This is a genomic window from Micromonospora sp. LOL_023 (genome assembly GCF_048060115.1).
Classification (GTDB): domain Bacteria; phylum Actinomycetota; class Actinomycetes; order Mycobacteriales; family Micromonosporaceae; genus Micromonospora_E.
Map to the genome: position 1 here is coordinate 1 of NZ_JBHMIM010000039.1, position 57,671 is coordinate 57,671.

Genomic DNA, 57,671 nt, shown 5'->3' on the forward strand with positions numbered 1-57,671 from the left:
AGCACAACCGAACCACCTGAGCCGAGTACCGGCACTACACCCAGTCGCGGACCGTTACTCGCAAAGGCTCACTGACCCCCGAACAGCGCGCAGCCGCGCTGGAGAAGGCCGCGGAGATCCGTAAGGCCCGTGCTGAGTTGAAGGAGCAGCTCAAGCAGGGCAAGACCACCCTCGCCGCCGTGCTCGCCCGGGCGGAGTCCGACGACGTTGTCGGCAAGCTCAAGGTCTCCGCCGTGCTGCAGGCGATGCCGGGCATCGGCAAGATCCGGGCGACCCAGATCATGGAGAAGCTCAAGATCGCCGACAGCCGGCGTCTCCGTGGCCTCGGCGAGCAGCAGCGCAAGGCGCTGCTCGGGGAGTTCGCCGCGAACTGATTCGCGGCAGGGTGTAGAAACAAGCAGTGACCATGCATGACGACGCGCTCCCGGCAGCTCGGCTCACTGTCCTGTCCGGCCCCTCCGGGGTCGGCAAGGACAGCGTGATCGAGCTGATCCGGGAGCGCTCGCCCTGGATCTGGCTGTCCGTGTCGGTGACCACCCGGCCGATGCGCGACTACGAGGTCGACGGCGTCCACTACTACTTCGCCGACCGGTCCGAGTTCGAGCGGATGGCCGCCACCGGCCAGTTGCTGGAATGGGCCGAGTTCGCCGGCAATCTGTACGGCACCCCCCGTGCGGCCGTCGAACGACGGCTGCAGGCCGGTGAGCCGGTGCTGCTCAAGATCGACCTGCAGGGTGCCCGCCAGGTACGCGAGGCGATGCCGCAGGCGCAGCTGGTCTTCCTCGCCCCGCCGAGCGTCGAGGAGCTGAAGCGACGCCTCGTCGGGCGGGGTACCGACGACGAGGAGACGATCCTCCGGCGGCTCGCCCACGCCGACGAGGAGCTCGCCGCCGAGCAGGAGTTCGACGTGACCGTGGTGAATGACCAGGTCGAGCGGGCCGCCGCGGAGCTGGTAGGATTGCTCGGTTCATCGTTTCTGGCGCCTGCCCACCCGCAGCACAGCTGACGAAGACCTTGATCGACACGATGACCCCGACCGACGAAGACCAACAGCTGGCGCGCCCGCAGCTGACGACAGCGCCTGACGACCAGAGCCCGACGACACAGAGGTTGCATCCGTGGGAACCATCGCAAACCCGGAAGGCATCACCAACCCGCCCATCGACGAGTTGCTGGAGAAGACCTCGTCGAAGTACGCGCTGGTGATCTTCGCCGCCAAGCGCGCACGGCAGGTCAACGCCTACTACAGCCAGCTCGGCGAGGGTCTGCTGGAGTACGTCGGCCCGCTGGTCGAGACCACCCCGCAGGAGAAGCCGCTTTCCATCGCGATGCGGGAGATCAACGCCGGACTACTCACCGCCGAACCCACCGACCAGCCCTGAGTGCCGACACGCCACAGGTCGAGCCCGTGCGGGTCGTCCTCGGCGTCGGCGGCGGGATAGCCGCGTACAAAGCCTGTGAACTGCTGCGCCTGCTGACCGAGTCGGGACACCGGGTACGGGTCGTGCCCACCGCCGCCGCGCTCCGGTTCGTCGGGGCACCGACCTGGTCGGCGTTGTCCGGCCAGCCGGTCGTCGACGACGTGTGGACCGATGTCCACGAGGTGCCCCACGTGCGACTCGGACAGCAGGCGGATCTGGTTCTGGTCGCCCCGGCCACGGCCGACCTGATCGCCCGTGCCGCCCACGGGCTGGCCGACGATCTGTTGACTAACACCCTGCTCACCGCGCGCTGTCCGGTCGTGCTCGCTCCGGCGATGCACACCGAGATGTGGGAGCATCCGGCCACCACAGGCAATGTCGCCGTGCTGCGCGGCCGGGGCGTCCGGGTGATCGAGCCGGCGGTCGGCCGGCTGACCGGCACCGATTCGGGCAAGGGCCGGCTGCCCGACCCGCAAGAGATCTTCGAGGTCGCCCGCCGGGTACTGGCCCGGGGCGGCGCGGCCGCCGACCTCGTCGGCCGGCGCGTGGTGGTGACGGCCGGCGGGACCCGCGAGCCGCTCGACCCGGTGCGCTTCCTCGGCAACCGGTCCTCCGGCAAGCAGGGGTACGCCTTCGCCCGCACGGCGGTGGCCCGTGGTGCCAGTGTGACCCTGATCTCGGCGAACGTGACGCTGCCCGTGCCGGCCGGGGTGGACCTGGTCCGGGTCGGGGACACCGAGCAGTTGCGGGTCGCCACGCTTGCCGCCGCCCGGCGGGCGGACGTGGTGGTGATGGCCGCGGCACCGGCGGACTTCCGCCCGGCCACCTACGCTCCCGAAAAGATCAAGAAAGGTGAATCCGATCGCGCGCCGGTGATAGAACTGGTCACGAATCCGGACATCGCCGCCGAGCTGGGTGCGGCGAAGCCTGCCGGGCAGGTCCTCGTCGCGTTCGCCGCCGAAACCGGTGACCTGGTGGCGAATGCCAAGGAGAAGCTGGCGCGCAAGAACGCCGACCTGATTGTCGCGAACCAGGTCGGCGCCGAGCTGGTCTTCGGCTCCGACGTCAACGCCGCCACGGTGCTCGGTGCCGACGGCTCGTCCACCGTCCTGGACGAGCGGGACAAGGAGCAACTGGCCGACGACGTCTGGGACCTGGTGGCCGCCCGCCTGTCGGCCGGCCCGCCCTGACCCGCGAGTCACGCTGACCCGCGTCCTGACACCCCGGGTTCTCCTAGGTTGCTGGCTGAAACCAGACGTCCGGGTTAATGATTAGACTGCCATGAACCGTTGATTTCCGATTCAAGGAGTACCGTGGCACGCCGTCTTTTTACCTCCGAGTCTGTCACGGAGGGCCACCCGGACAAGATCGCCGACCAGATCAGTGACGGGATCCTCGATGCGTTGCTGACCCAGGACCCACAGTCGCGGGTCGCGGTCGAGACGCTGATCACCACCGGCCAGGTCCACGTCGCGGGTGAGGTCACCACCCAGGCGTACGCCGACATCCCGGCGATCGTGCGGGAGACGATCCTGGGGATCGGGTACGACTCGTCCAAGAAGGGTTTCGACGGCGCGTCATGTGGCGTGAGTGTGTCGATCGGCGCCCAGTCGCCGGACATCGCCCAGGGGGTCGACACCGCGATCGAGTTGCGGGTCGGTGAGTCGGCCGATGACGCGCTCGACGCGCAGGGCGCCGGTGACCAGGGCATGATGTTCGGGTTCGCCTGCTCGGAGACGCCGGAACTGATGCCGTTGCCGATCGCGTTGGCGCACCGGCTGGCGCGGCGGTTGTCGGCCACGCGTAAGGACGGGACGATCCCGTACCTGCGTCCGGACGGCAAGACGCAGGTGACGATCGAGTACGACGGGCTGCGGCCGGTGCGGTTGGACACTGTGGTGGTCTCCAGCCAGCACGCCGCGGACATCTCGTTGGAGTCGTTGCTCACCCCGGATGTCCGGGAGCACGTGATCGGTCCGGAGCTGGAGGGTCTCGGTCTGGAGACGGGGGGTTACCGGCTGTTGGTGAACCCGACGGGTCGGTTCGAGATCGGCGGGCCGATGGGGGATGCGGGTCTGACCGGTCGGAAGATCATCGTGGACACCTACGGTGGGTACGCCCGGCATGGTGGTGGTGCGTTCTCCGGCAAGGATCCGTCGAAGGTTGACCGGTCGGCGGCGTACGCGATGCGGTGGGTGGCGAAGAACGTGGTGGCCGCCGGCCTGGCGGAGCGGTGTGAGACGCAGGTGGCGTACGCGATCGGCAAGGCGCACCCGGTGAGCTTGTTCGTGGAGACGTTCGGTACGGAGAACGTGCCGGTGGAGCGGATCGAGCGGGCGATCGGTGAGGTGTTCGATCTGCGGCCGGCGGCGATCATCCGGGATCTGGATCTACTGCGGCCGATCTACCGGCCGACGGCGGCGTACGGCCACTTTGGTCGGGAGTTGCCGGAATTCAGCTGGGAGAGCACCGAGCGGGCGGCCGACCTGAAGTCCGCCGCCGGCGCCTGACAGGCACTATCCCCGGCTGCGGATGGCGGGTCGCCGAACGCCTTCATCGGCGGGCAGGATGACGCGGTGAGCACCGGGGCGAAACGCGACCGGCAGCCGGCCGACCAGCTGCCGGTCGCGCGGGTCTGCGTGGATGTGCCGCTGGCTCACCTCGACCGCTTGTTCGACTATCTGGTGCCGGCGGAGCTCGACGACGGCGTGCGGCCGGGCACCCGGGTCCGGGTCCGCTTCGCCGGCCAACTGGTCGGTGGGTGGGTGCTGGACCGGGTGGCGGCCTCCGGCCACGACGGCAAGCTCGCCTTCCTCGACAAGCTCGTGTCGCCGGAGCCGGTGCTCACCGCCGAGGTGGCCCGGCTCGCCCGTGCGGTCGCCGACCGCTACGCCGGGCATCTCGCCGACGTTCTGCGCCTCGCGGTGCCGCCGCGGCACGCCCGGGTCGAGCAGCAACCGTATGACCTCGGCCTTGCCGGTCCGGCCGACGACCAAGCCGCACCCGTCCCGTCGGCCCGAGCCGACCGTGGTGGTGCTCCGGACACCGGGCATGGCTGGGCGGCGTACCCGGCCGGGCCGGCGTTCCTGCGGGCGCTGACCGATGCCCGTGCCGCCCGTGCCGTCTGGGCGGCGCTGCCCGGTGAGAACTGGGCCGCCCGGTACGCCGACGCCGTGGCCGCCACCGTTGGCGGGGGCCGCGGCGCGGTGGTGGTGTTGCCGGACGGACGAGACGTCGACCGGCTGGACACCGAGTTGGCTCGCCGCCTCGGCGCCGGCCGGCACGTCGTGCTCACCGCCGCGCTCGGTCCGGCCAAGCGGTACCGGGCCTTTCTGGCCGCCAGCCGAGGACTGGTCAAGGTCGTCATCGGCACCCGGGCGGCGATGTTCGCACCGGTTGCCGATCTTGGTCTGGCCGCCATCTGGGACGATGGTGACGACGTGCATGCCGAGCCCCGGGCCCCGTACCCGCACGCCCGCGACGTGCTGCTCACCCGGGCCCAGTTCGGCGAGACGGCGGTCCTGCTCGGTGGCTACGCCCGCTCCGGGGAGGCCCAGCAACTCATCGAGACCGGCTGGGCCCGGGAGATCGTCGGCGCGCGGACCGCCATCCGGCGGTCCGCGCCGCTGGTCACTCCCGCCGGCGACGACGCGCAACTGGCCCGCGATGCCGCCGCGGCCACGGCCCGGCTACCCAGTCTGGCCTTCACCACCGCGCGCGCGGCGTTGCAGGCCGGCACCCCGGTGCTGGTGCAGGTACCCCGGCGCGGCTACCTGCCGTCGGTTTCCTGCGCGCAATGCCGCAGTCCGGCCCGGTGCCCGCACTGCGCCGGACCCCTCGCCCTGCCGTCGGCCGGTGCTACCCCGGCGTGCCGCTGGTGCGGCCGGCCGGCCGCCGGCTACGCCTGTCCGCACTGCCAGGGCCGTCGGCTGCGGGCCGCGGTCACCGGTGCCCGACGCACCGCGGAGGAGTTGGGCCGCGCCTTCCCGGACACCGCGGTGCGAACCTCCGGCCGCGACGAGGTCCTCGCCGACGTACCAGCCGAACCCGCCGTGGTGGTGGCCACCCCGGGTGCCGAGCCGGTGGCTGCCGGTGGCTACGGGGCGGTGCTGCTGCTGGACACCTGGGCGCTGCTCACCCGCGCGGACCTGCGGTCCGCCGAGGAGGCGCTGCGGCGCTGGCTGTCCGCCGCCGCGCTTGCCCGCCCAGCCGCTGACGGCGGGCGGGTGGTGGTGGTCGCCGACGGCGGGCTGGCCCCGGTGCAGGCTCTGCTGCGCTGGGATCCAGGCTGGTTCGCCGGCCGGGAACTGGCTGACCGGCGGGAACTCGGCTTTCCGCCGACGGCCAGGATGGCCAGTGTGACCGGGTCTGCGGAGGCGGTCGCCGAACTGCTCGCCGCGTTGCGGCTGCCCGACGAGGCCGAACTGCTCGGCCCGGTTCCGGCTGCCGATGGCCAGGAGCGGATGCTGGTCCGGGTGCGTCGGTCGCAGGCCGCCGAGCTGGCGCGCCGGTTGCGCGAGGCGGCCGGTACGCGGTCCGCCCGCAAGGCGGCCCAGCCGGTGCGAATTCAGATCGACCCACTCGACTTGTTGTAGTGGGTTCGGTGCGCGCTCCGGTTGAGCACCGCCGTGGTGACGCACCACCTGCAACACCGGCCGGTACCCGCCACGGCCGTCGGACCACGACCCTGATCAAGCGTTGGTGCGCTGGCCGACGCGACGACCCCCGCGACTGGCACCATGCGGCCTGGCCGTACGTAGACTGGACGCACCGTATCCCACGAAGGAGTCCGTCCGCGTGACCGTCCAGCACATCCGACTATTCGGCGACCCGGTGCTGCGCACCCCGGCCGAGGCCGTGGTCGACTTCGACGCCGAGTTGCGTGGGCTCGTCGCCGACCTGACCGACAGCATGACCGATCAGAACGGCGCCGGCCTGGCCGCACCGCAACTGGGTGTCGCGCTGCGGGTGTTCACCTTCCACGTCGACGACCTGCTCGGTCATCTGGTCAACCCGGTGCTGGAGTTTCCCGACGAGGAGGAACAGGACGGCCCGGAGGGCTGCCTGTCCATTCCCGGCCTGTACTTCGACACCAAGCGTCGGCAGAACGTCGTCGCGAAGGGCTTCAACGAGTACGGCGATCCGCTGCAGATCGTCGGCAGCGGTCTGATGGCACGCTGCGTGCAGCACGAGACCGATCATCTCGACGGGGTGCTGTTCCTCGATCGACTCGACCCGGCGACCCGTAAGGAAGCGATGAAGGCGATCCGCGAGGCGGACTGGTACGACGAGACCGCTCCGCCGACGGTCAAGGTCAGCCCACATCGCTCGGCCGGCGGGCTGTTCCGCCCGGGTGCGGCGACCAGTCCGTTCGGGTTCGGCCGGTGACCGGCCTGCGGCTGGCTTTCGCCGGCACCCCAGCGGTTGCCGTGCCCGCGTTGGACGCGATCGCCGCCAGTGGTCATGAACTCGTTGCGGTCGTGACCCGTCCGGACGCGCCGGCTGGTCGGGGTCGCCGGCTGGTCAGGTCGCCGGTCGGTGCCTGGGCCGACGAGCGTGGCATCGAGGTGCTGACCCCGCAACGGCCCCGTGAGCCGCAGTTCCTGGACCGGCTGCGCGAGCTGGGTCCGGACTGCGTGCCGGTGGTCGCCTACGGTGCGTTGGTTCCGCCCGTCGCCCTGACGATCCCGGCGAACGGCTGGGTCAACCTGCACTTCTCCCTGCTGCCGGCCTGGCGCGGTGCCGCTCCGGTGCAGCATGCCGTCCTGCACGGTGACGAGGTGACCGGTGCCAGCGTGTTCCAGCTGGAGGAAGGGCTCGACACCGGGCCGGTGTTCGGCACGGTGACCGACGAGGTACGGCCGACCGACACCTCCGGTGACCTGTTGGGGCGGCTGGCGCACAGCGGCGCTCAACTGCTGGTCGCGGTGCTCGACGGGATCGCCGCGGGCACCGCCCGGGCGGTGCCGCAGCCGGCCGACGTGGTGTCCCTGGCCCCGAAGCTGACGGTGCCCGACGCCCGGTTGCGCTGGGCCGAGCCCGCCTTCGCGGTGGATCGCCGGGCCCGGGCCTGTACCCCGGCCCCGGGCGCGTGGACCATGTTCCGCGACGAGCGGGTGAAGCTCGGCCCGGTCCGTCCGGTGCCGGACGGTCCGGAGCTCAAACCGGGGGAGTTGCTGGTGGAACGCAACCGGCTGCTGGTCGGTACGGCGACGTCGCCGGTGGCCCTCGGCGAGGTGCGCGCCGCCGGCAAGAAGGCGATGTCGGCGGCAGACTGGGCACGCGGTGCCCGGGTCACCACCACCACCACCACCGGCGAGTTTTTTCAGTGAGCGCGAGGAGTGAGGGAGCGCAGCGAGTGGGTCGGGATCCGGCGCGCGGTGATCGTCCGGACCGGGGCCGCCGAGGCGGTGCGGGTCGGGACCAGGACTCCCGGGCGGATCGCCCGCAGCGCGGCGGCCGCCGCCGGATCGACCCTGCGCGCGACGCCGCGTACGAGGCGGTCGCGGCGGTGTACCGCGACGACGCGTACGCGAACCTGGCGCTGTCGGAGATCCTGCGTGACCGGGAGTTGCGGGGCCGGGACGCGGCCTTCGCGACCGAGTTGACCTACGGGACGCTGCGGATGATCGGCACTCTCGATCTGATCATCGCCCGGGCGGCTGGTCGTGACATCGAACGGATCGACCCACCGGCCCGCGACGCGCTGCGCATCGGTGCCTACCAGTTGCTGAACACCCGGGTGCCGGCGCACGCCGCCGTGTCGGCGACGGTGGATCTGGTGCACAACGTGGCACCGGGCGCGGTGGGGTTCGCCAACGCCGTACTGCGGGAGATCTCCAGCCGTGACCTGGACGCCTGGGTCGCGGAGCTGGCGCCGGACGAGCAGACCGACCCGATCGGGCACCTGGCGGTGACGTACCACCATCCGCCGTGGATCGTGCGGGCGTTCGCCGAGGCGCTCGGTGACGATCTGGGGGAGACGACCCGGCTGCTCATCGAGAACAACGAGCGCCCACCGGTGCATCTGTGTGCCCGGCCGGGCCGGGCCGGTGCGGTCGAGGTGGCCGACGAGGTCGGTGGGGCACCGGGGGTGTTCTCGCCGTACGCCGTCTATCTCGCTGGCGGCGCGCCGGGTGAGCTGGCGGCGGTGCGGCAGGGTCGGGCACACGTGCAGGACGAGGGATCGCAGTTGATGGCGGCGGCGTTGGTGGCCGCGCCGGTGTCCGGTTCGGACAATCGCTGGCTGGATCTGTGTGCCGGGCCGGGCGGCAAGGCGGCGCTGTTGGGGGCGATCGCCGCCGGGCGGGGGGCCGAGGTCACCGCGGTGGAGATCGCCGCGCACCGGGCTCGCCTGGTGGAGCAGACGGTACGCGGACTTCCGGTGACCGTGCGGGTGACGGATGGCCGTCAGGTCGGTGCCGGCGAGGATGTTCCGGCGGACTCGTTCGACCGGGTGCTGGTCGACGCCCCGTGCACCGGGCTCGGTTCGCTGCGTCGCCGACCAGAGTCTCGCTGGCGTCGACAGCCGTCGGACCTGCCGCCGTTGACCCGCTTGCAGCGGGAGCTGCTGGTGGCCGGGCTGCGGGCGGTGCGTCCGGGCGGCGTGGTCGCCTACGTGACGTGTTCGCCGCACCGGGTGGAGACGCACGTGTCGGTCACCGAGGCGGCGCGGCGTGCCGGCGTACCGGTTGACTTCGTCGATGCGCGTCCGTTGTTGCCGGCGGGGATGCCCGGGCTGGGCGACGGGCCGTCGGTGCAGTTGTGGCCGCACCGTCACGGCACCGACGCGATGTTCCTGTCGGTGCTGCGCCGGACAGATCAGTCGTAGTGGATCGGTAGGGCGGTGGGGCCGCCGTCGCGGACCGATCCGGTCAGCGGCGGGTCGGCGCGCCAGAGCAGGCAACGTACGGTGAGGTGGCCGTCGTCCCATTCGTCCTTGAACGGATAGTCGTAGATGGTACCGAACCGGTGCCGCAGGTCGTCGTCGACTGGCAACTTGGCGTAGTCGGCGACGACCTGGCGGCAGCGTTCGTGGACCAGGTCGGCGTTGGCGGCGAGGTCGTCGTAGCTCAGTGACGGCTCGTGGTACAGCCCGGCGAATTCGCTCTGGTGCGACCGGGCACAGGCGACCGGTAGGAGTTGACCGACGTTGCTGCCGGTGACTGAATCCGGGGTGAAGCAGCCGTAGCGCAGTGCCCCGTCAGCGGCGAGCGTGCCGGCCAGGCTGGTGGTGCGGGGCACGAATGTCCGGTCCTGCATGCTGACCGTCTCGCCGATGTCGCACCGGTACCAGCGGGCGCCACCGGACCAGGCCTGGGTGGACGGCACGATGACCTCCAGCCGGACCCGACCGGCCGGCCAGTCGTCGCCGAGGAACTTCTTGACCTGCTGGTCGCAGTTGGCGCGGGCGAGGCGGCGGGTGGCCGATCCGGGGCTGGGTGCGCGGTCGCTTACCCCGTGCGCGCCGGTGAAGATTCCGACGAAGACGGTCTCCACCTCGTGTGGTAGGTCGCATCGGACCGGTGCGTAGTCCGCTCGGTGGCCGACCAGGCCGGCGGCGGTGGCGTGGCAGGTGCCGGTCCGCGGGGTGAACACTCTCGGCGTCGGCATCGACGCCCAACCGTCGGTCAACGAGTTGTTGCCGGCGGCCGGTGGTACCGCGCATCCCGCCGCTGTCGTCAGGACTGTGACTGCCAGGATCGGCCCGATCCACCACCGCCGCATCGCCTTACGCCTCCCCGTGTCCGGGTGATCGTAGGCGGTTAAGTCTACTTCATGTAGTCAAACAACTCGTTAGAGTGACCATCGATCCTGGTTGTCGCGGTTCTTCCTGTCACCGACGCCGACCCGATGGTCCATATAGGACCGTCGGGCCGGCGGGTGACGCTCCTCGGGTCAGCTCGGTTCGGGCTGGGTGAACGCGATGGTCTGCGGGCCGTTGGTGTGAATCGGCTCGCCGGTGGCGCTGGTGAAGTCGGTGCCGCCGTGCCAGCGCAACTCGCCGCTGCAAACACAGTGGACCTTAACTTGTTGCCGGGGCAGGACCATCAGCGATGTGCTGGTCTGCGCCTCGTCGAGCTCGACCACCCCGACCGGGTCCTTGGTGCTGACGTTGTGCAGCACGATCCGGCCCGGTCCCTGTGGTGGGTCGGCGATCTCGATGTTCACCGTGGTTCCGCCCTCGAGCTGGTACTCGTACGGTACGGCGTTGATGTCTGCGTCCACCGGTTCGGCGCGCAGCCGGTTGCCGACGTGACCGCTCCACTGGTACGGATATCCGTCGGCCTTGAACAGCAGTGGCCACTCGTACGGTCCGAGCCAGTCGATGGTGTAGCTGCCGTCCTCGGCCACCGGTGAGTACCGCGGATCCCGGGATCCGTCCGGGACCGGTGCCACGATGCCGACAGTGCCGTTGACGACCGGTGCCTCGTCGGTGCCGGTCACGGATCCGATGGCCAGCGAACGGGGATCGAGGCGGATGGTCGGGCCCGGCTTGATGTCGTCGGCGGTGAAGGTGAACCAGCGTGCGTTCTTCTGGGTTCCGGTTCCACCGGTCTGGCCTACCCATTGGGCACCGTACGGGCTGCCCGAGTCGGGCAACGCGAACAGGTTGTAGGACCCGGTACCGGGCACCGAGACGTTTACTCGTCCCCGTGAGTCGCTGCGGGAGGGGCACACGTCGGAAAAGCTGAATGTGAATACCGGTACGGCGAATACGCAGATGTCCGCGACCGGCTCGCTGGTGACGGCGTCCACCACGGTGGTGCGGATGCCGGGCCCGGTGAAGTCCGTGGTGGCGTACGCCTGTGGCGCGATCGTGGCGCCGGTCACCAGGGCGGAGGCCACGACGGCCCCGACTACGAGTCGCCGTTTCCGGTTGCCGGAGGACGGTGGTGCGACGGCGCGGTGTGCGCCGCCTGTGCCACGTGTGGCAAATCGGATGTTCTTCAAAGAGTTGCCCCTTTCACGTTTGTGTAACGGCTGGGTGTCAGATCAGTTTGTAGCACGGGAAAGGCGCGACAGCTGGTTGTGCTTGCCGTAAGAGTCGATGTTTCGTTGCCGTCAACGATCCATTTGCCAATGTCCTGGGTTGATCGGCTCGATAACGAGAATAGAAGTAACATTCGCCCGGCCCGAGTGCCTGGTGGTCAGGGCGTCGGTCTGTGGATCGGTGCGGCGGCGCCACATGATGATCCACGCGCCAGCCAGCCTGGTGGGAGTCCGGCGGGGGTGTACCGGCGTGACCCGTACGGGCAGGATGTCTTCGGGTCCAGCGCGAGCGCCGAGATCGACTGGGAGGACCACGGACTGGTCTGCGAGGTGCCGCTGGGCAGCGGCGGCTCTTCTCGGTAGGAAGGTGTTGACTGACCGCCGGACGGCTGATCGCGGCGGGCCTGGGTCGTCAGGCGGAGTCGCGCCAGACGACAGGGGTGGGCAGTAGTGCTCCGCCGGCGGCGATGTGGTCGCCGTTGATCTGGCTCAGCACCAGATCGGCGGCGCGGGCACCGATCTCCTTGGCCGGTTGATGGACGGTGGACAGCGGCGGATTGGTGCGTAGCGCCCAGGAACTGTCGTCGAACCCGACGACGCCGACGTCACCGGGGACCGTCCGGCCGGCCTCGCGCAGCACCTGGATCGCACCGGCGGCGACCGCGTCGGAGGCGGCGAAGACGCCGTCGACGTGGGGTGACTGTGCTAGCAGGGCCCGCATCCCGTCGACGCCACACGAGTAGTCGTAGAGCGGGACCTCGGCGACCAGGCGAGGGTCGAACCGGTCACCGAGGGCCTGCCGGAAGCCGGCGAGGCGGTCGGCACCGGAGTCCCGGTTCAGGGCGGCGGCGATCATGCCGATGCGGCGCCGGCCGGTGGCGGCCAGCCGGGTGGTGATCTCGCGGGCGGAACCGACGTTGTCGACGCCGACGAACGGGATCTCCTGCGCCAGATCGGGCGGGTGCCCGACGAAGGTGGCCGGAAGCTTCAGGTCGGTGACGACCCGGGTGATCGGGTCGTGGACGCGGGCCGAGACGATCACGGCACCGTCGACGAAGCCGCCGCTGAGGTAGCGGGCCACCCGTTTGGTGTCCCGGTCGGAGTCGATGACCAGGCTGACCATCTGGTACTCGGCGACGGAGAGCACCGAGTTGGCGCCCAGCATGATCGAGCCGATGTTGGGGTCTTCCAGGAACAGCGAGTGCGGTTCCAGCACGATGAAGCCGACCGCCTGGGATCGCTGGGTCACCAGGTTGCGGGCGGCAGTGTTGGGTACGTAGCCGACCTCGGCGATGGCGGCGACGATCGCGGCGCGGGAGGTGGGGGAGACGTACCCGCCGTTGAGTACCCGGCTGACGGTGCCACGGGAGACGCCAGCGGCGGCGGCGACGTCGTGCACCGTGGCGCGGTTCGACGTCGGTCGGGGCCGGCTCACGTCGAACACTTTAGTAGCAGGGCCTTGACCTGCGGCGGAACGCGGTTCTAACGTGTGCACGTTCACACATTCGTTCGCCGGATGTTCGCTTCCCGAAATGTGTGCACGTGCACAGCCACCCAGCACCGACCAGCGAGGAACCGATTGATGACCCTGTCGCCCGGCCGTCCCGCCGCGCCACTGGTGCCGCCGATCTGTGGCATCGCGCTGGGCTGCGACTACAACCCGGAGCAGTGGTCGGCGCGGGTGTGGCGGGAGGACGTCGCGCTGATGCGCCAGGCCGGCGTCGACCTGGTCGCGATCAACATCTTCGGCTGGTCGAGCGTCGAGCCCCGACCGGGCGAGTACGACTTCGCCGCGCTCGACGAGGTCGTCGACCTGCTGCACACCGCTGGCATCCGGCTCAATCTGGGCACCGGCACCGCGTCCCCGCCGCCCTGGCTGACGACCCGGCATCCCGAGGTGCTTCCCCAGGCGGCCGACGGCACCACCCGTTTCCCGGGCGGCCGGCAGGCCTGGTGCCCGAGCTCGCCGGTCTTCCGGGAACGGGCGTTGGCCCTGGTCGAGCAGGTCGCCCGACGGTACGGCCAACACCCCGCGCTGGCGCTGTGGCACGTCTCCAACGAACTCGGCTGTCACAACGCGCTGTGCTACGACGAGGCCAGTACGGTCGCGTTCCGCCGCTGGTTACGACAGCGCTACGGTAGCGTCGAGGTGCTCAACGACGCCTGGGGAACAGCGTTCTGGAGTCAGCGCTACAGCGACTGGGACGAGGTGGCCCCGCCCCGGACGAACCTGTCCGTGCCCAACCCGGCGCAGGTGCTGGACTTCCACCGGTTCAGCTCCGCGGAACTACTGGAGCACTACCGGGCCGAGGCTGCTGTGCTGCGTCGACACAGCGCCGCGCCAATTACCACTAATCTGATGGTAACCGCCCATATCAGGAACCTAGACTACTGGTCCTGGGCTCCCGAACTGGATGTCATCGCCAACGACCACTACCTGGACCACCGCCTCGGTGATCCGGTCGCCGAGCTTTCCTTCGCCGCCGACCTCACCCGTGGCCTGGCCGGCGGGGCACCCTGGATGTTGATGGAGCAGGCGGCCGGGGCGGTCAACTGGCAGCCCTGGAATCTCGCCAAGGAGCCAGGCCAGATGATCCGCAACTCGCTCACCCACATCGCCCGGGGCGCCGACTCGGTCTGCTTCTTTCAGTGGCGGGCCTCCGCCGCCGGCGCGGAGAAGTACCACTCCGCGATGCTGCCGCACGCCGGCACCGACACCACCGCCTGGCGGGAGGTGCTGCGGCTGTCCGACACGCTGGACCGTATCGACGAGGTCGCCGGCACCCGGGTACGAACCGACGTGGCCCTGCTGTTCGGCTGGGAGTCCTGGTGGTCGGCCGACGGTCCGGCCCGACCGTCGCAGGAGATCCGCTACCTCGACCAGGTGCACGCCGCCTACGCCGGACTGCGGGAACTCGGCGTCACCTGCGATGTCGTCGCCCCCGACGCCGACCTGACCGGCTACCGGCTGGTCGTCGTGCCCTGTCTGCACCTGGTCACCGACGACCAGGCGGCCGCCATCGCCCGCTACGTCGACGGCGGCGGCCAACTGCTGGTCACCTTCTACAGCGGCATCGTCGACGAACACGACCGGATCCGCCTCGGTGGGTACCCGGGTGCCTTCCGCGACCTGCTCGGCGTCGTCGGCGAGGAGTTCGTGCCGTTGCTGCCCGGCGACGAGATCACCCTGGACAACGGTGCCCGGGCCCGGTGGTGGACCGAACGGCTGCGGACCACCACCGCCACCGCGTTCGCCTGCTACGCCGACGGGCCGCTGCCGGGCACGCCGGCGGTCACCCGCAACAGCTACGGCGCCGGGACCGCCTGGTACGTGGCCACCGCACTGCACCCCGACGGGCTGCGCGACGTGCTCCGTGGCGCGATCGACGCCGCCGGGGTGGTGCCACCCGGCCCGGAGAACGACGGCTCGGTCGAGGTGGTCCGCCGCACCGGCGACGGCCGCAGCTACCTGTTCGTCGTCAACCACGGACGGCGCGAGCTGCACCACCCGGTCACCGGCCACGAGTTGGTCACCGACAAGCCGGTCACCGGGGTGCTGCGGGTCGGCCCCGGCGAGGTCCGTGTCGTCAGAGAGGAGCCGGTCAGGTGAGCAGAACCAGCGCGGCCGAGCACCGCGGCACCGCACGCACGTCCGTCGACGATCGAATCGGTCGCCGCCGGACGCCGGTGCCGCACAAGGGCGCCATCGCCATGTTCGTGGCGCCGTTCGGGGTGCTCTTCGCCCTGTTCTACGCCGTCCCGATCGGGTACGCCGTGGTCCAGTCGCTCTACGTCGTGGAGCGTACCGGCACCTTCGGTCCGGCCCGGGAGGTCTTCGGTGGCCTCGCCCAGTACCAGCGGGTCTTCGCCGACGGCCCGTTCTGGTCCTCGATCGGCCGGGTGCTGCTGTTCGGCGTCGTACAGGTGCCGGTGATGCTCGGTGTCGCCCTGCTGCTGGCGCTGCTGCTCGACTCCAACCTGGTACGCGGGCGTCGCTTCTTCCGGCTGGCGTTCTTCGTGCCGTACGCGGTGCCCGGCGTCGTCGCGGCGATCATGTGGGGCTTCCTCTACTCGCCGAACCTGTCGCCGTTCACCGCGGTGACCGCCGAGGTGGACCTGCTCGGCGCGGACCTGGTGCTGTGGGCCATCGCCAACGTCGTCACCTGGGTCTACGTCGGCTACAACATGCTGATCATCTATTCGTCGCTGCTGGCGATCCCGCCGGAGATTTACGAGGCGGCCCGGCTCGACGGTGCCGGTCAGGCCCGGATCGCCTGGTCCATCAAGATCCCGCTGGTGATGCCGGCGATCGTGCTGACCACCGTCTTCTCCATCATCGGCACCCTGCAGCTGCTGGCCGAACCGCAGGTGTTCCGCACCTTCAGCTCGGCGGTCTCCAGCACCTACACGCCCAACCTGACCGTCTACTCGACCTCGTCGATTCCGAACTTCAACCTGGCCGCGGCGTTCTCGGTGGTGCTCGCCTTGGCGACGTTCGTGCTGTCGTTCACGTTCCTGAAGTTCACCGGACGCCGGAGCGCCCGATGAGCGCCCCGATGAACGCCAGCCGTCCGGGTGCCGACCGGTCGCCGGCCGGCACGGCGACCAGGGAGAGCCTGCTGTCGCGTTCCGCGGCGATGCTGGTGATGCTGGTCTGCACCGCCTACTTCCTGGTGCCGATCTGGTGGCTGCTGGTCGCATCGGCCAAGCCGGACGGCCGGGTCACCCAGGGCAGCCCACTGTGGTTCGACGACTTCTCGCTCGTCGACAACGTCACCCAGGTGCTGACCTACCGGGACGGGGTCTTCCCCCGGTGGATCCTCAACAGCCTCGCCTACACCGGCGGCGCCGCCCTGATCGGTACCCTGCTCGCCGCGATGTGCGGGTACGCGCTGGCCAAGTACCGCTTTCCCGGCCGGGAGACGCTGTTCAACGTGGTCCTCGGCGGTGTACTGGTGCCGGCCACCGCGCTTGCCCTGCCGCTGTTCCTGATCTTCAGCCGGTTTGAGGCCACCAACACCTTCTGGTCGGTCTTCCTGCCCAGCCTGGTCAACCCGTTCGGCGTCTACCTGGCCCGGATCTACGCCGCGGCGAGCGTGCCGGACGACCTGTTGGAGGCGGCGCGCATCGACGGATCCGGCGAGGTGCGGACCTTCTTCACCGTCTCCACCCGGTTGATGCTGCCCGCCCTGGTCACCATCTTCCTGTTCCACTTCGTCGCCGTCTGGAACAACTTCCTGTTGCCGCTGATCATGCTCGGCGACGAGCGGCTGTTCCCGGTCACCCTCGGCCTCTACACCTGGAACACCCAGGTCAACCAGCTGCCGGAACTACGTGGCCTGGTCCTGGTCGGCGCACTGCTGTCGATCGTGCCGCTGATCGTCGCGTTCCTGATGCTGCAGCGCTTCTGGCGCAACGGCCTCGGCTCCGGCGCGGTCAAATGACGCACCATTTTTTCCCTTCGCAACTATCCATCCACCTTGAAAGAAGGACACTCTGATGCGCCTCACCGCGAAAACGGTCGGCGTGCTGTTGACCGGCACCCTAGCGCTGACCGCCTGCTCCTCTGGCGAATCTGACACCGACGGTGGCACCGCCGCCACCGACTGCAGCCCGTCCGACAGCCCGGTCACCCTCGACTTCACCTCCTGGATTCCCGGCATCGAGCAGGTCGTCGAGGTCTGGAACGAGCAGAACCCCGACATCCAGGTCAACGTGCAGACCGGCCCGAACGGCAACGGCGGTACGTACCAGAATTTCTTCAACCAACTGCAGGCCGGCAACGCACCCGACCTGGGCCAGATCGAGTACGACGCGTTGCCCAGCTTCCGGGTCCAGGACGGTCTGGTCGACCTCGGTGCCTGCGACATCGTGCTGGATGCCCAGGACCAGTTCGTCGACTGGACCTGGGGGCAGGTCAGCTTCGGAGAGGACGGCTCGGCGTTCGCCGTGCCGCAGGACGCCGGACCGATGGCGCTGTTCTACCGCTCGGACCTGTTCGAGGCCAACGGCATCGAAGTCCCCACCACCTGGGCGGAGTACGCGGCCGCCGCCGAGACGGTGCGGGCCGCCGGCGGCTACATCACCAACTTCTCGCAGAGCGACATCAACCAGTTCGCCGGACTGACCTGGCAGGCCGGTGGCCGGTGGTTCGGCAACGACGGTGACCAGTGGACGGTCGACTTCACCGACCCGCAGACCACCAAGGTGGCCGAGTACTGGCAGGACCTGATCGACCGGGACCTGGTCTCCACCGAGCCGCCGTGGACCACCGAATGGGACAACGCCTACAACAGCGGCTCCGCCTGGACCTGGGTTTCGGCGGTGTGGGGCGCCAACTCGATCAGCTCCGGGGCACCGGACACCGCGGGCAACTGGTCGGTGGCCCCGATGCCGCAGTGGAACGAAGGAGACTCGGTCGCCGGCAACTGGGGCGGCTCGTCGACGGCGGTGTTCCGCGGCTCCGAGCACGTCTACGAGGCCGCCCAGTTCGCTCTGTGGCTGAACACCTCCGAGGAGGCGCTGACCCTGCTCAACGCCGAGGCGAACCTCTACCCGGCGACCACCGCCGGTGCCCAACTGCCGGCACTGCGCGAAGGCGTCGAGTTCTACGGCGACCAGCCCATCTACGACGTCTTCGCCGAGGCTTCCGAGCAGGTCGCGGCGGACTTCGTGTGGGGCCCGACGATGACCCAGGTCTACGCCGACGCCTCTGACGGGTTCAAGGCAGCGGTGTCCGGGCAGGGCACCCTGCTGGACGCCTTGACCGACGCCCAAACCTCGACGGTGGATACCCTGAAGTCCCAGTCGATTCCGGTGCAGGAGTAGACAGTTTGATCGCGTACCTGCGGGCCGCGGGCACCAGCCTCGTGCTGGATGCCCGGGGCCCGCACCCGCCGGTGGTCCTGCACTGGGGCGCCGATCTGGGTGACCTGGCCGAGGACGAGCTGGTGGCCTTCGCTGACGCGGCGACCCCGGCTGTGCCGCCCAGCGCCGTGGACCATCCGCTGCGGCTGACCCTGCTGCCCACGCCGGGGCAGGGTTGGACCGGCCGGCCCGGCATCGCCGGACACTGGGCAGCGCCGTCGGGCACCGCATCGCAGGTCGACGACCTGCGGCTGCACGCGGTACGCCGTACCGGCGTCGGTGATCTCGCCGTCGAGTCGGCACCGGCCGGCGGCGGCCTGCTGGTGACCAGCGACCTGCGGCTCAGCGACCAGGGTGTGCTGCGGGTACGCCACCAGGTGCGCAACACCGCCCTCGTCGACCTGCACCTCGCCGCGCTCGACGTGCTGCTGCCGGTGCCGCCGCAGGCCGACGAGATCCTCGACTTCACCGGCCTGTGGTCACACGAGCGCCGCCCGCAGCGGGGCGCGCTGCGCCAGGGCGCGTGGACCCGGGAGACCCGCCACGGTCGGCCCGGTCACGACGACCCGTACCTGATGGTCGCCGGCACCGCCGGTTTCGGCTTCCGTACCGGTGCGGTGTGGGCGGCACACCTGGCGTGGAGCGGCGACAAACGGCTCTGGGCCGAACGGCAGGCCACCGGGCACAGCCTGCTCGGCACCGGCGAACTACTGGCCCCCGGCGAGATGATCCTGCCGCCCGGTGCCACCTACACCACCCCGTGGACCGTCGCCACCTGGTCCGACGCCGGCCTCGACGGGCTCTCCGCCCGGCTGCACGGCTGGATCCGGGCCCGCCGGCCCTCGCGCGGACCCCGCCCAGTGGTGCTCAACACCTGGGAAGCCGTCTACTTCGACCACGACCTCGACCGGCTCGCCGACCTGGTCGACGCCGCCGCCGAGGTCGGCGTCGAACGCTTCGTCCTCGACGACGGCTGGTTCACCGGCCGGGTCGACGACCGGCGGGCGCTCGGCGACTGGTACGTCGACCCACGGCGCTGGCCGGCCGGGCTGACGCCGTTGATCGACCGGGTGCGGGCCAGGGGCATGGACTTCGGCCTGTGGGTCGAACCGGAGATGATCAGCCCCGACTCCGAGCTGGCCCGGGCCCACCCCGACTGGGTGCTCGGCCCGGCACACGCCCCGACCTGGCGTCACCAGCGGGTCCTCGACCTGGCCAACCCGCACGCCTGGGGCTACCTGCGCGAGCGGCTCGGCGCGCTGCTGGGCGCCTACCCGATCGCGTACCTGAAATGGGACCACAACCGGGACCTGCTCGCCGCCGGCGGCGCTCACCGGCAGACGACGGCGCTGTACCGGCTGCTCGCCGACCTGCGGGTGGCCTTCCCCGACGTGGAGATCGAAAGCTGCGCCTCCGGCGGCGCCCGGATCGACCTCGGCATCGCTGAGCTGGTCGACAGGTTCTGGACCTCCGACACCAACGACCCGCTCGACCGGCAGCAGATCATGCGGTGGACCAGCGTACTGATGCCGTTGGAATACCTCGGCGGACATCTGGGTGCGGGCACCGCGCACGTCACCGGGCGCGCCACCGACCTCGGGTTCCGGCTGGCCACCGCGCTGTTCGGGCACGCCGGCATCGAGTGGGACCTGACCGCCGCGACCGCTGTCGAGCGTGGGTACGTCGCCGAATGGGTGGCCGCGTACCGGCGGCTGCGGTCGTTGCTGCACACCGGCACACTGGTGCGCTGCGACAGCCCTGATCCGGCCCGGCACCTGCACGGCGTAGTCGACGCCGCCCGCACGACCGGGGTGTACGCCCTGGTCGCCCTCGACGCGGCACGGTCGGCGCTGCCGGTGCCGCTGCGTCTGGCCGGGTTGGACCCGGACCGGCGCTACCTTGTCCGTCCACTGCGGATCGGCGTTGATCCGGTGACGATGCAGGTGCGACCGCCCGCCTGGCTGCGCGACGGCGCGGTGACCCTGCCCGGTCGGCTGCTGGCCGAGGTCGGGCTGCCCGCACCGCTGCTCAACCCGCAGCAGGCCGCACTGTTCACTGTCGACGCACTCGACTGACTGGTTCTTCGACAGCCCGAGCGAGCGGGCGCACCACGCGGCTGACCCGCGCACCGCGACATCAACCCGATCGTGTACGCCGAGATCTCGGTGCACATCGTCGCCCGCGGCGCATCGCTGCCGCGTCACCGGCCGGACATGCCGGCCAGTCGGCCGTTGACGCCCAGGTGACGCCGCGTCGGCAAAGGTCAGATCCACCGGCTGCCGGTCAGCGGCCCGGCGGACCAGTCGACCGTGCCGCGCACGCCGTCAGGGGGACCTCATGATCAGGACGATGCTCCGGATCCGCGCCCGTCGCGGATTCGAATCCGTGGTGCAATCCGCGTGGCTCGCCGTCGCCGACGCCATCGGCGCGACCCGGGGCAACCGGCTGCGCCAACTGCTGGTCGACGCCGACGACCCCGGCGTCTTCGTCGTGGTCACCGAGTGGGCCGACGACGCGGCGCTGCGCGCCTACACCGCAGGGCCGGTCGCCGCGCAGCTCGCCGACGCGGTGCGGGTTGCCTGCGAGCCGCCGGGCACCGGCGACTACCGGCTGATGCGCGGACGGACCGGCACCGATGCCCGGCTCTACGTGGACGTGGCGATCACCGTCCCGGCCGACCGGGTCGACGAGTTCCAGCGTGGCCACGCCCAGGTGGTCGCCGCCATGTCGGCGGTGCCCGGCTACCTGAGCGAGGAGCTGCTGCGCGAGCCCGGCTCGCCGGTGCACCACATCTTCGCCGAATGGAGCAGCCAGGAGCAGTTCCGCCGCTGGATCAGCGACCCCGACCATGAGCGGGCCGAGGCCGGCCCGATCGCCGACTTTCTCGTCGGCATCCGACCCCGGCTGTTCCATCCCGCCGATCCGATCGACCTCGCCGTGGCCGACCCGGTCGACGCCTCGGCCGATTCGGCCGGCGACCCGGTCGTGACCGACCGGCACCGCGGCACCGACGTGCTGATCGTCGGGGCCGGACCCACCGGGCTGACCGTCGCGATCGAACTGGCCCGCCGCGGCGTCGACTGCCGCGTCGTCGACAAGCTGACCACCCCGCCGGGCCAGGCCGACAAGGCCATCGGGGTGCACTGCCGCACCATGGAGATCTGGGAGGACCAGGGCGTCGTACGGGAAGCGATGAACGCCGGCAGCTGGCTGACCGGCCAGGCGGTCTTCGTCAACGGCCACCGGGTGCACCGGGGCAGCTGGGAGCTGCCGGACCTGCCGTACGGACACCTGGGCCTGCCGCAGTACGAAACCGAACGCATCCTGACCGACCGGCTCGCCACGCTCGGCGTACGGCCGCAGCGCGGCACCGAACTCGTCGGCTTCACCGGCGACGACGACGGCGTCACCGCCACCCTGGCCCTGGCCGACGGCGGCACCGAGTCGGTACGCGCCAAGTACCTGGTCGGCGCCGACGGCGCACACAGCACAGTGCGTCAACTGCTCGGGCTGACCTTCACCGGCGGGCTGGGCCGATTCCCGCAGCTGTTCATGCTCGGCGACGTCGACGTCGACTGGGAGATGCCGGCCGGACACCTGCTGCGGTTCATCCACGAGACCGACGGACAGCTGGACAACATGCTGGTGTGCGTACCGCTGCGGGGTGAAGCGCGCTACCGGATCGCGACCATGGCGCCAGCGCGCTACTTCGCCGCCACCCGAGGTGAGGAGGCGCCGCCCGGCTTCAGCGCCGAGCTCGACGAACCCACCCTGGCCGACGTGCAGGCCGTGCTGGACCAGCTGGCCCCGCCCGGCACCCGGGCGTCGAACCTGCGCTGGTCGTCGATCTTCCGGATCAGTCACGGCATCGTCGACCGCTACCGCGACGGACGGGTCTTCGTCGCCGGCGACGCCGCGCACCTGCATCCCCCCGCTGGCGGGCAGGGCATGAACACCGGCATCCAGGACGCCTGGAACCTGGCCTGGAAGCTGGCGCTGGCGGTCCGGGGCGTCGCCGCCCCGGGCCTGCTGGACAGCTACCAGATCGAACGGCGGCCGCAGGGCGAGGAGGTCGTCGGGCGGGCGGTGCGGTTGGCGTTCACCGACGAACTGGACCGCGCGGACCTCGACCGCCAGTTCCTGCAGGAGATGTCGATGCTGGTCAGCTACGCCGACAGCCCGCTGGTCGGCGAGTCGTCCGGCACCGGCTACCCGATGGACGCCGGACCGGTACCCGGCGAACGCGCCCCGGACGTGTGCGGACTGCGCCGCCCCGGCGTCGGCCACCCGCTGCGGTTGCGCGACCTGACCCGCGGCACCCGGCACACCCTGCTGCTGTACGCCGACGCCGGGGCCGACGAGGCGACCATGGCCACCGTCGAGAAGCTCAGCGCCGACGTGCGACAACAGACGTACGGCGAGGTCGAGGTCTACCTGCTGCTCGGCCCGGACGCGCCGGCACCGTCGGCGCCGAACCCCCCGGCGGTACGCGACACCGACGGTGCCTTCCGGGCCGGGTACGGCGTGACCGGCGCTGCCGCGTACCTGATCCGCCCGGACGGACACGTCGGGTTCCGCAGCTGTCCGATCGACGCCGAGGCGCTGCGCCGCCACCTGCACCTGATCTTCGACGGCGGCCCACAGTGAACGCGACACCGGCGGCGGCCGACGAGGCGACCAGCACCGGCACCGTCCGCGCGGTGCTGGCGATGCGCACCAGGGAAGGTTGCGAACGGCGTTTCGAAGCGGCCTGGCTGACCATCGCCGACCAGATCCGCGTCCTGGACGGCTGTCTGCGTCAGGACCTCATCCGTGACGCCGACGACCCGCGCAGCTACCTGATCATCACCGACTGGGCCGACCGACGGCGACTGGACGCCTTCGGCCGCAGCGAACAGCGGGCCGAGTTGCTGCGGGCGATCCGGGACCTGCGGGAGTCCGCGCAGCGGCACACGTACCAGGTGCTGCACAGCGTGCCGAGCGAACCTGAGGAGACGCGATGACCGCCGACGCGCAACAACCCGTACCGGCGGGGGAGTTCTACACCGACGAGTACGCCGTCGACCCGTACCCCACGTACGCCCGGATGCGCGACGAGACCCCGGTCCGCCTGGTTGCCTCGCCCCGCTTCGAGTCCTACCTGATCACCCGGTACGACGATGCCCGCGCGGCGCTGACCGATCCCCGGCTCACCAAGGACCTCTACGGTCCCGAAGGGCACTACCTGCGGTTCTTCGGCCCGAACTCAGAGGGCCTGAACCAGAACATGCTCAACTCCGACCCGCCGGAGCACAGCCGGTTGCGCCGGCTGGTGTCGCAGGCGTTCGCCCCCCGGCGGATCGAGGCGCTGCGCCCTCGGGTGACGCGACTCGTCGACGACCTGATCGACACGTTCGCGCCGCGCGGCGCGGCGGACCTGATGCACGACTTCGCGATCCCGCTGCCGATGGTGGTGATCTGCGAGCTGCTCGGGGTGCCGAAGGCCGACCACGAGCAGGTGCTCGGTTGGACCCAGGTGATCCGTACCTCCGGGTCGGCCAGCCGGCCACCGGAGCAGGAACGGGCGGCGGTGCAGCAGGTGCAGCTGCTGCTGCACGACTACCTGACCGGACTGGTCCGGAACAAACGCACCACCCCCGCCGACGACATGATCAGTGCCCTGATCGACGCCTGCGACCAGGACGGGAAACTGTCCGAGCGGGAGCTGGTGTCCACCGCATTCCTGTTGCTGTTCGCCGGGCACCAGACCACCGCCGACTTCATCGGCAACGCCATGCTGGCGTTGCTGACCAACCCCGACCAGCTCGACCTGCTACGGGCCCGACCCGAGCTGCTGCCGGCGGCGATCGAGGAGCTGCTGCGCTTCGACGGCCCGCTGCCGATCGCCAGCCCCCGGGTCGCCACCGAGGATCTGGACTACGACGGCGTCCGCATCCCGCGCGGTGCGGCGGTCGGCGTGGTGCTCAACTCGGCCGACCGCGACCCGGACCATTTCACCGACCCCGACCGGCTCGACGTGACCAGCGAACGCGGTCCGCACCTCGGCTTCGGCCACGGCGTGCACTACTGCCTGGGTGTGTCGCTGGCCCGGATGGAGACGCGGATCGGCATCGGGGCGCTGCTGCGCCGGCTGCCGGATCTGCGGCTGGCCGTACCGGTCGACCAACTGCACCGGCTGCCTCCGGCGTCGCCGTTCCGCGGCCTGCTGGAACTACCGGTCAGCTTCACCACCACCACGACCACCGGGTGACAGCCCGCCCGATCGATCTGCGAGGAGAAGTCATGGTCTTCCGAAACGTGATCGTCTGCCGCATGGTGCCCGGCAGCGAAGACAAGATCGCCAAGGTCTTCGGCCACTACGACAAGGCCACCCGGCCGCAGGACTTCGGCGTGATCGGCCGGATCCTGATGTCCCACCACGACCTGTACATCCACATCGTCGAACGGAACGAGGACCCGGCGGTGTCCGGGCAGAACCGGGGACTACCCGCGTTCAAGGAGATCGCCGAGGCGATCGGCCCGTACGTCACCCCGTACCCGAGGGGGTGGCAGAACCCGTCGCACTCGGTCGCCAAGGAGTTCTACCGATGGGAGGCACCGGCCGGATCGGCCGATGCCCAGGCGGACTCCGACCAACGGCATCTCACCGTCATCGTCGGGCGGATCAAGCCCGGCGCGCAGGACAACGTCGCGCAGATCTTCACCGAGTCCGACGCGGGCACGCTGCCGGTGGAGATGAGCGTGACCGCCCGGTGGCTCTACTCCATCGACGACGTCTACGTGCACCTGCTGGAACGTTCGGTGGCGCACACGCAAGACGACGCGCGGATCCATGACAAGCCGAAGTTCGGCAAGATCATGGCGGAGCTGAGTCCGTACATCGGCCCGTACAACCAGGACACCTGGCGCGGACCGGTGGACGCGTTGGCCAAGGAGTACTACCGCTGGCGCGCCGAGGACTGACCCGCTGTCCGGTCCGCCGTCGCGCCATGGCGGTCGCACCGGCCAGCACCAGCCCCGGCAGCGCGCCGAGCGCCCACAACACCCAGGTCGGCACGGGTAGCAGCGGGCCGAGAAGGCCGTCGACGGTCGGGACGGCACCGAGCTGGCAGCTGTGACCTGGCGGACCCTGACAGACCACGACGACGGACATGCTGCTGGGCGCCTCGACGGTGCCCAGCAGTACCGTTTCACCCGGCCGAGCCGCCGGAACTGGAATTGAGGGCGGCGACAAGCCGGCGGGCCTCGGTGACCAGTCGACTCGATCCGCCCCGGGCGGCGACGTCGGCGAGCCCTGGCACCTCGATGCGAACTCCCGTCACAACGGCGTTCCGCGCGGCCAGGGCCAGCAGGTCCGGCAGCCCCCGCGGCGTCGGTCGGCAGGTCAGCAGCGGCGGCAGCGCGGCGGCCAGAATCCGCCAGACCGTCAGCGGCGCCCCGGCCGCCGTCGCGTCCCGCAGCGCAGCGGCGACCCGGGTCAGCACGATCATTCCGTCGGCGGCGAGCGACCCTAGATGGGTCCCCACCGCTGCGGCGTCGAGCCCGCCGTCCGCAGCCAGCGCCAGCACCGCGTCGACGGCCGCAACCCGGTCGGGCTCGTGCCGGGCGGCCAGCCCGTACGCCACCGCGAGGTCGAGCGCCGGCCCGGACTCGCCGGTGCGTTCGGCGAGCAGCGGCAGGAGTATCGCGCCGCCCGGCTCGTCGAGGTCCGCGCAACCGGCGACCAACGGCAGGGCGTACGCGGCGACCAGCCCCCGGTAGCCGGGTAGCTGCGTCGGCCAGTAGGTCTCGTCGTCGACCGACCTGGCGTCGACCGGTCGGGCTCTCACGTCGAGCAGTCCGTGTCGGTCGAGAGCCCCGGGTGGCGCTGCCACCTCGACGAGCCGCCGCCGCGCCGGCAACCGGTCGTAGCGGAAGTCGTAGCTGCCATGGCGCTCCCGCCGGTTGACCGTCACCAGCCGATAGTGCGGCCGGGGCAGCCCGCCCGCGCGCAACCAGGCGGCCAGCGTCTGCCCGGACTGGGTACCCAGTGCGGAGGCCTTCGCCGCCAACGGCTCGTCGACGACCGCCGGCAGCCGCAGCAGCGCTTGGGTGAAGTCCGCCGGCCCCGGTGGCCGCTCACCAAGCCGGGCCAGCCGGTCGAACAGTGCCGCCGGCTCGATCGCGCCGGTGACGAGGGTCGGCGCGGCGAGCAGCGCCGGGACGCCGGTCGGCGAGGCGGCGCGGCCGTCGACGACCTGGCCGATCTCCGCCACCCGGGTACGCAGCAGCCGGCGGAGCATCGCCTGCTGCAGGTCGGCCGGCCGCTGCCCGGACGTCTGCTCCCGACCCCACGCCGCCACCAGCGCCGCCCAGCCCCGCGCCGGGACCGGATCGTTGCTGTCGGCGACGACCCGCAGCACCCCGGCGAGACCGCCGAACCTGGCTTCGGGCAGCGACGACCAGGTCATCGCACCTGCCCGGTCGAGCACCGGGGTCAGCGCGGCCACCAGGGCGGCCCGGTCGGCGGTGGCCAATCGGAGCACACCGGCCAGGATCCGCTCCAGCGCCAGCGGGTCGGCCGTCGCATCGCCGAACAACGCGGCGACCTCTTCGGCGAGCTCGTCCGGGTGCGTGATCGGCGGTGGCACCGCCGCCGGTGTCGCCGCCGACGGCAGCGTGTCACCGACGAACTGGGTCTCGGCCGGGCCGGTCACCTGGTGTCCGTGCCGGGCGGCGAGCGCCCGCGCCCGGTCGGCGATGTCGACAGCCGGGTGCTCGGCGGCGACCGCCAGCACCTCGGCGACCCGCGCCGCCTGCGCGCCGTCGCGGCGGGCGAGCTGGTCCAGCCAGCTCAGCTGTGCGCGTACCAGGGTCTTCTCCGGTCGGAGCAGAACGGCCGATGACGTGTCGAGCAGTGCTTCGAGGTCGACCTCGGGTAGCCGACGCAGCATCCGCTGGGCCAGCGCCGCTGTCGTCGACGCGCCGTCGGCCAGCAACCGGAGGTACGTCGCGAGCCGGTCGCTGATCTGCGACACCGTCGGCGCGAGCTCGTCGTGCAGGGCGACGAAGACCCGCAGCGCGGCCGGCCGCTCACCACGTAGCAGCCGGCTGAGCGTGCCGTCGAGCAGCATCGACCGGTCGAGCCGGCCATCGGCTGCCAACTGCGCCAGCGCCGCCGGCAGCTTCAGCGTGCGGTTCCTGCCGTCCGGCCGGATCTCGTCGTCGGGCAGCAGCAGGGCCCAGGTCCACTCGTCGCCGAGTCCGTCCACCTCGAACAGCCGAGGTGCCAGCGAGTCCAGCCAGGGGTCCTGACGCAGCCGGTCGACCAGCGTATCCCGCCGTTCGTCCTCGGTGGGCCGACCGACGATCGCCGCCCAGCCGAGGACGAACTGCTCCTCGGTCGGTGGCGGTGCCTGCTCGGCACGGAGCAGGTCGGCGACGAACCGCCAGCTGGCACCGGGCGAGGACCGGTCGACCCGCGCGGCGAGCCGGTATGCCAGGTCCGCCAGCCAGGTGACCCCGCGTCGCCGGGCCACCTCGACCACCGGGGTCGCGGGCACCTGCCGCAGCGAAACGTTGCGCCGGCCCAGCACCTCGGCGGCCTGGGCGGCGGTCGGCAGGCAACCGACCGCCGCGACGGCCAGGGCGGTGGCATGCCAGCTGCTCCACCACTCGTCGCGGCGGCGACGAACATGGGCCACCAGGTCAACGCCGAGCCGGCGGCGCTGTGTGTCGTCGAGGCCGTCGACGGTGGCGGTGGCGGCGGCGACGTCGCCGGTGCGGAGGAAGTCGAGTGGGTCGGTCACGCCGTCGCCTCCATGGGCGCGGCGACCATCGTGGCCGCGAGGACATGCTTGCAGGGGCCCCGGCCGCCCCGGTGCCGCGCCCACCACGTGCAGGTGCAGGCGTGGGAGCCGTCCGGCAGCCGCCGCACCCGGTACACCTCGTCGCGGTGGCGTACCGTCGCGCCGGCGTCGTCGGGGGTCACCGCGCCGGTCTCGACCAGCGCGCGGGCACCGGCCAGCCGAGGGTTGTCCCGCTCGGCGCGGCCGGGGTCGTGGGGCAGCACCCGGTGAAAGTAGCCGGCCTGGGCGACGTCGTAGCCGACCCGTCCGGCGGTGCCCAGCAGCGCCAGCGCCGCGCGTACCCGCTGGGCGGGGATACCGGCCGCGCCGACCAGCGCGTCGACGTTGATCGTCGGATCCCAGCTCAGCAGGGCGCTGACCAGGTCGGCGTCGTCGGCCGTGTGATCGCTGGCCAGCGCGGCCAGCACACCGCCCTCGCCGGAGAAGCCACGGGCCGGCTCCGGAGACAGGGTCAGCGACAGGCTCGTCCCGCCCAGGTCCAGCAGCCAGACGCTGGCCACCGGTGCCGCGCCGGCCGCTACCGCCGGCCCGTACACCCGCAACGCGGTGGCGTGCCGCAGCAGCCCACCACACAGGGCGGCCAGCCGACCGGCGCCGGCCAGGCAGACGGCACCCGGCACGGCCCGGGAGGTCAGCCGCAGTGACCGGCCGGCCGGCAACGCCCACAACACCGACCGGTCCCCGGCGGGGGGCAACCGCCGCAGGAACGTCGCCGCCACGGCGCCCGGAATCTCCGCCCGTAGGTCCATCGCCGCCGCGATCACCTGAACCTCGGCGAATCCGCGTAGCCAGCGGCGCGGCAGCGGCACCTTCCGCTCGACGACTGAGGTGTCCATCGTCGACACTGTCAGGTCGTCGGGGCCGACCGACAGGTGCAGCGGATCCAGCCCGCCGACCCGGGCCAGCGCGTCGCGCAACGGTGGATTGACGTCCACGTTGGTGGTGCCGTACGCGACGAACTCGCCGTCCAGCCCGGCCGGGTGCACGTCAAGTCGGGCGTACACCCCGCAGCATCCGGAGAACGACTCGAACCGAAGCCGGTCGCGGCTCCCGGTGACCACCGGGTCGAGGCTGGCCGGAAGTACCGGGTCCGGGCCACCTCGGCGACGGCCAGCAACCCGGCGGCGGCCGCCACCGGTCTGGTCAGGAAACCGGTGAAGAATCTCGGGTTGGCAGCCGGCCCGCCGCTGGTCTGCAGGGTCAGGTCCCGGTCGGCCAGCGCTGACGGGCGCAGGTACCGGTATGTCGTGACAGCGTTCACGGTGGCGCACGCTACCCACCCGTACCGACATCGCTGGCGTCACGGGCGGTCGATCGCGACAGCCTCGTACTCGGTGTCCGGGGTGACCTCGATGCCGAACCGAGCATTCGGTAGGTAGAGCAGGTCGCCGGCGTCGGCGATCGTGGTCGGCACGTCGAACCGTTGGTCGGTGATCCGGCCGACGATGTCGCCCTGGCTGCCGGCGGCGTTGATCTGCAGCTCCACGACGGTGTTCGCCCGGTTCTGCACGACGAGCAGGCGCTGCCCGAGCACCAGCAGTCCGTCGCCGCCGATCAGCAGTCCGTCGCCGTTGACGTCGACGATGCCGGTGCGGTCGGTGACCCCGGTCGTCGGGTCCACGGTGAACAGCAGCCCGGTGTTGGACTGCACGATGATGAGGTTCGTGCCGCTGGGGCTGGCGGTGATGCCGTTGGCGTTGATGCCGTCGCCGTAGACGATGTCGCCGGTCAGCGGGATCCGCCGGACCTGCGCCGGGGCGGGCAGTTCGCCCGCCGCGTCGAACGGCAGGTGGTAGACGACCGGGTTCGTCGAGTCGGTGAAGAAGGCACCCGTGTCGGTGACGGTGACGTCGTTGACGAAGCTCTCCGGTTCGGCGGCGAGGTCGTAGCTGGCGAGCACGTCGCCGGTGTCGGGGTCGACCACCCGGGCATCGCCGGCGCGGCCACCGGCGACGAAGATTCGACCCTGTCCGTCGAGCGCCATCCCGACCGACGGGGTGCCGGGCGCGGTGCCGATCACCTCGCCGGCTCCGGTGACCAGGTCGGCACGGAAGATCGACCCGTCGGCCAGCGACCCGAAGAACGCCGTCTTGTCGCCGGGGTCGATCGCGATGCCCTCGGGCTGGAAGCCGTCGGGTAGCCGTACCGTGTCGACCAGTGGCGTCGCCGGCGGTGGTGGCACGGAATCCGGGGCGTCCGTCCCGGCCGCGTCGGGGCCGGCCTGACCGGCGGCGGCCAGGCCGGTGGCCAGTGCGAGCGCGCCCACCACGGCCGCCGCCGATACCGTCGCGCCGATCGTGGTACGTCTGCGGTCCGCCATGTGTCCTGTCCTTCCGTCGGCGCGCCGACGGGCGGTCCGCGTCGACGTCTCACCAGAACTCACGGGCGACATGGGTACGAAGTTCACCAGAGGCGGACAGATCAGGGCGGGCTGGCTGCCGCCGTAGACTGGTCGCCGGCCGGTCGACACCGGCGAGTCGCGAGCGTGGGAGCACAGATTCAGATGAGGTCCAGCCTGCCGATCCTCAAGGCGCACGGCTCGCAGAACGACATCCTGGTGATCGAGGGCCGGCCGGGGGACTACGCCGCTGACGCGGATGTGCCGCGGTTGGTGCGCCAGTTGTGTGACCGGTCCGGTCCGCTCGGCGGCGGTGACGGCGTCTACTTCGTCGATCTCGGCCCGAGCGTGCCGCAGGCGGCGTTCTTCAATCCGGACGGTTCGTTCGCCAGGCTGTGCGGAAACGGAATGCGGTGTGTCGGTCGGTTGGTGCTGGACACCCGCGATGCCGATCGGGCGGTGATCCGGGCCGGCGGTGCCGACTTCGTGGTGCTGCGCGCGCCGGCGACGCCCGAGGGAGTACGGCAGACCGCCGTCGAGATGCCGAGGGTGGATTTCGACCCGGCTGAGCCGGTGGTCGGCGTGGGGCAGCCGCACGTCGACAAGCCGTTGCCGGCGTTGCATCCGAGGCTGGGGTTGACCGCGCTCGCGGTGCCGAACGACCATCTGGTCGCGGTGGTGGAGAAGTTCGACGAGGCGGAGCTGGTCGCCACCGGGCAACGGATCGCCGCCGCGACCGGGGTCGTGCCGCGTGGGGCGAACCTGTCGTTCATCCTTGCGCTCGACGGCGACGAGACCGACGGCGGCGAGATCGACGGCGGCGAGATCTACGTGCAGACGTACGAGCGGGGTGCCGGGCTGACCCCGTCGTGCGGGTCCGGGGTCGTCGCCGCCCGCGCGGTCTATTCCCGGCTGGGCAGGGCCGATGCGGAGCAACGGATCACTGTGCGAAACCCGGGCGGGGTGGCGTCGGCCTGGCTGGCCGGGGAGGCGTCGGCCTGGCAGGCCACCTTGCAGGGCAACGCGTCGTACGTCTACCGGGCCGACGTGGCCCTTTCTGCGGTGGTCTCCGGCACGCTCACCACGGTCGAGCTCGACAGGTTCGTCGACGAAGTCGAGGCATTCGCCCAGTTGCGGGAGAACAATCGCGCTGTGCTGCACGCCGCAGGCGTATACCCGTCGGTGGGCTGATCCACCGCCGGTTCCGGGCTGAACCTGGCCTGGCCGTGGTTCGAAGGTGGGCGAGCATCCGCGCCTGGTGAGTTCTGACAGTTTCTTGACCGTCAGTTGCCTGACTGTCATTGCGGAATCTTGACATTCATCTGCCTTTTCTGGCGGGTATGGTGTGTGATTCGACGGGGCGAAATTGGGTGGGCAAAAAGAACCAGCGTACGCGAACGTGAGAGAAAATCACATACCTCTACATCGATCTGTTTAGCGTTTAATATCTGTGTCAGTCAGGTCCACGGTCATCGGCTGGCCTGTCAAAAACAGGCTCGTCGAGAATCGAAAGGAGGCGGGAGATGATTCTCTCCCGGCCATCCCGGCGCCACTGGCGCCTCGCACTCACCGCCACCGCGGTGGCCGCCGTGACGGTGGCCCTCGCCGCGCCGGCCAACGCCGCGCCGGCCGAGGGTCAGGTCCTCTACGCCGGTGCCGCCACCACCGTCACCGACTCCTACATCGTGGTCTTCAAGGACGAGCAGGTGACCCGCCGCGGGGTCAAACTTGCGGCCCGGACCCTCACCGCCCGCCACGACGGCGCGGTGGTGCGCACCTACACCGACGCGCTACGCGGCTTCGAGGCCCGGCTGAGCGAGCGGGCAGCCAAGCGGCTCGCAGCCAGCCCGTCGGTGAAGTACGTCCAGCAGAACCGCACCGTCTCCCTCGCCGGAACCCAGAGCCCCACCCCCTCCTGGGGCCTGGACCGCATCGACCAGCAGGCGCTGCCGCTGAACAACAGCTACACCTATCCGAACACCGGATCCGGCGTCACCGCGTACATCATCGACACCGGTATCCGCTTCTCCCACACCGACTTCGGCGGACGCGCGGTCACCGGCTTCGACGCCATCGACGGCGGCAGCGCCGACGACGGCAACGGCCACGGCACCCACGTCGCGGCGACCGTCGGCGGCACCGCGTACGGCGTGGCCAAGGACGTCACTCTGGTCGGAGTCCGGGTGCTGAACAACAGCGGCAGCGGCACCTACGCCGGGGTCATTGCCGGCATCGACTGGGTCACCGCCGACCACGAGCCGGGCGAGCCGGCGGTGGCCAACATGAGCCTCGGTGGCGTCCGCGACCAAGCGGTCAACGATGCGGTGGACCGTTCCATCGCCGACGGCGTGGTCTACTCCCTGGCGGCCGGCAACAGCAACGCCAACGCCTGCAACTACTCGCCGGCCAGTACCCTCGCGGCGATCACCGTCGGCGCCACCACCAGCATCGACGCGCGGGCCAGCTACTCCAACTACGGCACCTGCCTGGACATCTTCGCCCCGGGCAGCAGCATCACCGCCGCCTGGCACACCGGCGACAACGCCACGAACACCATCAGCGGCACCTCGATGGCGGCCCCGCACGTCGCCGGCGGTGCCGCCCTCGCGTTGGCCGCCAACCCCGGCTACACCCCGCAGCAGATCCGCGACCTGATGGTCGCCGACGCCACCAGCGGCGTCGTCACCAGCCCGGGCACCGGGTCGCCCAACGAGTTGCTCTACGTCGGCAACATCGTGCCGCCCACCCAGGACTTCACCCTCGCGGTCGCCCCGACCGCCGGCGCTCTCGACCCGGGTTCCTCGGTGACCGCGACGGTCAGCACCACGACCACCGTCGGTGCCCCGCACACCGTCACCCTCGGCGTCAGCGGTCTGCCGGCCGGTGCCACCGCGTCGTTCAGCCCGGCGTCGGTCACCTCCGGCGGCTCGGCCACCCTGACCCTGAGCACCGCCACCACGGTGGTGCCCGGCGTCTATCCGCTGACCGTCGCCGGCACCGGACCAGAGACCGCCCATTCGGCACCGTTCACGCTCACCGTCAACGGCCCGCCCGGCTGTTCGCAGACCAACAGCACCGACTTCCCGATCAGTGACAACAGCACCTTCGAGAGCTCGGTCACCATCAACGGCTGTGTGGGCAACGCCCGCGCGACCAGCACCATCGAGGTGAACATCTACCACACCTGGATCGGCGACCTGACCGTCTCGCTGATCGCCCCGGACGGCAGCGCGTACGTGCTGCACAACCGGACCGGCAGCAGCGCCGACAACATCTTCCAGACCTACACCCGGGACCTGTCCAGTGAGGTCGCCGACGGCACCTGGAAGCTGCGGGTGCAGGACTCGGCCAGCCTGGACACCGGCTACCTGGACAGCTGGACGCTGAACCTGTAGTTGAGCGCCGGAGAACACCGCCCGGAGCTGCGGCACACCGCCGGGCTCCGGGCGTTTCGCGCAGGTCGACCTTTTGATTCAGCCGGTGGGTCGCCGGCTAGTTCGCCCAGAAGAACCAGTACGCGGACGTTCCATGGTTCGCGTACCTTGGCTGCCGTTGCATGTCGGGTATGAGCGATCAGTCGGAGTACTGTGGTTGATATGCCGAATGCTTGCCGGACTGATTCGACACGGCATTTGCACATTCGATTATGGCGAACAAAATGACATCTACGATCGCCGATCTGGTGTCGTAGGGTCGGGTCATCTCGGGAAATCAAGTGGATGGTGGTGATCCCCGTGCGGAAGTTCATCGGCGTGCTCGTGGCTCTGGCGGTGGGCGTGGCGGCGACCCTGGCCGTCACCTCACCGGCGCAGGCGACGGCGGCAACGTTCACCCAGACCAGCGCCTGGCCGAGCGGCTATGTGGGTGAGGTGGTCGTCACCAACGACTTCACCGTGCCGATCACCGGCTGGGAGGTGGCCTTCACGCTGCCGCCCGGATCATCCCTCTCCAGCGCGTGGAGCACCCAGGTCGCGACGACCACGCCGCACTACACCCTGATCAACACGAGCTGGAACGGCGCACTCGCGCCGGGCCAGTCGGTCGCCATCGGGTTCGTGGTGACCGGCACCGGCCTACCGACGATCCTGTGGCCGCTCTGACAACCGCACCCCGGCGACCGGGCGGGGGCGGGTGGGTGGTGGCGGGCGCGTGGACCGTCGACGGTCCACGCGCCCGCCACCCGGCGAGACTCGTCAGCCTCCGGCCGGAGTGAGCCTGATCAGCTCCCAGCCGCCTTCGGGTACGTCGTCGGTCGGGTCGGTCCGCAGGTTCATCGGATTCGCCATGCCGAGATAGAGCGTCGAGCCGTCGGCGACCATGGTGCGATAGCCGTAGTTGAGGTTGTTGCCCAGCCCTTGGGCGTTCACCGCCGTCGCCCGCCTCCGCGTCGAGTCGAACATCCACAGGTCGCCGCCGTAGAGCTCCGGGTCGATCGTGATCGGGTTCAGTCCGTCGCTCAGCCTGGTGGCCGCGCCGCGGAAGCCCATCTCCAACGCGGCCTGTGGCAGCAGGTCCTTGGCGAGGTAGCTCCAGTCCATCGTGCCGACGAACAACTTCCCGTCCGAGACGGCCATCGTCCAGGTGTAGTTGTTGTAGATGTTGCCGAACCCCATCCGGCCGTACTTCGGGCGGTAGCCGGTGAGTGCCCACTGCCAGGCGCCGACGCCGTAGTCCGCCGTGGGGTTGTACGCCGGCAGGACCGCTTGGCCGTAGAGCAGTTCGGTGTTCTCCAGGGCGGTGCCGAACCGCCTGCCGCGGAAGATGCTCACCGCCCGCTGTGACCGTTCCAGCGTCGTCCGGGCCGCGGTCTCGTTCATCGGCGGATACGCCTCGGCGACCATGGCCGTCGACTTCATCGGCACGTGCATCGTGCCCCAGTAGAGGTAGCCGCCGTACGAGGCCAGCGCGCCGAGGCCGTACGAGCCGGCGATGATCGGGTCTGGTTCGTAGGACGCCGCGCTCCACACCTGCGTCCACTGCCCGGAGTCCTCGGCCGTCAGGCCCGGCTCGCCGTCGCGCAGCCGTGGACTCATCCACACTCCGGCGATCCCGGGATCGGCCTGGTCGGTGGGGACGACGCCGACGTGTACGGGCACCGCGTCGGGGTCCGGTCGGGTCGCCGCCGCTGCGGAGGACGATCCGCCGGCCGCCGACCAGGTGCTGACGAACACCCGGCCGTCGTGCGACTCGAGGTCGGCGACCTGTGCCGGCAGTTGGCCGACCTCGACGAAGTTGAACGGGTCGTCGCGGTCACCGGCCCAGCGCAGGATGTATCCGCCGTCGCGGCCGTTGGGGCCGACCCCGACTCCGGCGTACAGCGCGTCGTCGGCGACCAGGAAGTGACGGATGTTGCCGTATTTGGTGAAGTTCGCCGACCCGAGGTACTCGCCGGTCGCGGTGTCGAACGCGAACATGTTGACCGTCGCGCCGAGGGCAGGCCCGGCCAGCAGGACCACACCCTGGTGCGTGCCACCGGCCCGCAGCCCCAACGTCCGGCGCAGCCTGGAGAGATCGTCCGGGGACGCGCTGGTGATGTCCGAGGTCTTCTCCGTCAGCGCCCCGGCGGACAGGTCGTAGACGAATGCCCGGGGCTGCCGGTGGTCACCGACGCTGACCGGCATGGTCGGGTTCTGCTTCACGACCTGGCTCTCCGCGAACTCGCAGACGTAGTCGTCGGTCATCCTCGGCGTCGGGAGCGAGAGGGTCGCGCCGGTCACGATGCAGTTGACATTCGCCCCGGTGCCGAACCAGAGGCGGTTGTCCGCCTTCGCGAGCGACCACACGTACGCCTGGTTGACTTTGGCCTGCCCCTGCGCGCACGGCGGGCCGGCAGGGTAGGGCAGCCCGATGCCGACGAAGCACTCGTCAGGGGTGGCCTTGGCGAGCAATTCATGGTCGAACGCCGGTGGCGCGGGCGGCGACAGTCCTCGGCCGGTCGCCGGGGCGGGGGTGCCGACCAGGGTCGGCAGGAGGACGAGGACCACAGCAGAAACCAGACGCCGTCGGAATTTCAGGGGCCAGCGCATCAATTCCCTTTCTTTCGGCACGATCCGCTCCGGCCGGATGTTTCCGCGTATGCCAGACGAAATCGGCAATGCGGAACATGGCCTGGAATGCATCGCCAATGATTGCGGAAGGTGTTCTTGTGGCTACTATAGGCGAGCGGGGTGCGCACCCAGTCTGGACAGTAGAGAGTGTTCATTGCCGATCGATTTCCGACGTCCACATCAGCCCGCAGACACCTCCATCACCAGCCGCGCCCGGCGCGGCTGGTACTGCTCGTCGATGCCTGTCGGGCGGCGCTGAACCGCTTCCCCGCTCATGGAGTCGGCGGCCGACGAGACTCGCCTACACCGTGCGCGCCGCCGCCACCGGGCGACCGACGGAGGACTGGCGAGGCCGACCTGCTCAGCGACCGGGACCGCGAGGTCCTGGTCCTGCCGGAGTCACTCCGGGCAGACCTGGTGACCAGAGATGTCGCCCAACTCTCGTGGGGGAACTGACGGAAGATCCGCCCGGAGGATTGCGTACGCCGGTCGAATGGTTACGGTCGGCTGACCGCACTGGGCGACAACGACGAGGTGAGCTGTGTCTGGCGTGGAACAGCAGCAGCCCGGGCAGGAGCGACCGGTCCGCCGTACCGTCGTTCACCTGGCCGGCTTCAGGCGGTGGCTGGCCGGCCCGGCGGGGGCCGGCTTCATCGGGATCTTCTTCACGGTCGCGACGGCGGCGTTCAGTGCGACCGGCGGCATCGCGCCGGACCTGGCCGTCGAGGGTTGGTCCTGGGCCCGGGGTGCCTGGCTGACGACCTTCGGCGTCCTGGCGGTGGTGACGGTCGCCGCCGGCGCCGGACTCTGGTGGTGGCGCAACCGGCTGCGGGAACGGCTGGGAGTCGCGTACGTCGTCAACGAGACGGCCGCCGGGTGGAACCCGGAGCACAAGGACGGCTTCCTGCGCGACGTACGGGACCAGTTCGCCGTGTTCCGGCCGGTGCCGCCGCTGCGTGGCTTCGACCGGGCGGCGGTGTGGCCGCACGGTGCGGACGCGACCCGCTGGGGCGACGACGTCGACACATTGGTCCGGCACTTCCAGGTGGCCGCCTACGACCCGGACGGCCGCGATGCCGCGCTGGACCGTTCGCTGTTCTTGTGGGCGCCATGGCCGGTCGCGGTGGCGTTCGGGCAGCGGACGACAACGCTCAACCGGGGACGGGCGTTGCGGGTACGCCAGCGGGACAGCTTCGGCCGGCAGGGACCGCTGGGGGCGCGGCCGACCCAGGACGACGGACACTCGTTCCAACGGCAGATCGACCGCCCCGGCGACGGGTTGTTCGGCGAGCTGCACGTACGACGTCACCCGGTGCTGCTCCAGGTCACCCGCAACGGGCAGCCGGGTACGACGCCCGGGCAACCGCCGGCGGAGGCATTCTCGCCGGACCCGCCGGACCCGCCGGACCCGCCGGACCCGCTGCCGGAGGTGCTGCTGCTGGTGCTGCGGACGAACCACAACCGGTTCGGGCCGCTGCCGAGCCTGCCGGTGGACGTCACGGACCGGGCCGCCCACGACGACGCGGCGACAGCGGACAACCGGGAGCCGTTCGTCCTCGAGCTGCACGACGCGGCCGGGTTAAGGTTGCCGGCGACCACGTCGACGTCGTTGCGGGAGTGGCGTTACCTGCCGCAACCCGGTGAGACGCAGCACCGGTGGGCTGACTATCCGGCGATCGTCGCGGCGGCGGCCCAGTGGGTGGCGGATCAGGCCGCCGCCGCCCCGGAGGCGATCGTCCTGCTCGGCGCGCAACTGCCGCAGGAGATCTCGGTGGGGCTCGGCATCTGGTCGGTCCGGCAGTACCGCTGGCCGCGCCAGGTGTGGCCGGTCTACTTCCACCTGGGCGCCGAGTTCACCATCCCACGGCTCGACCTTGGCCGCTTCACCTGAGTGCCGGGCCCAGACCCGGCAGGCAGCCAGTCGGTAACCTGTCTCACCATGCCGTTGCGGCCCCGGCTGTCGATGGCGGTGGCGTGGTGCGGGCGGAGGCCGGTCTGGGGCGGAGATCGTCGAGGGACAGCAGTGCGGTCGCGGCGGTGCTGGGATGCCGCCCGCTCGCGGTGGCCACCGCGAGATGCCAGTGCGGTGGGTCGACGATCGGCACGAAGCGTGCGGCGGTCCGCTTGGTGGTGAAGAACCGCGGTACGACGGCGATGCCCAGCCCGTGACTGACCAGATCGAGCAGCCAGTGCACGTCGTTGACCTCGAACGCTACCCGCCGTTCGGCGCCGAGGGTCGCCATCGCCTGGTCGACCACGTCCCGGGTGATCCAGCCCGGTGAGAAGTCGACGAAGGTCTCGCCCGACAGGTCGCGCAGATCGATGGCGGCGCGATCGTGGAGCGGATGGTCCGGCCCGCAGGCCAGCACCATCGGCTCGGCGCGGATCGGGGCCAGCGTTACGCCGGACACCGGGCTCGCGGGTGTGGAGACGAACGCCAGGTCGAGGTCGCCGGTACGGACCCGTTCGATCAGATCCGGTGACCCGCCCTGCCGAAGCCGGATCTCGATGCCAGGATGATCGCTGTGAAAGCGGGCCAGCGTCGCCGGCAGGTCGACAGCGCCAAGACACTGCAGGGTCCCGACGGCCAACTTGCCGCGCAGCAGCCCACGCACCGCAGCCACCGCGTCCTTGGCGGCGGCGACGTTGGCCAGGGCGTGCCGGGCCTGGGTGAGCAGCGCCCGGCCCTCGTTGGTCAGCTCGACGCTGCGGGTGTTGCGGACGAACAGACTGGCACCCAGCTCCCGCTCCAGCGAGCGGATCGAGGTCGACAGGCCCGACTGCGCGACGTGCATCCGCTCGGCCGCCCGAGTGAAGTGCCGCTCCTCGGCGACCGCCACGAAGTACTCGAGCTGACGCAGCTCCATGATTCATCACCAACACTGATCGCCGGGATCGGATCCTTCTGTTGGACAGCTTAGCTCCTGGGTAAGAGGGTGGAACCTGTGCGTTGCGGTACGACAGCCGCACGCCTTCGGACCGCCCGTAGAGGAGTTCCTGATGCAGACCCGCCATATCGGTGACGTCGGTGTCGGCGCGATCGGCCTCGGCGGCATGCCGATGTCGATCGAGGGCCGGCCCGACGAGCAGCGGTCGATCGCCACGATCCACGCCGCGCTGGACGCCGGTGTCACCCTGATCGACACCGCCGACGCCTACCACCTGTACGCCGACGACGTCGGCCACAACGAGTCGCTGATCGCCCGCGCCGTGGCGACCTTCGGCGGTGACACGTCCGACGTCCTGATCGCCACGAAGGGCGGTCACCTGCGACCCGGCGACGGCTCGTGGACGCAGAACGGTTCGGCCGACTACCTGAAGAGTGCCTGCGAGGCGTCGCTCGAACGGCTCGGTGTCGAGGCGATCGGCCTGTACCAGTTCCACCGGCCCGATCCCAAAGTGCCGTACGCGGACTCGATCGGTGCCATCCGGGACCTGCTCGACGCCGGGAAGATCCGGTTCGCCGGCATCTCCAACGCCGACCCGGAGCAGATCCGGCTGGCCAACGACATCCTCGGCGGCCGGCTGGTCAGCGTACAGAACCAGTTCTCCCCGGCCTTCCGCTCCAGCGAGCCGGAGTTGGCGCTCTGCGCCGAGCTGGGCATCGCGTTCCTGCCGTGGAGCCCGCTCGGCGGCATCGCCAGCGCCGCCGACCTGGGGTCGCGGTTCGCCGCGTTCGCTGAGGTCGCGAAGGAGTACGGGGTCAGCCCGCAGCAGGTCTGCCTGGCCTGGCAGCTGGCGAAGGCGCCGGTGGTGGTCCCGATCCCCGGGGCGTCGCGTCCGGAAACGATCCGTGACTCGGCGGCAGCGGCCGACCTGAAACTGTCACCTGAGCACCTGGCCCGCCTCGACCAACCCGCCTGACCGACCGGATCGCCTGCCCGGCAAGATCGATGTGAGCACCAGATACCCTAAAACCGCCGCGTAGGGTATCTGACGCTCACATCGATCTTGCCTCAGTGGCGCGATCTCGTGGTTGGTGACCACTCGTGCCGGCCGGTACGCCCGTACCCCGAGGATCCGGCTGTGCCGGGTGACCGTCGTGGTAGGGATCTGGTTGCTCAGGTGGACTCCTCCGGGGTTGTGAGCGGTGTCGGCTGCTGCCCGAAACTGGCCGGTGGCACCCGTGGCAGGTTGGGAACTTTCTGCCGTCTGTCGCCGACTATCCACCTACGACCTTTGTAGGAGGATCACGGTGGAGCGACGGGTGATGTTGACGGGTGGCATGGCCGCCGGCCTGGGCACGCTGATCGGCGGGCAGGCGGCAGCTGAGGCTGCGCCGCCGCACGGCAAGGATAGACCTTTGCGGGTACGGATCGTGATGTTCGACGGTGTCGAGGAGCAGGACTTCATCGCGCCGAAGGAAGTGTTCTCGCTCGCCGGCTGGTACACCGAACGGGAGATCGACGTCAGCTACATGGTGCACGGGCGGCCACGCCTGGTCACAGCCGCATTCGGCACCGAGGTACGGGTCAAGCACAGTTGGCAGCCAGAGACGGCCGACGTGATCATCGTGCCCGGCGGCGGCCGGCCCGGCGAGCTTGGTATCTGGGCGGAGATCGAAAACGGGGCGCTGCCCAGCGCGCTGGCGGCGGCTCCCCGGCCGAGGCTCATCATGTCGTCGTTGTGTACCGGCGCGGTGCTCCTCGCCGTGGCCGGCCTGGTCGACGGCCGCCCCTGCACCACGCACACCGTCGCGAAGCAGCAGCTGACCTCGCGCGGCGGCATCGTCAAGAACGCCCGCGTGGTCGACGACGGCGACCTGGTCACCGCTGCTGGTATCACCTCCGGCCTGGACCTGGGGCTGCACCTGGTGAAGCGCCTGCTGGGCGCGGACGTCGCCATCCGGGTCGAGGAAGCCCTCGAATACCAGGCACGGGGCACCGTCTGGACCCAGTGAACCAATCCGAACCTGGCCACATAGCGCTTGCTCGGTGCCGGGCTGATCCACAGACGACCGTCGACCAGCTCGGTCCGGTCAGGTGTCTGGCCCAGTGCGAAGTACTTTGCTTCGTCCCAGGTTCGGTCGGGATCAAGGACGTTCACGCGTCACCAGTGCCAGGAGGACGACGGTCCCCCACCCCGGGAAGGGGCGGGGGACAGGGCGATCGGTAGTGGTCAGTGGGGGAGGGTGCCGGTCTGTAGGGCGGTGGTGAAGGTGCCCCAGTGGCGGGTGGTGAAGGTCAGGGTGGGGCCGGTGCGGTCCTTGCTGTCGCGTACCTCGGCCCGGCCGGCGTGCCGGCGGGCCTCGACGCATGCTCCACCGTTGCCGGCGCTGCGGCTGGAGGTGAACCAGGGGGTGTCGGGCTTCATCGTAGGTGCTCCTCGATCGGGACCGACTGTTGGCGGATCAGCCGGAAGATTCGACGGTACTCCGCCAACTCCTCCGGCCGCTCCAGGTAACGAGCGCCCATATGAGACTCCACGTAGGCGACGTCCGGGTCGTCCGGGTCGGCGAAGTCGAGCAAGATGAACTGGCCGGAGAACGCCGGGTGGGCGCCGACGGACCAGGGCAGGACGCGGATCTCCACCCGGACCCGTCTACCCAGCCCGGCCAGGTGGGCGCGCTGCTCGGCCATCACCGCCGGTCCGCCGACCTCGCGGATGAGCGCGCCCTCACCGAGAATGGCGATGATGCGGGCCGGCTCCTCGCGGTCGTAGTAGGAGATCTGCCGATCCAGCCGCAGCGACACCAGACCCTCGATCTTCTCCTGCGGCGCGTCCGGGTAGGTGGCACGGAACACCGCACGCATGTAGTCGGGCGTCTGCAACAGGCCATGGATCACCTCCGGGTCATAGACCCCGATCTCGGTGGCGGCGGCTTCGAGACCGACGTACAGGCGAAACCAGTCCGGTACGGCGTCGCCGTGCGACTCCCACCAGCCGTGCTCGTCGCTGGCACCGGCGAGCCGGGTCAGCGCGTCCGTCGTCTCCGGGTCGGCACCGTAGAACCAGCAGAGACCGCGAACGGTGTTCATCTTGACCGGGAACTTGCCGTTCTCGATCCGCCACAACGTCGTACGGGAACAGACCTTGGCCCGCTCCACCTCCTGCTCGGTGCGGGCCGCCTCCTCACGTAGCCGGCGCAGCCGTCGCCCCAGCTGACGGCGCACCACAGTCGGTCCGGTGACCGGCATCGCTTCACCTTCCTTTCGTCCGACACACCTATCACCCGCGCCAATGTTTCAGAAAGGAACCGCTGGCCGGGCTGGTCGCCGAAATCGCCACATCACAGTGGAGACGAGCCGGCGTCCACGATTGAGTCTGCCGTACCAGGGTTGGAAACGTGGTCCGCCACAAGGGTGAATTCATGAAATCCGGTATCTCGTGACGGAGGTTGCGAACATGAGCGAGCACACCACCAACGGCGGACACGTACCGCCGACCGGGCTGTCCCGCGTCGACCGCGTGGGTCGGTCAGAGTTTCCGCTCGACGGGCTGCTGACCTGCGTCGGCTGCGACCGCCGGCTGGTCTGCCTGCAGACGTTGAGCGGCCGGGCGTACGGCGCGCCGTGCGGCTGCCGGCCCGGCCCGGTCAACGCCGAGAAACTCGAACGCCTGGTGCTCGACGCCGTCGTCGCGCACGGACGCGGCATGCTGATCCAGATCGAGGACGCCGCCGACCCGGGCAGCCTGATGCGCCGCTTCCTGGCCGAGGTCCACGTCGGCAACGCCATCGACGAGCTTGAGCTCAGCTGGTTGTACTGACGACCTCGGCTCAGGCGCGGGTGGACCCGTTGCGGCCCGGGTCGGGCCTCTTCGGAGTCCGCTGCCGGTAGCTGTCTGCCTGCTCCTCGAGCCGCTGGGACAGCAGGTCGAAGAGGTTCGCCTGCTCGTAGCCGTTGCCGTTGCGGGCGTGTTCGGCGAGCAGGTTCTCCAGCCGCTCCGTCTCGGCCTTGCGCTCGGCGAGGAACTCCCGCACGACGGCGGCCAGGTTCTCGTTGGCCAGCGTGGCCGCGCCGCCGGCAACCGGGCTGTCCATCAGCTTCTCCAGGACCGTCGACCACTGCCGGCTCATCCGTTCCACGTACTGTGCGCGTCTGGTGTCCACGTCGTACTGGTAGTCGAGCTTGATCAACTGATCCCAGTACGGCTCGACGGCCCGTTTGACCCGGTCGTCGAGCTCCACCGAGACGTACGCCTGGCAGGACACCCGCGCCCCACCGCGCTCATACACCAGTGGCTCCGACTGGGCGACGGCGCGCTGCAGCTCCACCTCCAGATCCCGGGCCCGGTGCGCGGCGAGATTGCGGGCGCGGGCAGCGGCGAGGCGGGTCAGCGCCCGGATGGCGTACGGCATGAAGAACTGTGCGGACCCGCTGAGCACCTCCCTCGGCAGCCCGTTCGACGACCAGACGAAGGAGGCGTGGATTCGGAAGGTGAACACGTACCCCCGGGCGGGCACGACGATCGGTGCCGGCGCGTCCCGACGTTCGGTCAGCCGGCCCGGTGGCGCGGGCGGCGGTGGTGGCGGCGGCAACGGTTCAGGCTCGGGGCCGCTGATCGCCGCGACCAGCCGCTGCCACAGGTTCACCAGCCACGATCCGAACCGACGCCACCATCCGCCGCCGGAGCGCTGCGTCCGAAAATCCGTCACGTCGTCACCTCCTCATCGCGGCGTCGAGCCACTCCGGCAGCCCACCGTTGAAATGCGGGGACCGGTCAAGACTGAAATCCATCCGGCGGCGCAGGGACGGCCCGGCGGCGAGGTCCGCGACCAACGAGGCGACGACCTTCCGTACGGTCTCGTCGGCGTCGGCGCTGATCAACCAGCGTCTGAACGCGTCCCAGGCCCAGCGGGATCGCGCCGGGGAAAGCAGGGCCAACCGCCAGAGCTGCACCAGGCCGCCGCTGTCGACCTCCTGCGCCGCCGCCCTGAGCAGAAGATCGGGTACGCCACCAGGTGAGTCGTCGTCCACGTGCTCGGCGAGTTCAAGCAGGGCGTGGGCGGCATGCGGTTGCAGCTGCCGCTGCTCCGACCAGTTCACCAGCTCGGCGACGACCCGGTCCGCCGTGTGCGCGGTGTACAGCTGGCGGATGCCCTGAGCGACCGTGTACGTGTGCTGTTGCATCGGATCCTGGGCGATGCGGCGCAGGTCGGCCAGGCTCCAGCTGAGGTCGGGCTGCTGCAACCCGCTGGCGTAGACCCGGGCGGCGGCGTCCCGCTGATAGTTGCGCCCGCCACCGGCCCAGTCGCGGATCTGCCGACGGACGAGATGCCCCACCTGGCCGCCCATGTCGGCCGCGACCATCGCCCAGGCCGCCGCCTGGCGCAGTCGCGGCTTCGGCGAGGCAGCCCACTTGTCGACAAGGTCGGTACAGACCCGGTCGAAGTCGTGGTGGGCGAGCAGCCCGGCTGCCTCGGCGGCTGCCCGCTGCATCGGCTCGTCACCTGCGGCGACCAGCTTGTTCAGCCATTCGAGCAGGGCAGGTCGGGTGCTGTCGAACTCATGCCACGCCTCGTCGATGATCGCGCCCCGCATCGCGCCGTCGCGTAGCCAGGCCGAGCGGGACGACCCGCCCGGCGAGTTCGTGGCGTCGCGGCTGTCGTGCCAGTCCACCTTGAGCGGCCCGAGTAGCTCCGCGACCGGATACTGCAGCGCCATCCGACCCCAGTCGGTCCGCTTGGCCTGCCCGTCAATTTCTTCGAGCAGGAGACCGGCGGCCTCGAAGACGTAGTGCAACGGCTGTCGGGCGAAGACGGCGTACGCGATCCGGAAGGCCCGCTCGTGCTGGTCGATCCGGCGCGGCCGGCGGCCGGTGCCGGTCTCGGCGGAACTGCTGCGGTCGGTGCCGAGGACTTCCGCCGCGTGGGCCCTGCGGCGCGGCTGGGACCTGGTGAGTACCTGCGCCACGGTGTCGTCGTCGGCCGGGTGGACGGCCCCGACGGCTTCGGCGATCGACACCGCCTCCCGGGGCCCGTAACAGCTGTGCAGGTCGGTGGTGAGACCGTCGTGCTGCAGGTACCCGTCCAGCGCCCGGTCGCTGTCCTCGTCGGTCGATCCCAGCCTGTCGCACAGGTGATGGCGCAGATGGGTACGGAACACGTCGACGGGGTCAGGTGGGCGATGCGGCACCTCGGCCCCGGGCCGTGCGCCGGCCCGGCTGTCGTCGTCGCGGATCAGCAGCAGGCTCGCGCCGCGTCGACGGAGAAGACCGGCCAACACCCGGATCACCCGGCCATGCTTGTTTCCTGGCAGCTGGAGCAGGTACCCGTGATCCTCCTTGATGCTGTCGCCGGCCCGTCCCAGCTCGGCGGGGTCGACATCGTCCGGCAACAGGATTTCGTTGACCCGGTCCGGGCCGTGCCGCCGGGCCAGCGCCACGATCGCGGTGCTGCGCCTGCCGGTGTACGGCCTGCCCCCGAGACCTGCCGCCGACAACTCGTCGAGCTTTCGTCTCAGCCCTTCGTCCGCGGCGGTCGGTACGTACACCTTCAACAGGTCGGCTACTCCCATCAGGTCCGCGATGACGGGTTTCGCCGAGGGGCGACCCAGGTTGTTCACGATCTTGATCGTGTTGCCGACGCCGACAGCTCCCACCCCGGAGATGCCCAGTCGGGAGTAGACGGCAGAGAACCGGTCGCCGTACAGCTCCTCACCGACCCGTGGGTCCAGCCACCAGGACTCCGGATCGGCCTCGTCCGGTGAGCCGGCCTCCGGCTCGGTCTCGTCCTCAGGGGTCGCGTCACTCATCGAGGCGACTCCCAGAAACCGAGATCGTCTGGCCGACCCGAGACCGAGACGGAGTTGCCGGTACCGATGGCACCCACTCCGCCTATCTGGTTGTCCCGGAACACCGGTCCGCCGCCTGCGGGGCGCGGACGAGGACCGGACCGCCGGTGGTCGACGCCCGCGCCGCCGGGACCGTCGTCCGGCCGGTCGGGCACGGGGTCCTGTGCGTCTGGCCGGGCACCGGTCGCCGGGATGCTCTCACCCGGCACGTAGATCCAGGCGGCGGCCTCGAAGCCCTTGTCCGCGATCCGAGCGGTTACCCGCTGGAAGTGATCCGGCCGAAGATCCTGGTACTGCCGGACGATGTCCTGGTAGAGCCGATCCGACACGATCAGCGCGACCGCGGCGTCCGGGAACTGCCGTAGCGCGGTCTTGAGCTGAGGCGAGTCGACCAGCCGGCAGACTGTCACGACCGCCTCGCTGGGGAACCCGTTTGCCCCGTCGAGGTGGACCGGACCTTCGTGGACAGCGACGCGCAGACGGATTCTGGCCTCGTTCGCGAGTCCACGATTGGTCTCGCGCAACAGCCGGTCGAGGACTGGTGTCAGTCGGGCCAGGATCATGCGTTCGCTGGTGCCCTGCGGGAGGATGGCGAGCTCGCCGTCTCCGCCCTGCTGGATCTGCCAGCTGGCGCGATCGAAGCCGACCTCGCTGCACGCCGCCGTCAAGACCTCCTGGAAGGCCAGCTGCGCACGGTACTGCAGGACGTTGTCTCGACGGCTGTAGGACTCCATGTCCACGGCGACCAGGACACGTCGGTCCGGATCTTTGATGTAAGGCATGATCTCCATCTCCCACCGGGCGGCGAACCGTTCGATACTCATCTCTACAGAACGGCAGGAGAAGAGATGCCATACAAGTACGGGATCGACGCGAGAGTCGGGTGGAAGACAAGTAGTAGTCCTACGCCACGACTCGGGTCGGTCTCACGTTCAATCGACGCATGGAGCAAAGCCAGAGGGCGAGCGGTGACGTCGGCCCGGACACGTGGCGTGATCTTCAAGTTGGTCTGACCACGGCGGCCTCACTGCAAACGTCGATCAGACACGCGGACGCCAAGGCGCTGGCCCTGCTGGCGGCCGAAGGGGCCGTCGCGGCTACGGTCGCCGACCAGGTCCTACCGAGGATGCTCGACGGCGCTCCGGCCGTCGTGGCGATCTCGGTCTTCCTCGCCGTCGGGATGGCCGCTGCTGTGGTGGTCACCACCTGCCGGCTCGCGATGTCGCTCCGGCCGCGGCTGGCCGGCGCCGGAGGTACCAACCGGTTTGGATTTCCCGACCTTGTCGCGGCTGGCGGACGCCCGTCGGCGGCCTCCATTCAACGGAACCGGGACGAGGCATGGGACTTCGTGATCGCCCTCGCTCGTATCGCCCTGGTCAAATATCTCTTGATCAGGAACTGTATGCCCTGGTTCCTGGTGACGCTGATCCTCGCTGGCGGCTTGCTGGTCGTCAGGGGAGTAGCGGACGCGTTGTCCTGAGTCGGACTTCGGACGGTAGCCAATTCTAATCCGTACGTGAATGATGTGGAGCGGATCACGAGGAGGTGCAGATGGAGAACGTCACCTGGCCACCGGGGACCTTCCTGGCCCGGCTCCAGCCGTCGACGCGCGAACGCCTCCTGTCGGTGGGGGTCCGACGGTCTGTGCAGGAGGCGCAGGTCATCCTCCGGGAGGGCGCCGAGGAGTCCTACGTGATCCTGCTGGACGACGCACTGGTCAAGGTCACCGCCGCGTTGACTGACGGCCGGCACGCTCTTCTGTCGATCCGGGTCACCGGCGACGTCATCGGTGAGATATCCGCGCTGAACGAGACGCCGAGGACGGCGACGGTCACCGCCTGCCGTCCATCGGTCATCCGCGTCGTCCACCGCAACGAGTTCATGGCCTTCCTTCGCGACAACCCCGACGCCGCCGTCACCGTGGCCGGCATCATCGCGGACCGTCTCCGCTGGGCCAACCGGCGCCGGATCGACTTCACCTCCTACCCGGTACGCGTCCGCCTGGCCCGGGTCCTGTGGGAGATCGCGGCCGCCTACGGGCGGCGGAGCCCGCAGGGCATGGTCGTCGACATCCGGTTGACCCAGGACGAGATGGCCACCCTCTGCGGAGCTGCGAAGATCAGCCTGCAGAAGGCACTCGGCGGGCTTCGGTCGGAGGGCATCGTCGCGACCCGCTACCGGGGAATCGTCGTACGAGACAGCGAGGCACTGCGTTCAGTCGCCCGCCTCGACTGAACCGCCCCGGTGCGGGCGCCGGGTGGGTCACCGACAGCGGCGACCTGCAACTGTTGGTACGTCCACCAGGTGGCCTCGTGTAGCGATTGTGCCGGAACCGGCGATGGCTACCAGACCGGCAGCAGGTCAGGCCCACCACCCCTGGCCGAGCGAGTCAGCGGGGGAGCAAGCTCGAACATGTACAGGAAACAACGGACCTGCCGATCTCCCTCGGCCCATCCCTGCGGGCTCGGCTCGAAGTACAGGGTGTTGATCCGCGAGGTCAGGTCGTCGTCGACCGGCAGCGCGGCGTAGCTCGCGACCATCCGTAGACACCGCTCGTGGACCGCGTCGTCCTCGACGTTGAAATCGTCGTAGTCGAATCCGTCGCTCTCGGCGTACGCGCCGACGAACTCGCTGCGGTGCGGCCGGTTGCAGTCGACCGGTTCCATGGCAGCGAGGTAGTCGTTGCTGTCCCACTGCGGTTCGTGGCAGGTGCCGGCCGCCGGGACGAAAGCGCTCGGTTCGTCGAACCCGCCCCAACTGCCGGGGAGGTCGCCGTCGAGCCTTGGCAGCAGGTGGTGCACAGCCGGCCATCGCGGTCAGCGACGCGGCGGTCAGCAGCGCCGCCAGTCTCGTCAGCACCAGTGAGCGGGCGTCCCGTCGTGGCGCGCCGGTCCACCGTCGTGCCAGGGCCGTCCGTCCCCTGTCGTCGGCTCAGGCGGCTGAGGCTACGACAGGGGAGGCGGTTCGATTCTCGGCCGGGGGCTGGGTCACTCGTACCTGATCGGTAGTGCGTTGGCGCCGCCGCCGCGCACCGACCGGGTCAGCAGTGGATCGGCGCGCCAGGCGAAGCAGCGGATCGTTCGGTCGCCGTCGGCCCAGTCCGACTTGGTGGGGTAGCCGTAGATGGTGCCGACCCGGTACTGCAGGTCGTCGTCGTCCGGGACCTTCGCGTAGCTGGCCACCACGGTCTTGCAGCGGCCGTGCACGTCGCTGGAGTTCAACTCGACCTCGCGGTAGCTGAGCTTGTCCTCGGTGTACGTTCCGGCGAACTCGGACTGGTGTGGCGAACCACAGTCGACCCGCTCGATGAGCGGCTCGTCGTCGACGGCGACGTCCGCCGAGTCGAAGCAGCGCAGCGGTACCGAACTTTCGTCGTCGGTCAGCACACCCTTGAGGGTGACCGACCGGGTGATGATGTTGCTGTCGTTGGCGCCGGAGGTCTCGCCGAGGTCGCAGCGCAACCAGCGGGCACCCCCGTCCCAGGCCTGCTGCGACGGGGTGACGACAACCAGCCGCAGCGTCCCGGCCTGCCAGGGTCCGCCGATGAACTCCGCGACCCGCTGGTCGCACTCGACGCGGGCAGCGAGCCGAGCAGCCGATCCCGCCTGCGGCGCGGTATCGCCCTCGGCATGCTCCCCAGTGAACGCTCCAACGTGCACGATTTCCACGATGTGCATCTGAGCGCAGTCGACCGGAATATAGTCGACCATGGCACCTTCGGTCGTCTCCCGGTTGTGGCAGGTGCCGACCGTCGGTACGAACGCGACCGGTTCGACGAAGGAAGCCCATCTGTCGGCCAGGTCACCGTCCACCCCGTCGGGCAACTTCGCGCAGCCGGCGACGGCTGCGACCGTCAGCGTCAGCGTCGTAAGCACCGCAGCGGTTCTGCTGCTGCCGCTTCTGACAATCCATTGTCCTGCCATGCCGTCGCTGCCCTTCGTCGCCCGCCTCGGCCGGCGAGCCTACGGCATAGAGCCGTCCGGTCACGGCGGCGGTATCGCCGGGCCGGTTGGGCGGCTGCCGTCGAGCGGCGGACCCGGTCTGTCGGGGGTCGACCCGGCGGAGTCTGACTAACTGGAATAGTTCAAGTCTTGACTGTTGATCGGTCGAATTTCCACGGGTTAACTATTCGATGTTTCGATGCGAACATGTCCCTATGGACGACCTGCTCGACGAGCCGCCCGGCCAACTGCTTCTCGTCGAGAACGATTCCGACATCGCCGATGCGTTGGTCACCCTCCTCAGCGCCGACGGATACCGCATCGACCTCGCCCGCGACGGACAACGTGGCCTGCATCTGGCACTGCACGATCGGTACCAGGTGATCGTGCTCGACCGGCGGCTACCGGGAATTGACGGCATGGACCTGGTCATCCGGCTACGTCGCCGGGCCGTCGCCGCGCGGGTCCTGCTGATCGGCGCGCTCGCCGATCCGGCGGAACGGGTCCGGGGTCTGGACGCCGGCGCCGACGACTACCTCGTCAAGCCGTTCGACCTTGCCGAGCTGCGGGCCCGGGTGCGGGCGCTGAGCCGGCGCCGGTTCGACGCGGCCGAGCTGATCCCGATCGGGGCCGGGCGGCTCGATCTCACCCAACGCCGCGTGCGGCTGCCCGACGGCCGCCAGGTCGCGCTCAGTGCACGCGAGTTCGCCCTGATCCGGCTGCTCGCCACCCAACCGACGACAGTGCACAGCCGCGGTCCGCTGCGGCGGCGGGTCTTCGGCGCCGACAGATCGCCAGCCATCGTGGACACATATGTGCACTATCTTCGGCGCAAGCTCGGCGGCGGCGTCGTGCGAACCGTACACGGGCTCGGATACCAGATCGGCACCCTCTGAAGGAGCGATCAGCCGACCGGGGCAGGCAGGCCACCCGGCCGGCTGATCGTCGGGTCCGCCGTCGAGGTCGTCAGTGACCGGTGAACCGGGCCGGACGCTTGTCGAGAAAGGCCTCCATGCCCTCGCGCCGGTCCTCGGTGACGAACAGTGAGTGGAAGACCCGCCGCTCGAACAGCACGCCAGCGGTCACCCCGACCTCCTCGGCCTGGGCGACCGCCTCGCGGGCCAGCAGCGTTGCCAACTTGCTCTGCGCCGCCACCGTCGCTGCGGCTGCCTGCGCCTCGGCCAGCAGCCGGTCCGCCGGCACCACCCGGGACACCAGGCCGAAGCGTTCCGCTTCGGCGGCGTCCAACTGTCGCCCGGTCAGGATCAGATCCATCGCCCGGGCCCGACCCACCAGCCGGGTCAGTCTCTGGGTGCCGCCCATGCCGGGCATCACCCCGAGCCGCAGCTCCGGCTGGCCGAAGCGGGCGCCCTCCGCGGCGAAGATCAGGTCGCACATCATCGCCAGCTCACAACCACCACCGAGGGCGAATCCGGCGACCGCGGCGATCTTCGGAGTACGCAGAGCGGCGAACGCGTCCCAGCCGGCGAAGTGATCCTCCAACGCCACGTCGAGGAACGACTTGCCGGCCATCTCCCGGATGTCGGCACCGGCAGCGAACGCCTGCTCCGAGCCGGTCACTACGAAGCAGCCCACCCCGGGATCCCGGTCCAGTGGCCGCAACGCCGCCACCAGTTCGTCCAGCAGCGCGCCGTCCAGCGCGTTGCGTACCTGTGGGCGGCACAGCCGTACGGTGACCACCCGGTCGTCCTTGTCGATCACGATGTTCATTGCATCTCCCTGTCGTCCCATCCGCTGTCAGGAATCCCAGATCGCGCCGTACGCAGGAATGCCCCGCCGTTCCAGGCTGTGCACCACCTGCCAGGTCAGCCGCCGGTTCGAGATGCAGATGACCGCTTCGGCGTCGAACTCGACGTACGCCTGGTAGGCCAGCGTGAGCATGTCCGGCTTGCCGTCGCGGGCGGTGTCCCACAGCACCGCGTCGCTCTGCCGATCGAGGATCTCGGCCACCAGCTCCTCGCCGAAGGTCTCCCGGTGTCGCCGTGCCGCCCAGACCAGCCTGGCCGGCACCTGCCCGGCCAGCAGGTGCGGAAGGACCGGGCCGATACCGCTGCCGGTCGCCACGTACACGACGCGGCGGAACAGCGTCTCGATGTTGGCCACCCCGGCGGTCGGGATTCCCTTGACCCAGACCCGGTCGGGCGTCTCATCGATGAACTGCCCGGTCCAGTCGCCGGCCCGGGAGATCGCCAGCCGAAATCCGTCGTGCTCCGGTGCCGGCACGTTGGCGAAGGAGTGCCACTGCCGCAGCGGGTTGCGGCTCACCGGGGTGGACGAGCCAGGGAACGGCGTCACCCCGTGGTTGAACCGGACCAGGGCGACATGCGACGACGGACGAACCACCTCGACAGCGACGCGGCGCAACCGCAGCCAGGGCAGCGCGACGCTCGCCGTCAGCAGGGCCAGCACCCACGCCTGGGGCATGCCGGCGAGCGCTGCCGGGTGACCGGCCAGCAGCGCGCTCTGCACCCACAGCAGCAGTAGTGCCGCCCAGCCACCGAAGCGGTGGACCAGTTCGAAGAGGTCGTGGTGGGCCGCCCGAACCGGCGGCAGTGCGGTGGCCACCATCGCCAGCAGTGCGACGGCGACCGCGAATCCCGTCGACAACGCTGCGGTGCCGCCCGGTCCGCGTTGGACGGTCATCGCGACCAGCTGTGCCAGGAACCAGCCGGTGCCGGCCAGCGCGGCACCGACGTGCAGCCCGCCGAAGTGGTACACCTTGCCCAACGTCGCGCGGATTCGCAGCGGCCACCGCACCGGAGCCCGGGTGGCGAGCCAGAAGAAGAAGTTGATGACGTACTGCTGGCGGACCAGGACGGCCAACGCCACGTTGGCCAGCGCCGCCGCTCCGAGGGCGCTCGCCGCGTCCGGGCCCTGCCACCAGCCGGCGGTGCCGCCCTGCCACGCCAGCCCGACGTTGCCGGCGAGCACCGCCGCGACCAGTCGGTGGTGGTGCATGAAGCGTGGGTGGGCGAGAAGTCGGCGCAACCCGGGGACGACCGGCGGCAGCGGCGGCCCGTCAGCCGGCCGGGCGTCCGCCTCGGCGACCGGGGCCGGTACCGGCGGCTGCCGGGTCGACGTGGCGCTCACCTCGCCGCCTCGACCGGAGCGGGCAGTGCCGGCCGGTCGGTGGCGAGCCGCCGCAGCGCCGCCCGGTCCACCTTGCCCCGGCCGGTCATCGGCAGCTCGGGCAGCGGATGTACGACCGCCGGCACGCAGTAGTAGGGCAGTGCGGCGGCGACCGCGTCGCGGCACCGCTGCGAATCCACCTCGGCGGGAGTGACGAAGCAGACCAGATCCTGGTCGGTGAGTTTGAGGGTGACCGCCTGCCGGCAGCCGGGCACCGCCTCCAGCACGGCCGAGACCGAGTCCAACTCGACCCGGAAGCCGCGCACCTTGACCTGGTCGTCGGTGCGGCCCAGGTGCTCCAACTCGCCGTCGGTGGTCCAGCGGCCCAGGTCACGGGTGCGGAACATCAGCCGGCCTCCGCCGAGGAACGGGTCGAGGGCGTACCGCTGTGCGTTGAGCGGCTCGTTGTCCAGGTAGCCGGCGGAGACGCAGTCCCCACCGGCCCACATCTCGCCCACCTCGCCGATGCGGCACGGCCGCCCGGCGGGGTCCAGCACGTAGACGGTGTTGTTCGGCGTCGGTCGGCCGATGGTGAGCCGGGCGGCGTCCGGGCGATGCCGCTGCATGGTGTTGACGATGGTCGTCTCGGTCGGGCCGCAGCAGTTGTAGAAGACGCGGTCGGCGGCCCACCGGTCGGCCAGCGGGCGTGGGCACGGCTCGCCGGCGACCGCCACCACCTTGACCCGTACGCACCGGTCCGGGTCGATGCGGCTGAGGACGGTGGGGGTGGCGATGACGACGTCGCAGCGGGCGGCGGTGGCGGTGAGGTCGCGGTCGCGGATGAGTAGCGTCCCGCCGTGGCCGAGACAGCCGAGGATCTCCCAGGCGGCCATGTCGAACGCGACGTTGAGTAGCTGCCCGACCCGCCAACCTGGCTGGATGCCGAGGTCACCGGGGCTGGTGAGCAGGATGTTGGCCACGTTGCGGTGGGTCACGGTGACCCCGTTGGGCCGTCCGGTGGTGCCGGAGGTGAACAGGACGTAGCAGCCGTCGTCGGCCCGGACCGGCCGGGTCGGACGCGCCGGACGGGCGCGCGTCGGCACGGGACGCGCCAGCAGTTCGTCGACGGCGATCCGGGGCACCCCCGGCAGTTTCGGGACCTGGCCCATCGCGTCGGCCGTGGTGAGCACGGCACGGCACCGAGCGGTCGACATGATCTGCCGTAGCTGCCCGGCCGGGGCGATCCGGACGTCCTGCGGTACGTAGGCCGCGCCCGCCTTGAGGACGGCCAGAATGGCCACGAGCATGGGGATCGACCGGCTGGTGAAGACGCCCACGGTGTCCCCGGTCCGTACGCCGAGGGCGATCAGCCGGTGGGCGAGCCGGTCGGCGTGGCCGTCCAGCGCGCGGTAGCTGATCGTGATCCCGAGGTGTTCGGCCGCGGTGGCATCCGGTGTGGTGCGTGCCCAGTGTTCGATGGCCTGATGGATACGCTTTTGCGGCACCGGCGTGGTCGGTCCCTGCCCGAATGTGCGGAACAATCGACGGTCCGGCAGCGGAAGATGATTCAGCAGCGGGCCCTGCCAGCCATTTCCTGACGAGGGCCGGGTGATGTTGCGCGGTCGACCGGCGGTGCGCGGTGGCGCGTCGTCGATCGTGCCGGAGTGGTGCACAGGCATGGCGTTGCTCCTCGATCCCGTACCGCCTGATGCGGTTCGACATATCGATGGTCGCCACTTTTTATGTGAAATTCCTTAGACTTTTTCTTTTGTTGCTGATGAAATACTGGAAATCTAGAAATAGTCGGTAACTCGTTCGGTCAACCGGCGGATCGGCCAGTGGGTGCCGACGGTCCTCGGCGAGGTGGTCGCCGCCCGGCGACCGAGTCGGCTGGCCGCTGCCCGGGATGCCGTCCGACCTGTCTGTACGATTTTGTGATGATCCAGCGTTGATCTGCGGTGGCGGATGCCGAACGCTTGCTCACGTTCGTAGACTGGCGCGGTGACCGCACCAGCGCCGATCATCGCGCCGAGCATCCTGGCTGCCGACTTCTCCCGCCTGGCCGACGAGGCCCGGGCGGTCGAGGGAGCAGCCGACTGGTTGCACGTCGACGTGATGGACAACCACTTCGTGCCGAACCTCACGATCGGGTTGCCGGTGGTGCAGAGCCTGTTGCCGGTGACGTCGCTGCCGTTCGACGTACACCTGATGATCACCGATCCGCGTCGCTGGGCGCCCGGCTACGCCGACGCTGGCGCGTACAACGTGACGTTCCACGCCGAGGCCTGTGACGACCCGGTCGCGTTGGCCAAGGAGTTGCGCTCCGCCGGGGCGAAGGCCGGCCTGGCGATCGACCGGGACACCCCGGTCGAGCAGTACCTCGACCTGCTGCCCAGCTTCGACACGCTGCTGATCATGACGATCAAGGCCGGGTTCGGCGGCCAGCGGTTCATCCCGGAGATGCTGGACAAGGTCCGGGCCGCCCGCCGGCATGTCGCCGCCGGTCACCTGGAGTTGCGGATCGAGGTCGACGGCGGGATCGCCGCCGACACCATCGAGGCGGCGGCGGCCGCCGGGGCGGACGCCTTCGTCGCCGGCACCGCCGTCTACGGTGCCGAGGACCCGGCCGAGGCGGTACGCAAGCTGCGGATCAGCGCCGAACGGACCACGCCACGGTGGTGAGCCCGGAGGGGGCCGAGTCCCGGCCGGATCTGATCCTGGTCGTCGACGACGATGTCGACATCGCCCGATTCGTTGAGGTCAATCTGCGGTTGCACGGCTTCGACGTGAAGCTCGCCCACGACGGCCAGGAAGCACTGGAGGTCATCGAGCGGCACCGGCCCGATCTGGCCGTGGTCGACCTGATGATGCCCCGCATCTCCGGGTTGGAACTCACCCGCCGGCTGCGCGCCGATCCGATGACCGCCGCGTTGCCGATCATCATGTTGACCGCGAAGGGGATGACGGTCGACAAGGTCGTCGGCCTGACCGCCGGCGCTGACGACTACCTGGTCAAACCGTTCGACACCTCGGAGCTGATCGCCCGGGTGAGTTCCACCCTGCGGCGTAACCGCGAGTACCGGGAGGTCTCGCCGCTGACCGGGCTGCCGGGCAACACCCGGGTCAGTCGGGAGATCACCGACCGGATCCGCAGCAGCGCCGACTACGCGGTCGGCTACGTCGACATCGACCGGTTCAAGAGCGTCAACGACGTGTACGGGTTCGGCCGTGGCGACGAGTTCATCACCGCGCTGGCCCGGTGCATGCACCGGGCCGTGGTGGCCGTCGGGTTGCCGCCGGCGTTCCTCGGCCATATCGGCGGCGACGACTTCGTGGTGGTCTGCGCACCGGAGCAGGTGCGGCCGATCATCGAGCAGGCGATCGTGGCCTTCGAGAAGGCGGCCGACGAGCTCTACGACCCGTCCGACGCGCAGCGCGGGTACGTCGAGGTGAAGGACCGCCGGGGCAATCTGCAGAAGGCCGCCCTGGTGACGCTCTCGGTGGGGGTGGCGGTGTCGGCCGGGTCGCGCCGGTTCAGCGAACCACGCGAGATCATCACCGTGGCCAACGAGATGAAGTCGGTGGCCAAGAGCCAGCCCGGCTCGTTCATCGCGGTCGACCGGCGGCTGTCCACCAGCTGACCTCGGTATTCCCCGTTCAGTCGGCCTGACTGTCAGCTATCTGACAGTTGTGAAGTCGGTCGCGTCCCTGGCGGCAGCCTCCGGTATCCGTGTAACACTCGAATCAGTACCCACCACGCGCTGGCGGGACTCGGTGAAATTCCGAACCGGCGGTGATCCACGGCACCAGCTGTGGTCAGCCCGCGACCCGGACGTCACACGACGTCCGGTGGACCTGGTGAGAACCCAGGGCCGACGGTTGGGCCAGACCGTGCCGATCCGGCATGGACCAGCCCAGACAGTCCGGATGGGAGACAGCGCGCGGAACGGACGCTCTGGTGTGGCGTGCCGAACGGCACCGCCATGCCCGTGCAGCGCCCCGGGGCCGGTCTGTCGTGGCCGCGCACCGAGGTGATCCGCCGCCGCATCCGCTGTCGCCGCCGTCCACCGACGGGCCGGCACCTCCCACCCGCCGCCGCGCACCCCGGCAGGCAGGCGAGGAGAAACAGACAGCCATGGCGATCCTCTCCGAGCACGATGCGATGCGACGTGCCGTCGACCTCGCCGTACGCGGCCTTGGCTCAGTGAGCCCCAATCCGATCGTCGGTTGCGTCCTGCTCGACGGCACCGGCCATGTCGTCGGCGAAGGCTTCCACGCCTACGCCGGCGGACCACACGCCGAGATCGTCGCCCTGGCCCAGGCCGGCGACCGCGCCCGCGGCGGCACCGCCGTGATCACCCTCGAACCCTGCAACCACATCGGCCGCACCGG

The 57,671-nt window shown here is 70.2% G+C and carries 51 protein-coding genes (1 of these 51 running past the window's edge); 33 read left to right on the forward strand and 18 right to left on the reverse strand.

From position 1 onward, the window contains the following. Window positions 1–71: 71 nt before the first annotated feature. The 9 genes from mihF (at window position 72) to ACFHVL_RS20450 (ending at window position 9,252) form a co-directional block, all read left to right on the forward strand. Window positions 72–374, forward strand: a complete 303-nt coding sequence (gene mihF / locus ACFHVL_RS20410) for an integration host factor, actinobacterial type (protein ID WP_228544269.1) — start codon at window positions 72–74, stop codon at window positions 372–374. A gap of 32 nt (window positions 375–406) precedes the next feature. Further along, window positions 407–1,006 (forward strand): guanylate kinase, encoded by a 600-nt coding sequence (gene gmk, locus ACFHVL_RS20415; protein WP_416629941.1) that lies wholly within the window; start codon window positions 407–409, stop codon window positions 1,004–1,006. Window positions 1,007–1,118: 112 nt separating this feature from the next. Continuing rightward, the gene (rpoZ, locus tag ACFHVL_RS20420; RefSeq protein ID WP_088984941.1) at window positions 1,119–1,382 is read left to right on the forward strand and encodes a DNA-directed RNA polymerase subunit omega; all 264 of its coding nucleotides are present in this window, start codon (window positions 1,119–1,121) and stop codon (window positions 1,380–1,382) included. A 26-nt stretch (window positions 1,383–1,408) separates the two neighbouring features. Continuing rightward, window positions 1,409–2,611, forward strand: a complete 1,203-nt coding sequence (gene coaBC, locus ACFHVL_RS20425) for a bifunctional phosphopantothenoylcysteine decarboxylase/phosphopantothenate--cysteine ligase CoaBC (RefSeq protein ID WP_416629851.1) — start codon at window positions 1,409–1,411, stop codon at window positions 2,609–2,611. Window positions 2,612–2,734: 123 nt separating this feature from the next. Beyond that, complete coding sequence (gene metK / locus ACFHVL_RS20430; RefSeq protein ID WP_416629852.1) at window positions 2,735–3,931, forward strand: methionine adenosyltransferase; 1,197 nt, start codon at window positions 2,735–2,737, stop codon at window positions 3,929–3,931. A 129-nt stretch (window positions 3,932–4,060) separates the two neighbouring features. Then, the gene (locus ACFHVL_RS20435; protein WP_416629942.1) at window positions 4,061–6,016 is read left to right on the forward strand and encodes a primosomal protein N'; all 1,956 of its coding nucleotides are present in this window, start codon (window positions 4,061–4,063) and stop codon (window positions 6,014–6,016) included. Window positions 6,017–6,218: 202 nt separating this feature from the next. Continuing rightward, the gene (gene def / locus ACFHVL_RS20440; RefSeq protein WP_416629853.1) at window positions 6,219–6,809 is read left to right on the forward strand and encodes a peptide deformylase; all 591 of its coding nucleotides are present in this window, start codon (window positions 6,219–6,221) and stop codon (window positions 6,807–6,809) included. A gap of 5 nt (window positions 6,810–6,814) precedes the next feature. Beyond that, window positions 6,815–7,753 (forward strand): methionyl-tRNA formyltransferase, encoded by a 939-nt coding sequence (fmt, locus tag ACFHVL_RS20445; protein WP_416629944.1) that lies wholly within the window; start codon window positions 6,815–6,817, stop codon window positions 7,751–7,753. Continuing rightward, complete coding sequence (locus tag ACFHVL_RS20450; RefSeq protein ID WP_416629855.1) at window positions 7,750–9,252, forward strand: RsmB/NOP family class I SAM-dependent RNA methyltransferase; 1,503 nt, start codon at window positions 7,750–7,752, stop codon at window positions 9,250–9,252. Before fmt ends, ACFHVL_RS20450 begins: the two co-directional genes overlap by 4 nt. On the opposite strand, the gene ACFHVL_RS20455 is transcribed toward ACFHVL_RS20450, so the two are convergent. Both ACFHVL_RS20455 and ACFHVL_RS20460 read right to left on the reverse strand, forming a co-directional pair. Then, window positions 9,243–10,148 carry a septum formation family protein gene (locus tag ACFHVL_RS20455; RefSeq protein ID WP_416629856.1) on the reverse strand — a complete coding sequence of 302 codons (906 nt, stop codon included), beginning with the start codon at window positions 10,146–10,148 and terminating at the stop codon, window positions 9,243–9,245. The genes ACFHVL_RS20450 and ACFHVL_RS20455 overlap by 10 nt on opposite strands. A gap of 171 nt (window positions 10,149–10,319) precedes the next feature. Beyond that, window positions 10,320–11,270, reverse strand: coding sequence for a hypothetical protein (locus ACFHVL_RS20460; protein WP_416629858.1), 951 nt, complete (start codon window positions 11,268–11,270; stop codon window positions 10,320–10,322). A 384-nt stretch (window positions 11,271–11,654) separates the two neighbouring features. Between ACFHVL_RS20460 and ACFHVL_RS20465 the strand changes: the two genes are divergently transcribed. After that, window positions 11,655–11,777: a hypothetical protein gene (locus ACFHVL_RS20465; protein ID WP_416629859.1), complete on the forward strand. Its 123-nt coding sequence runs from the start codon at window positions 11,655–11,657 to the stop codon at window positions 11,775–11,777. Between the two features lie 49 nt (window positions 11,778–11,826). Here the strand turns inward: ACFHVL_RS20465 and ACFHVL_RS20470 are convergent, their stop codons facing one another. Further along, window positions 11,827–12,849: a LacI family DNA-binding transcriptional regulator gene (locus ACFHVL_RS20470; RefSeq protein ID WP_416629861.1), complete on the reverse strand. Its 1,023-nt coding sequence runs from the start codon at window positions 12,847–12,849 to the stop codon at window positions 11,827–11,829. Window positions 12,850–12,996: 147 nt separating this feature from the next. Here ACFHVL_RS20470 and ACFHVL_RS20475 point away from each other — a divergent pair, with 147 nt between their 5' ends. From ACFHVL_RS20475 to ACFHVL_RS20520, 10 genes are all read left to right on the forward strand, one after another. Then, window positions 12,997–15,024 carry a beta-galactosidase gene (locus ACFHVL_RS20475; RefSeq protein ID WP_416629863.1) on the forward strand — a complete coding sequence of 676 codons (2,028 nt, stop codon included), beginning with the start codon at window positions 12,997–12,999 and terminating at the stop codon, window positions 15,022–15,024. Then, window positions 15,021–15,962 (forward strand): carbohydrate ABC transporter permease, encoded by a 942-nt coding sequence (locus ACFHVL_RS20480; RefSeq protein WP_416629865.1) that lies wholly within the window; start codon window positions 15,021–15,023, stop codon window positions 15,960–15,962. Before ACFHVL_RS20475 ends, ACFHVL_RS20480 begins: the two co-directional genes overlap by 4 nt. Continuing rightward, a complete protein-coding gene (locus ACFHVL_RS20485; RefSeq protein WP_416629866.1) occupies window positions 15,959–16,858 on the forward strand; it encodes a carbohydrate ABC transporter permease in 900 nt (299 codons plus the stop codon). Before ACFHVL_RS20480 ends, ACFHVL_RS20485 begins: the two co-directional genes overlap by 4 nt. Before the next feature lie 55 nt (window positions 16,859–16,913). Next, window positions 16,914–18,242, forward strand: coding sequence for a sugar ABC transporter substrate-binding protein (locus ACFHVL_RS20490; RefSeq protein WP_416629868.1), 1,329 nt, complete (start codon window positions 16,914–16,916; stop codon window positions 18,240–18,242). A gap of 5 nt (window positions 18,243–18,247) precedes the next feature. Then, complete coding sequence (locus ACFHVL_RS20495; RefSeq protein WP_416629869.1) at window positions 18,248–20,356, forward strand: alpha-galactosidase; 2,109 nt, start codon at window positions 18,248–18,250, stop codon at window positions 20,354–20,356. Between the two features lie 262 nt (window positions 20,357–20,618). Beyond that, window positions 20,619–22,928, forward strand: a complete 2,310-nt coding sequence (locus tag ACFHVL_RS20500) for an FAD-dependent monooxygenase (RefSeq protein WP_416629871.1) — start codon at window positions 20,619–20,621, stop codon at window positions 22,926–22,928. Next, window positions 22,925–23,284, forward strand: a complete 360-nt coding sequence (locus ACFHVL_RS20505; protein WP_416629872.1) for an antibiotic biosynthesis monooxygenase family protein — start codon at window positions 22,925–22,927, stop codon at window positions 23,282–23,284. The genes ACFHVL_RS20500 and ACFHVL_RS20505 overlap by 4 nt, the downstream gene beginning before the upstream one ends. Beyond that, window positions 23,281–24,531: a cytochrome P450 family protein gene (locus ACFHVL_RS20510; RefSeq protein ID WP_416629874.1), complete on the forward strand. Its 1,251-nt coding sequence runs from the start codon at window positions 23,281–23,283 to the stop codon at window positions 24,529–24,531. Before ACFHVL_RS20505 ends, ACFHVL_RS20510 begins: the two co-directional genes overlap by 4 nt. A gap of 32 nt (window positions 24,532–24,563) precedes the next feature. Next, a complete protein-coding gene (locus ACFHVL_RS20515; RefSeq protein ID WP_416629876.1) occupies window positions 24,564–25,244 on the forward strand; it encodes a TcmI family type II polyketide cyclase in 681 nt (226 codons plus the stop codon). A 26-nt stretch (window positions 25,245–25,270) separates the two neighbouring features. Next, window positions 25,271–25,399 carry a hypothetical protein gene (locus tag ACFHVL_RS20520; RefSeq protein WP_416629878.1) on the forward strand — a complete coding sequence of 43 codons (129 nt, stop codon included), beginning with the start codon at window positions 25,271–25,273 and terminating at the stop codon, window positions 25,397–25,399. A 72-nt stretch (window positions 25,400–25,471) separates the two neighbouring features. Here ACFHVL_RS20520 and ACFHVL_RS20525 read toward each other — a convergent pair whose 3' ends face one another. The 3 genes from ACFHVL_RS20525 to ACFHVL_RS20535 form a co-directional block, all read right to left on the reverse strand. After that, the gene (locus tag ACFHVL_RS20525; RefSeq protein ID WP_416629879.1) at window positions 25,472–28,069 is read right to left on the reverse strand and encodes a hypothetical protein; all 2,598 of its coding nucleotides are present in this window, start codon (window positions 28,067–28,069) and stop codon (window positions 25,472–25,474) included. Then, complete coding sequence (locus tag ACFHVL_RS20530) at window positions 28,066–29,190, reverse strand: SWIM zinc finger family protein (RefSeq protein ID WP_416629881.1); 1,125 nt, start codon at window positions 29,188–29,190, stop codon at window positions 28,066–28,068. The genes ACFHVL_RS20525 and ACFHVL_RS20530 overlap by 4 nt, the downstream gene beginning before the upstream one ends. Before the next feature lie 239 nt (window positions 29,191–29,429). Beyond that, window positions 29,430–30,449: an SMP-30/gluconolactonase/LRE family protein gene (locus tag ACFHVL_RS20535; RefSeq protein ID WP_416629882.1), complete on the reverse strand. Its 1,020-nt coding sequence runs from the start codon at window positions 30,447–30,449 to the stop codon at window positions 29,430–29,432. Between the two features lie 183 nt (window positions 30,450–30,632). On the opposite strand from ACFHVL_RS20535, the gene dapF reads away from it, so the two are divergent. From dapF to ACFHVL_RS20550, 3 genes are all read left to right on the forward strand, one after another. Further along, entirely contained in the window at window positions 30,633–31,658 is a 1,026-nt protein-coding gene (dapF, locus tag ACFHVL_RS20540) for a diaminopimelate epimerase (RefSeq protein WP_416629884.1), read from the forward strand. Window positions 31,659–31,990: 332 nt separating this feature from the next. Continuing rightward, window positions 31,991–33,862, forward strand: coding sequence for a S8 family peptidase (locus ACFHVL_RS20545; protein ID WP_416629886.1), 1,872 nt, complete (start codon window positions 31,991–31,993; stop codon window positions 33,860–33,862). 339 nt (window positions 33,863–34,201) lie between these two features. Further along, window positions 34,202–34,567 carry a cellulose binding domain-containing protein gene (locus ACFHVL_RS20550; protein WP_416629888.1) on the forward strand — a complete coding sequence of 122 codons (366 nt, stop codon included), beginning with the start codon at window positions 34,202–34,204 and terminating at the stop codon, window positions 34,565–34,567. A gap of 93 nt (window positions 34,568–34,660) precedes the next feature. On the opposite strand, the gene ACFHVL_RS20555 is transcribed toward ACFHVL_RS20550, so the two are convergent. After that, window positions 34,661–36,451 carry a hypothetical protein gene (locus ACFHVL_RS20555; protein ID WP_416629890.1) on the reverse strand — a complete coding sequence of 597 codons (1,791 nt, stop codon included), beginning with the start codon at window positions 36,449–36,451 and terminating at the stop codon, window positions 34,661–34,663. 604 nt (window positions 36,452–37,055) lie between these two features. Between ACFHVL_RS20555 and ACFHVL_RS20560 the strand changes: the two genes are divergently transcribed. Beyond that, on the forward strand, window positions 37,056–38,405 hold the full coding sequence (locus ACFHVL_RS20560; protein WP_416629892.1) for a hypothetical protein: 1,350 nt from the start codon (window positions 37,056–37,058) through the stop codon (window positions 38,403–38,405). Between the two features lie 43 nt (window positions 38,406–38,448). Here the strand turns inward: ACFHVL_RS20560 and ACFHVL_RS20565 are convergent, their stop codons facing one another. Beyond that, the gene (locus ACFHVL_RS20565) at window positions 38,449–39,381 is read right to left on the reverse strand and encodes a LysR family transcriptional regulator (RefSeq protein ID WP_416629894.1); all 933 of its coding nucleotides are present in this window, start codon (window positions 39,379–39,381) and stop codon (window positions 38,449–38,451) included. 133 nt (window positions 39,382–39,514) lie between these two features. Here ACFHVL_RS20565 and ACFHVL_RS20570 point away from each other — a divergent pair, with 133 nt between their 5' ends. Both ACFHVL_RS20570 and ACFHVL_RS20575 read left to right on the forward strand, forming a co-directional pair. Beyond that, window positions 39,515–40,378, forward strand: a complete 864-nt coding sequence (locus tag ACFHVL_RS20570; protein ID WP_416629896.1) for an aldo/keto reductase — start codon at window positions 39,515–39,517, stop codon at window positions 40,376–40,378. 331 nt (window positions 40,379–40,709) lie between these two features. Further along, a complete protein-coding gene (locus tag ACFHVL_RS20575) occupies window positions 40,710–41,414 on the forward strand; it encodes a DJ-1/PfpI family protein (RefSeq protein WP_416629898.1) in 705 nt (234 codons plus the stop codon). A gap of 218 nt (window positions 41,415–41,632) precedes the next feature. Here the strand turns inward: ACFHVL_RS20575 and ACFHVL_RS20580 are convergent, their stop codons facing one another. Next, window positions 41,633–41,827: a DUF397 domain-containing protein gene (locus tag ACFHVL_RS20580; protein WP_416629900.1), complete on the reverse strand. Its 195-nt coding sequence runs from the start codon at window positions 41,825–41,827 to the stop codon at window positions 41,633–41,635. Next, window positions 41,824–42,651: a DUF5753 domain-containing protein gene (locus ACFHVL_RS20585; protein WP_416629902.1), complete on the reverse strand. Its 828-nt coding sequence runs from the start codon at window positions 42,649–42,651 to the stop codon at window positions 41,824–41,826. The genes ACFHVL_RS20580 and ACFHVL_RS20585 overlap by 4 nt, the downstream gene beginning before the upstream one ends. A gap of 208 nt (window positions 42,652–42,859) precedes the next feature. On the opposite strand from ACFHVL_RS20585, the gene ACFHVL_RS20590 reads away from it, so the two are divergent. Continuing rightward, entirely contained in the window at window positions 42,860–43,222 is a 363-nt protein-coding gene (locus ACFHVL_RS20590) for a hypothetical protein (protein ID WP_416629903.1), read from the forward strand. Between the two features lie 10 nt (window positions 43,223–43,232). Here the strand turns inward: ACFHVL_RS20590 and ACFHVL_RS20595 are convergent, their stop codons facing one another. From ACFHVL_RS20595 to ACFHVL_RS20605, 3 genes are read right to left on the reverse strand one after another with little or no spacing between them, the layout of a single operon-like run. Beyond that, window positions 43,233–44,111 carry a hypothetical protein gene (locus tag ACFHVL_RS20595; protein WP_416629905.1) on the reverse strand — a complete coding sequence of 293 codons (879 nt, stop codon included), beginning with the start codon at window positions 44,109–44,111 and terminating at the stop codon, window positions 43,233–43,235. A gap of 4 nt (window positions 44,112–44,115) precedes the next feature. Next, window positions 44,116–46,209 carry a hypothetical protein gene (locus ACFHVL_RS20600; protein WP_416629907.1) on the reverse strand — a complete coding sequence of 698 codons (2,094 nt, stop codon included), beginning with the start codon at window positions 46,207–46,209 and terminating at the stop codon, window positions 44,116–44,118. Next, window positions 46,206–47,021 carry a hypothetical protein gene (locus tag ACFHVL_RS20605; RefSeq protein ID WP_416629946.1) on the reverse strand — a complete coding sequence of 272 codons (816 nt, stop codon included), beginning with the start codon at window positions 47,019–47,021 and terminating at the stop codon, window positions 46,206–46,208. The genes ACFHVL_RS20600 and ACFHVL_RS20605 overlap by 4 nt, the downstream gene beginning before the upstream one ends. 170 nt (window positions 47,022–47,191) lie before the next feature. Between ACFHVL_RS20605 and ACFHVL_RS20610 the strand changes: the two genes are divergently transcribed. Next, entirely contained in the window at window positions 47,192–47,728 is a 537-nt protein-coding gene (locus ACFHVL_RS20610; RefSeq protein ID WP_416629908.1) for a hypothetical protein, read from the forward strand. Between the two features lie 71 nt (window positions 47,729–47,799). Further along, a complete protein-coding gene (locus ACFHVL_RS20615; protein ID WP_416629909.1) occupies window positions 47,800–48,483 on the forward strand; it encodes a Crp/Fnr family transcriptional regulator in 684 nt (227 codons plus the stop codon). A gap of 107 nt (window positions 48,484–48,590) precedes the next feature. Here the strand turns inward: ACFHVL_RS20615 and ACFHVL_RS20620 are convergent, their stop codons facing one another. Both ACFHVL_RS20620 and ACFHVL_RS20625 read right to left on the reverse strand, forming a co-directional pair. Next, complete coding sequence (locus ACFHVL_RS20620; protein ID WP_416629911.1) at window positions 48,591–49,049, reverse strand: septum formation family protein; 459 nt, start codon at window positions 49,047–49,049, stop codon at window positions 48,591–48,593. 186 nt (window positions 49,050–49,235) lie between these two features. Further along, window positions 49,236–50,123, reverse strand: a complete 888-nt coding sequence (locus ACFHVL_RS20625; RefSeq protein WP_416629913.1) for a septum formation family protein — start codon at window positions 50,121–50,123, stop codon at window positions 49,236–49,238. Window positions 50,124–50,404: 281 nt separating this feature from the next. On the opposite strand from ACFHVL_RS20625, the gene ACFHVL_RS20630 reads away from it, so the two are divergent. After that, on the forward strand, window positions 50,405–51,085 hold the full coding sequence (locus tag ACFHVL_RS20630) for a response regulator transcription factor (RefSeq protein ID WP_416629915.1): 681 nt from the start codon (window positions 50,405–50,407) through the stop codon (window positions 51,083–51,085). A 70-nt stretch (window positions 51,086–51,155) separates the two neighbouring features. Here the strand turns inward: ACFHVL_RS20630 and ACFHVL_RS20635 are convergent, their stop codons facing one another. Genes ACFHVL_RS20635 through ACFHVL_RS20645 form a run of 3 tightly spaced genes read right to left on the reverse strand, consistent with a single transcriptional unit; the run spans window position 51,156 to window position 54,958 of the window. Beyond that, window positions 51,156–51,920 (reverse strand): enoyl-CoA hydratase-related protein, encoded by a 765-nt coding sequence (locus ACFHVL_RS20635; RefSeq protein ID WP_416629916.1) that lies wholly within the window; start codon window positions 51,918–51,920, stop codon window positions 51,156–51,158. 27 nt (window positions 51,921–51,947) lie between these two features. Further along, entirely contained in the window at window positions 51,948–53,300 is a 1,353-nt protein-coding gene (locus ACFHVL_RS20640; RefSeq protein ID WP_416629917.1) for a hypothetical protein, read from the reverse strand. Then, the gene (locus ACFHVL_RS20645; RefSeq protein WP_416629919.1) at window positions 53,297–54,958 is read right to left on the reverse strand and encodes an amino acid adenylation domain-containing protein; all 1,662 of its coding nucleotides are present in this window, start codon (window positions 54,956–54,958) and stop codon (window positions 53,297–53,299) included. Before ACFHVL_RS20645 ends, ACFHVL_RS20640 begins: the two co-directional genes overlap by 4 nt. Before the next feature lie 322 nt (window positions 54,959–55,280). Between ACFHVL_RS20645 and rpe the strand changes: the two genes are divergently transcribed. From rpe to ribD, 3 genes are all read left to right on the forward strand, one after another. Continuing rightward, the gene (gene rpe, locus ACFHVL_RS20650; RefSeq protein ID WP_416629920.1) at window positions 55,281–55,961 is read left to right on the forward strand and encodes a ribulose-phosphate 3-epimerase; all 681 of its coding nucleotides are present in this window, start codon (window positions 55,281–55,283) and stop codon (window positions 55,959–55,961) included. After that, complete coding sequence (locus tag ACFHVL_RS20655; RefSeq protein WP_416629922.1) at window positions 55,958–56,920, forward strand: response regulator; 963 nt, start codon at window positions 55,958–55,960, stop codon at window positions 56,918–56,920. The genes rpe and ACFHVL_RS20655 overlap by 4 nt, the downstream gene beginning before the upstream one ends. Window positions 56,921–57,414: 494 nt before the next feature. After that, a protein-coding gene (ribD, locus tag ACFHVL_RS20660; protein WP_416629923.1) for a bifunctional diaminohydroxyphosphoribosylaminopyrimidine deaminase/5-amino-6-(5-phosphoribosylamino)uracil reductase RibD crosses the window boundary here: on the forward strand, window positions 57,415–57,671 show its 5' portion. 805 nt of this gene lie beyond the right edge of the window; 257 of the gene's 1,062 nt are visible here — the first part of the coding sequence; the start codon lies at window positions 57,415–57,417; its stop codon lies beyond the right edge, outside the window.

Coding starts and splice junctions, on each gene's coding strand:
- gmk (WP_416629941.1), top strand. CDS start 407: ATGCATGACGACGCGCTCCCGGCAGCTCGGCTCACTGTCCTGTCCGGC.
- ACFHVL_RS20455 (WP_416629856.1), bottom strand. CDS start 10,148: ATGCGGCGGTGGTGGATCGGGCCGATCCTGGCAGTCACAGTCCTGACG.
- ACFHVL_RS20475 (WP_416629863.1), top strand. CDS start 12,997: ATGACCCTGTCGCCCGGCCGTCCCGCCGCGCCACTGGTGCCGCCGATC.
- ACFHVL_RS20485 (WP_416629866.1), top strand. CDS start 15,959: ATGAGCGCCCCGATGAACGCCAGCCGTCCGGGTGCCGACCGGTCGCCG.
- ACFHVL_RS20490 (WP_416629868.1), top strand. CDS start 16,914: ATGCGCCTCACCGCGAAAACGGTCGGCGTGCTGTTGACCGGCACCCTA.
- ACFHVL_RS20500 (WP_416629871.1), top strand. CDS start 20,619: ATGATCAGGACGATGCTCCGGATCCGCGCCCGTCGCGGATTCGAATCC.
- ACFHVL_RS20510 (WP_416629874.1), top strand. CDS start 23,281: ATGACCGCCGACGCGCAACAACCCGTACCGGCGGGGGAGTTCTACACC.
- ACFHVL_RS20515 (WP_416629876.1), top strand. CDS start 24,564: ATGGTCTTCCGAAACGTGATCGTCTGCCGCATGGTGCCCGGCAGCGAA.
- ACFHVL_RS20520 (WP_416629878.1), top strand. CDS start 25,271: ATGGCGGTCGCACCGGCCAGCACCAGCCCCGGCAGCGCGCCGAGCGCC.
- ACFHVL_RS20535 (WP_416629882.1), bottom strand. CDS start 30,449: ATGGCGGACCGCAGACGTACCACGATCGGCGCGACGGTATCGGCGGCG.
- dapF (WP_416629884.1), top strand. CDS start 30,633: ATGAGGTCCAGCCTGCCGATCCTCAAGGCGCACGGCTCGCAGAACGAC.
- ACFHVL_RS20545 (WP_416629886.1), top strand. CDS start 31,991: ATGATTCTCTCCCGGCCATCCCGGCGCCACTGGCGCCTCGCACTCACC.
- ACFHVL_RS20565 (WP_416629894.1), bottom strand. CDS start 39,381: ATGGAGCTGCGTCAGCTCGAGTACTTCGTGGCGGTCGCCGAGGAGCGG.
- ACFHVL_RS20570 (WP_416629896.1), top strand. CDS start 39,515: ATGCAGACCCGCCATATCGGTGACGTCGGTGTCGGCGCGATCGGCCTC.
- ACFHVL_RS20580 (WP_416629900.1), bottom strand. CDS start 41,827: ATGAAGCCCGACACCCCCTGGTTCACCTCCAGCCGCAGCGCCGGCAAC.
- ACFHVL_RS20585 (WP_416629902.1), bottom strand. CDS start 42,651: ATGCCGGTCACCGGACCGACTGTGGTGCGCCGTCAGCTGGGGCGACGG.
- ACFHVL_RS20590 (WP_416629903.1), top strand. CDS start 42,860: ATGAGCGAGCACACCACCAACGGCGGACACGTACCGCCGACCGGGCTG.
- ACFHVL_RS20600 (WP_416629907.1), bottom strand. CDS start 46,209: ATGAGTGACGCGACCCCTGAGGACGAGACCGAGCCGGAGGCCGGCTCA.
- ACFHVL_RS20610 (WP_416629908.1), top strand. CDS start 47,192: ATGGAGCAAAGCCAGAGGGCGAGCGGTGACGTCGGCCCGGACACGTGG.
- ACFHVL_RS20615 (WP_416629909.1), top strand. CDS start 47,800: ATGGAGAACGTCACCTGGCCACCGGGGACCTTCCTGGCCCGGCTCCAG.
- ACFHVL_RS20630 (WP_416629915.1), top strand. CDS start 50,405: ATGGACGACCTGCTCGACGAGCCGCCCGGCCAACTGCTTCTCGTCGAG.
- ACFHVL_RS20635 (WP_416629916.1), bottom strand. CDS start 51,920: ATGAACATCGTGATCGACAAGGACGACCGGGTGGTCACCGTACGGCTG.
- ACFHVL_RS20645 (WP_416629919.1), bottom strand. CDS start 54,958: ATGCCTGTGCACCACTCCGGCACGATCGACGACGCGCCACCGCGCACC.